Here is a 56,160-nt window from a genome sequence, read left to right on the forward strand (position 1 = left end):
AAGGCGGATGAAACTTTGGTAACCCGATCCTAAAAAACCATTAAACGAGGGTCTTCAGAAAAGCCGTGAGATCGTCGGTCACATAGTCGATATGATCGTCCTCACCGCTCGTCTTCTCCCACCATTCGACCACGGTGCTCTCGAGGTTCTGCGGTACGAGCAGCACGGTCTTCATGCCGAGTGCTTTCGGCACGGTGAGATTGCGGGGCAGGTCCTCGAACATCGCGGCCCGCTTCGTATCCACCCGGTTGAAACTCATGAACTTGTCGTAGGTGCTGCCGGCCGGCTTCGGCACGTAATCGGCGGCGACGATGTCGAAAATATCGTCGAAGTTGTCGAGAATGCCGAGCGCGCCGGCGGTCGCCTGCGCATGCTTGACGCTGCCATTGGTGAAGATGAATTTGCGCCCCGGCAGCGCCTTGATGGCGGCGGCGAGTTCGGGCTGCGGCATTAGCGCCGAGTAATCGATCGCATGCGCCTTTTCCAGGAAATCATTGGGGTCGATGCGATGATGGATCATCAGCCCCTGCAATGTGGTGCCGTGGTCGCGATAATATTGCTTCTGCAGCTTTCGCGCCTCGTCCCGCTCCATCTGCAGGAGCGCCGAAACATAGGCGGTCATGTTCTTGTCGATCTGCGCGAAGAGATCGACGTGATGCGGATAGAGCGTATTGTCGAGATCGAATACCCAGTCACGGATATCCGAGAAATCGGCGGGCGTAGGCAGCGTTTTCGTTTGGGTCATGCCGGCCTTATGACACGCGCTATTGCCTGAGGAAAAGGAAAATATACGGGCTTATATGAGAAACATTGCAGACATTGTCGGCCATTCCAATGCAGGCTATGGTTTTACCGATTGATTTCTGAGGGGTTGCGCTATTTGCCCGAGTGGAGAGGAGCCTGTGCCTCTTCGGTTACGAAGGACACGATGCGCCCGGTGGGGCTTTGAGGAGGGGACAATATGAGTCAGGTAGAAAAGGCAGCGGAATTCGCCCGGCTGCATCGGAAGGGAGATCCGCTGATCCTCTTCAATATCTGGGATGCCGGCTCGGCCAAGGTGGTCAGCGAGGCGGGAGCCAAGGCGCTGGCCACGGGAAGTTGGTCGGTCGCTGCCGCCAATGGCTTCAGCGACGGCGAGGCGATACCGCTGTCGTTGCTGGCGGTCATCACCCGGCTGATTTCCGTCACGAGTCCCCTGCCGGTCTCCGTCGATCTCGAAGGCGGCTATGCCATAGAGCCGGATGCCGTCGCCGCCAATGTCGAAAAGATAATGGATCATGGCGCAGTCGGCATCAATTTCGAGGATCAGGTGGTCGGCGGCCGCGGCGTTCATCCGATAGAAATGCAGACGGCCCGCATCCGCGCTATCAGAGAGATGGCCGATCGGCGGGAAATGCCGCTGTTCATCAACGCCCGCACCGATCTTTTCCTGCAGGAAAGCGACACGGCCCACCATCAAATCCTGCTGGACGAAGCCTACCGGCGCGCCGAAGCTTTTGCGGAGGCCGGCGCCAGCGGCTTTTTCACGCCGGGACTTGTGGACGCGGAGCTGATCGAAGCCGTCTGCGATCGCTCTCCCCTGCCGGTCAACATCATGGTGCGCCCGACAACGCCCGATAACATTGCCATGGGAAGGCTCGGCGTCAGCCGCATCAGCTACGGCCCTGCGCCCTATAGGACGGTGATGGGAATGCTGAAGAGCGAGGCCGAGGCGCTCTATCAGCAGACCTGACTGGACCTGACGCGCTCGACCGATTTCGGTTGAACGCGCGACACCGACAAAGAGAAAACCGCGCCCTTTCCTGACTTGGAGAGGGCGCGTTTTTTCAGGGGACGATCAGCGTACCGGCGCCGTGTTCGGTGAAGATTTCGAGCAGCACGGAGTGGGCGGTCTTGCCGTTGAGAATGACGACTCCCTGGACCCCCGCCTTGATGGCGTCGATGCAGGTCTCGACCTTCGGGATCATGCCGCCGGAAATCGTTCCGTCAGCAATCAGGGCATGGGCCTGGGCGACGGAGAGTTCCTTGATCAACTGTCCCTGCTTGTCGAGCACGCCCGGAACGTCGGTCAGGAAGAGCAGGCGGGTGGCGCTGAGCGCGCCGGCGATCGCACCGGCGAAAGTGTCGGCATTGATGTTATAGGTGGCGCCATCACGGCCAGGGGCGACCGGAGCGATGACCGGGATCATCTCGGACTTGGCAAGCAGGTCGAGCAGCGTGCGATCGACTTCGACCACCTCGCCGACGAAGCCGAGATCGAGCACGCGCTCGATGTTGGAATCCGGGTCCTTGATAGTCTTATGCGCCTTCTCGGCGAAGACCATGTTTCCGTCCTTGCCGCAGAGGCCGATCGCCCATTCGCCGGTCTGGTTGATCAGCGCGACGATTTCCTTGTTGATCGAGCCGGCTAGCACCATTTCGACGATCTCGACGGTCTTGGCGTCAGTCACGCGCAGGCCGCCTTCGAATTTCGATTCGATGCCCATCTTCGTCAGCATGGAGCCGATCTGCGGGCCGCCGCCGTGGACGACGATCGGGTTGACGCCCGACTGTTTCAGAAGTGCGATATCGGCCGCAAAAGCTTTGCCAAGCTCGGCATTGCCCATGGCATGGCCACCGTATTTCACCACGATGGTCTTGTTTTCATAGCGCTGCATGTAGGGCAGGGCTTGTGCCAGCAGGCTGGCTTGGAGTTCGCTTTGGGATTCGGACATGGGGCACCCCGTAGAATTGATCGCGGCCTTTTATCTCAAGTTTTTGACAGAGGGAATAATGATGACAGGATTAGTTTTTCTGGCGTCATATAGCGCGTCCTGTGCGGTCTCATCCTTTGAGTGAGCTCGTTGCCCTTTGAGTGAGCTTGCCGCCGGATAGTTTTCGCTTAAGTTAATCTGGAGAAGCCGCGATCGGGGGATCGGATGGCGAGCGAGGAGATAGAGGCGCTCATCGGCCGGGTCGCGATGCGCGACCAGAAAGCTTTTGCCGTGCTCTACAAAAGGACCAGTCCGAAACTCTATGCCGTCTGCCTGCGTATTCTCGGCAACAGGACGGATGCCGAGGAGATTTTGCAGGAAATCTACGTGAAAATCTGGCAGCGGGCCGAGCGTTTTATGGCTTCGGAAGGGCCGGCGATGCCGTGGCTGACCGCGATTGCGCGCAATCAATCGATCGATGCTGTCCGCGCCCGAAAACCTGTCGCAGATGAAATTGATACGGCCTATGATCTTGCCGATACCGAACCTGGCCCTGAAGAGCAGGCAATGGTGAAGGGAGAGGGAAGGCGGATTGACAGGTGCATGGAAGAGTTGGAAGCTGATCGGGCACGGGCTGTTCGCAGTGCCTATGTGGATGGTCTGAGCTACCAGGAACTCGCCGAGCAATATGCGGTGCCTTTGAATACAATGCGTACCTGGCTGCGCCGAAGCCTGATTAGACTGAGAGAGTGCATGGACAGATGAGTACGCCCGATCAAAGCAAGGGAGGCCGCTCCCGAGATGAAGTCCTGGCCGGAGAATATGTGCTTGGCGTGCTGTCATTGGAGGACCGACAGAAGGTAGAGCGGCGCATGCGCAGCGATCGGCAGTTTGCCGCCATCGTCAGCCGCTGGGAGCAGAATCTTTCGGGATTCAATGACGATTACGATATGGTGGCGCCGGCGGCCTCGGTGTTCCCGAAGATCGAGAGGCGCATTTTCGGAGAAGCCGCTTTCGGCGCTCATCTCTGGAATTCTCTGTTGCTCTGGCGGTCCATCGCTTTCGGTTCATTGTTTATCGCAGCCGGCGTCCTGGTTTTCACCGTCACCAACACCGTCTCGAAACCGGTGCCGGGCAGGCAGCTCACCGCATCCCTTGCCGGACAGAACAGCGTCATCAACTTGCTGGCTGATTATGACATCGCAAGCGGGCGGCTGAAGGTGACGCCGGTCGCTGCCGGCCAACCTCAGGAAAAATCACTGGAACTCTGGCTTATCCGCGGCAGCGAACCGGCCGAGGCGCTCGGCGTCCTGCCGCAGACCGGCGAGGGCGAGATCGTGCTGCCGCAGGAGATCCACGGCAAGCTGACGGAAGGCGCCATCATCGCCGTCAGCGTCGAGCCTTTCGGCGGTTCGCCGACAGGCAAGCCCACGGGCGATGTCATCGCCTCCGGCACGATCCATCTGCCCTGAAGACATCTTTTTCCGAAAAAAGCGTTGCGGCTGAAACTCTTCTTTCGGCGCCTCCGTACCTTGCTCTGACCCCGGCTGATCGGGGCAAGAGAGGAAGAGGACAAGCCATGATCAAGTTCGCAATCCGCATCGCCGCGGTGGCCGTAACGCTTTCGGCCGCGACCGGCCTCGCCCACGCGAAGAACCCGACCGTCGGCGGCGCGCCGATGTTCGCCAGCAAGAATATCATCGAAAATGCCGTCAACTCGAAGGATCACACGACGCTGGTCGCCGCCGTCAAGGCTGCCGGACTTGTCGATACGCTGGAAGGCAAAGGCCCCTTTACGGTCTTCGCGCCCACCAACGAAGCCTTCAAGAAGCTGCCGCCCGGCACGGTCGAGACTTTGCTGAAGCCGGAGAACAAGGCGATGCTGACCAAGATCCTGACCTGCCATGTCGTCGCCGGGGATGATATGGCCGCTGTTATCAAGAAAATGTCGATGGGCAATGGCGGCGAGTACGACCTGAAGACGGTCGGCGGCTGCACGATCAAAGCCACCGAAATGGGCGGCAAACTGACGCTGACAGACGAGGCCGGCGGCACCGCTCACATCACCATTGCCAACGTCAAGCAGTCGAACGGCGTGATCCACGTGGTCGACAAGGTGTTATTGCCGAAAATGTGACGACCATCGGCAGCATGGCCGCCGCCCTTCGAGCGTCGAAGGCGGCGGCTTTTTTTGTCAGACGGCAATGCCGACTGTGAGACCGATTGCCTGGCGCAGCTCCTGCAGCCCCTCGCTCTTTTCCGAGGAGGTGGCGAGGATGCCTGGATAAGCTGCGGGACGCTTGCGGATCTTTTCAGCCGTATCGGCCATCAGCTTCGGCAGGCCCGCCGGCTTGATCTTGTCGGTTTTGGTCAGCACGATCTGATAGGAAACGGCGGCCTTGTCGAGCAGCGCCAGAACCTCTTCGTCGTTTTTCTTGATGCCATGGCGGCTGTCGATCAGCACGTAGACGCGCTTCAGCGTGGCGCGGCCCCGCAGATAATCGAAAACCAGCTTCGTCCAGGCATCTACCTGTTCCTTCGGCGCTTCGGCATAGCCGTAGCCAGGCATATCCACCAAGGCCATCGGCGGCAGGTCGGTGCCTTCGCCGGAAAAGCCGTCGGGGACGAAATAGTTGAGTTCCTGCGTGCGGCCCGGCGTGTTCGAGGTGCGCGCCAAACCTTTATGGCCAACCAGCGCATTGATCAGCGACGACTTGCCGACATTTGAGCGTCCGGCAAAAGCCACTTCCAACGGCCCCTCCGGCGGCAGGAACTTCATCGACGGCACGCCGCGGATGAAGATCCATGGGCGCCCGAAAAGCGGCTTGTCGTCTTTTGTCGTCTGTTCTGCCATGCGCTCGCAGTCTTCCGGTTCGATTGGCTGACTGGCTTCGGGGTTTTGCCCGTGAAAGTCAAGTTTTGATCGCTAAGGCTCGTCGGGCGCTGTCGGACCAGAGCAGTCGTCAGGACGGAATCAGCGATCTTTTTGCAACGTCGATGACGGTTTGGGTCAGCAGCGCAAGCCGCTCTGCGGCGAGACGGCTGATCTGCCAGTAGAGAGTGACACCCAGCGGCGTGTCCGGCACCAGTTCGACCAGCCTACCGGCCTGAACATGGTCTTGAATGAGGTGAACCGGGTTCATACCCCAGCCCATCCCTCGCAGGCTGGCTTCCACGAAACCTTGTGTGGAGGGCAGCCAGTGTGTTGGCACGTTACTGTCAACTCCGCCGAACACGCGTTGGAGCCAGTCGATTTGAAGACGATCCTTCTGATTGAAGATCAATGAAGGTGCTGAGGCTATGGCCTCCGGCGTCACGCCGTTCGGAAAGTACCGCCGAACAAAGTCGGGGCTTGCCGTGGCATGGTAGCGCATAGCGCCCAGGGAATATCGGCGGCATCCGGAAATCGGTTGTTCCATGCTGGTCACGGCAGCAATGACCCTTCCGCGCTGAAGCCACTCGGCCGTGTAATCCTGATCGTCAACCGAGATATTGAGAAGATAGTCGGAGGTTTTGGCGAACTGTGCCGCCGCTTCCAGAAACCAGGTTCCAAGGCTGTCGGCGTTCGTCGCGACCTGAAGCGTGACCCGCTGCTGAGTTTTTCCACGCTCGCTGAGAGAGGGGAGATGTTCGAGCAATTCGCTTTCCAGAATGCCGACGTTTTCCATGTGCCGGCAAAGCCAGTCGCCCTGTTTCGTGGCGATGCAGGGCGTCCCTCTTATGACAAGTGCGGTGCCGACCCGTTCTTCGAGTTGCTTGATCCGCTGAGAAACAGCCGACGGCGTGACGTTCAATACCGCCGCCGCCTTTTCGAAACTGCCGGATTGAACAACAGCGAAGAGAACGCGAAGAGCCGGGTAGTCGATCATGGATAAGCGGAGCTTAATTAATGTTAGGAGGTTTAAGTATCCTAAATTTGCAATCGGGTCTATGGAGCCGAGAACCTTATCAGGGCGGGCAATTTAGGCATGGACTTTTCGACATATTTTACCGGAATGACGATGGGGCTAAGTCTCATTGTCGCCATTGGCGCACAGAACGCGTTCATTCTCCGCCAAGGTCTACGCCACGAGTACGTCTTCGCGGTTTGCCTTGCTTGCGCCCTGTCGGACGCTGTTCTTATCGTAGTCGGGGTCACGAGCCTAAAGCAGGTCATCGCCGTGCTGCCATGGCTGGATCCCGCCATGCGTTACGGCGGGACGGCATTTCTCGTCTGGTATGGGGCGAAAAGCCTGTTATCCGCGATACGATCCACCGGCGCTCTATCGGCGGCGAACAGCAGTTCGGCGAGCTTCCGCAAAACCATGGCCATGTGTCTCGCCCTAACCTGGCTCAATCCTCACGTTTACCTCGACACCGTCGTGCTCCTCGGAACGATCGCGACGCGCTTTCCAGGGCATCAGGCGGAATTTGCCGCAGGGGCGATGACCGGGTCGTTCCTGTTCTTCTTTTCACTGGGATACGGCGCGACCCGACTGAAACCTATCTTTTCACGGCCAGCGTCATGGCGCATTCTTGAGGCCATCATCGCCTGCATCATGTGGCTGATCGCTTTCAAACTTCTCGGCGGAATGTGAATTCGCTGGGGTGTGGGTATGAAGCCTCTACTTTCGCGGTCTGGGAAGGAACTGAATATGACGCTTTTTCACGGCCTTTCGGCTTTTCCGATTACGCCAACCGATGAGCACGGCGTCGTCGATGCCACTGCCTTGACCAGGCTTTTGACACGCATCGCTGCAGGGAAGGCCGATTCGATCGGCCTGCTCGGAAGCACGGGCGGCTACGCGTTTCTTTCTCGTGACCAAAGACGTCGCGCTGTCGATGCGGCGATGTCGGCCGTCGGAGGAAAGATACCGGTCATCGTTGGGGTCGGTGCGCTGCGTACGGATGAGGCGCAAGCTTTGGCACGCGATGCCCTGGAGGCGGGAGCGGATGCGCTTCTCCTTGCACCGGTTTCATACACGCCGCTCACCGATGACGAGGTCTATGAACACTTCGCTGCCGTCGCCGACGCCGGTCAACTTCCCTTATGCATCTACAACAATCCCGGCACCACGAAATTCACGTTCAGCAAGGAACTGATCGCCAGGCTGGCAAAAGTCGCGAACATCCAGGCCGTAAAGATGCCGCTGCCATCCGGCGCAGATTTCCGGTCTGAGCTTGAGAGCCTGAGATCGGAGACGCAGTCGGGCTTCGCGATAGGTTATAGCGGTGACTGGGGCGCTGCCGACGCTCTGCTGGCAGGAGCAGACGCCTGGTACAGCGTCGTTGCCGGGCTTTTGCCCGCCGAAGCGCTCGCTTTGACGAGAGCGGCACAAAGCCGCGATGTCGAGAAGGTGCGAACCATCAACACCGCATTCGAACCGCTTTGGTCACTGTTCAAGGAATTCGGCAGCTTCCGCGTCATGTTCGCAATTGCAGAAACCCTCGATCTCGGCCGCTTCGAGCCACCTCGCCCTGTTCTCGGGCTCCAAGAGCGAGCGCGGCAGCGTGTTAAAGAGGCCTTGAATGCGCTGGGTTCGGTCTCAAGCCTATAGATCTTCAAGAACGACCTACCGGCCTCTTCGATGCCGGACTTTCTTTGACGCACTTACTGCCGGGCAAAGAAAAGCCCCGCCGGAGCGGGGCTTGAAGGGTCATTTCGATGGCGCCGGTTTTCGTTTGAAGAGGCCCTTGAGATTGTCGAAGAGTTCCACCTTCACGCCGTGGCGCTTCATGATGATCGACTGCTGGATGACCGACAGCGTGTTGTTCCACGCCCAGTAGATCACGAGACCGGCCGGGAAGCTGGAGAGCATGAACATGAACACCAGCGGCATCCAGGTGAAGATCATCGCCTGTGTCGGGTCCGGCGGCGTCGGGTTCATGCGCATCTGCAGGAACATGGTCACGCCCATGATCAGCGGCCAGACGCCGAGATGCAGAATGGTCGGCGCGGTAAACGGCAGCAGGCCGAACAGGTTGACGATCGAGGTCGGGTCGGGAGCGGAAAGATCCTGAATCCAGCCGAAGAACGGCGCATGGCGCATCTCGATGGTGATGTAGATCACCTTGTAGAGTGAGAAGAAGATCGGGATCTGCAACAGCACCGGCCAGCAGCCCGCGATCGGGTTGATCTTCTCTTCCTTATAGAGCTGCATCGTCGCCTGCTGCAGGCCCATGCGATCGTCGCCGAACTTGGCCTTCAGCTCTTCCATCTTCGGCTGCATGCGCTTCATGTTCGCCATCGAGGCATATTGCTTGCTGGCGAGCGGGAAGAACAGCGCCTTGACGACGATGGTCGTGCAGAGGATGGCGACGCCGAAATTGCCGAAGAAATGGAAGAAGAAATCCATCAGCTTGAACATCGGCTTGGTGATGAAATAGAACCATCCCCAATCGATCAGGCGGTCGAAACGCGGGATCGAATAGCTCGTCTCGTAGCGGTCGATGACAGGCACTTCCTTGGCACCAGCGAAGACGAGGCTCTTCAGCTCCTGCGACTGGCCGGGCGCGATGGTGACGGCGTCCTGCTTATAGTCGGCCTGATAGCGCGGCTGGCCGTCGGTAAAATGCGAGAAGTGGGCATCGTAGGCGGTCGACTGCGGCGGCACGATCGTTGCGGCCCAGTACTTGTCGGTGATGCCGAGCCAGCCGCCAGTCGCCTTCGCCGGATTGACGGCTTCCTTTTCGGCGGCGGTGTATTTGGTCTCGATCAGGCCGTCGTCGCCGATGACGCCGATGAAGCCTTCATGCAGCACGTAGGCGGTCGGTGTGGTCGGCTTGTTGTAGCGGGTCACGCGGCCATAGCTCGACAGCGACACCGGCGCCTGACCGCTATTGGCGATCTTGTCGGTGATCGTGAACATATAATGTTCGTCGACGGAAATGGTGCGGCTAAAGGTGATGCCCTTGTCGTTGGTATAGGAGAGCGTCACCGGCGTCTTCTCGGTCAGCTTATCGCCGCTCGCAAGGGTCCAGACGGTCGAGGGGCCGGGAACGGCGCCGCTCGCGTCGCTGCCGATATAACCGAGCTCGGTGAAATAGCCATCCTTGGTGTCGGCCGGGCTGAACAGCGTGATGATCGGGCTGCTCTTGTCGACCGTCTCATGATAGGTCTTGAGCTGCAGATCGTCGAGGCGGGCACCTTCCAGATTGATGGAACCGGCAAGCGCGGGCGTGTCGATGGCGACGCGCGAGGACGACGTTTTGGCAACCGATTGAGCGCGGTCAAGGGTCGTCGGTGCCGTCTGGCCGTTCGCCGGCAGGGAACCGTTTACGGCAGTGCCTGCGGCCGGGGTCTGTGTCTGTGTCTGCTTGGTCTGAGCCTGCTGCGTCTGCTGCTGCAGCTTGGCGGCTTGTTCGGCCTGGCGCTGCGCTTCGAGGCGCGGGTTCATGTAGAAAAACTGCCAGCCGAGGACGATCAGCACAGACAGGGCAATTGCTATGAAGTAATTGCGGTTATTTTCCATCATACTTTCCTGGAGCGGTCCGTTTCCGGCCGCCGGTGTTTCGGCCTGGTTTCGACACGGCTGACGAGCTCGCCCGCCAGTTTTTCGAAAGATGCGGTCAGCACATCGCGCCGCGCGACAACCACATAGTCGTGTCCGGGCTGCATTGCAAATCCCGCATGAAGTCGCACGGCTTCTTTCAGCCTGCGCCGCATGCGGTTTCGTTCCACCGCGTTGCCATGTTTTTTGGTGACGGTAAATCCAACGCGGGGTTCGGCGTCGGGGAGCTTGCGGTCCAGCACTTCGATGAGGAAGAGGCTTCCCCGGCGTTTTTCGCCTTCACGAACTGCAAGAAACTGCGGCCGGCTTTTCAGCCGCCCGACAGTCTTTTTTGGTCGTTCATTCGTCAATTCGCCCGCCATCTTTATCGGGCATTCCGGCCCTTAGGCCGAAAGACGCTTGCGACCGCGGTTACGGCGAGCGGAGAGAACCGCGCGGCCGCCCTTGGTAGCCATGCGCGCACGGAAACCGTGACGACGCTTGCGGACAAGCTTGGATGGTTGATAGGTACGCTTCATTTATTTAAACACCGCGGAGTGCGGCCCTTCTTGAGCTTTGCTTTAAAAGCAAGGAGCGTTGTTGATTATGGCGAACGGGCTTGGCCGGCAAATGCAGGCTCCATAGACCGGACGTGCGCGGGCTTATACGGATCAAGGCCTAGGAAGTCAATTATACCGGCGCAGATTCCTGGAATCCGGCTTTTCCTATCAAAAATGCTTCGCGCAACAGCTGTGTCCAGCGATACAACCACATGCAGGTGGTTAACTGCTAAGCTTCCCTTTTTATAATATAAGATGCAGATATTGCCGCGAGTTCGCCAGATGATTGAAAGTGTTTTGGAAATTATATTCGAAATATCCGCAAGATAACTTTAATGATTTTAGTCGATACCTAGCGATATGCCCGGGAAAACCCTGGCTTTTTGGGGGTCTTCCGCTTCTAGGGGGCATATCGTTGAAGATTCGTGGTAAAATCAATCTGCTCGTATCCGTGATGGCCGGTGCTGCCCTTTTGATCGGCGCAACCGCTCTTTACGCGGTCAACCAATATGACCGGCAGCTTCAGGCCTATGAGCTCGCAGCGAACCGTGCCTATATGGGCGAGCGCCTGAACCGCTACGTCACCGCGGTCGTCATGGAATCGCGCGGCATATATGCGTCCGATACCACCAAGGATGCAAAGAACTTCGCCGATGGATTGATGAAGGACCTCGACGAGATCGACAAGGTGCTGGCCGCCTGGTCGCCGTCGGTCCCCGAAGAGCAGAAAGCCGAATTCGCCAAACTGCAGGATCGCGCCCGCGAATTCCGGACATTCCGGACCGAGACCGCTCGGCTTGGTGTGTCCGAAAGTCCGGATGCCGCCAACAAGCAGGGCAACAACGACGCCAACCGTGCCAACCGCAAGGCATTCCAGGCTGAGATCGATGCGGTCGTTCAGACCGATAAAGCGGCACTTGACGACGTCAATGCCGAAGTTACGGAAGTCCGTCAAACAGTCCTTTGGGTCGTGCTCGGCATGATGGTGGCGGGGATCGGCGCCGGTGCCGGCCTCGGCATGTATATCGGCACCGTGCATCTGAGCCGGCCGATCCGCAAGGTGACCGAGACGCTGAAACAAGTGGCCGACGGCAATTTCGACGTCGAGGTTCCCTTCGCCGGTCGCGCCGACGAAATCGGCGAGATGGCTGCCGCCGTCGACATATTCAAGCAGAACGGCAATGCCGTGCGGCGCATGAATGCCGAGGAGACGGCGATGCGCGCCAAGAGCGACGATCTGCAATCCAGCATGTCGCTTGTCGTTTCCGCCGCCGCCGCCGGTGATTTCAGCCGCCGCATCGATAAGGATTATGGCGACGTCAACCTCAATCGCTTTGCCGGCAACATCAATGAACTTCTGACGAGCGTCGACACGGGCATTGGCGAGGTCCGTCGCGTCCTTGCCAGCCTTGCCGAAGGCGATCTGACCCAGACCATGCGCGGCGAATTCCACGGCGCCTTCGCCGAACTGCAGCAGAACGTCAACAGCACCTTTGCGACCCTCAAGAGCACCATGCGCGAAGTGCGCGAGACCACGGGCTCCATCAACACCAATACCAACGAGCTGCGCGCCGCAAGCGACGATCTCTCGAAGCGCACCGAACAGCAGGCCGCTGCCCTGGAAGAGACATCGGCGGCGCTCGACGAGATCACCGCCGTCGTGCAAAGCTCCACCGAGCGGGCGCAGGAAGCGAGCGTCATGGTGACGGAAGCGAAGGAGAACGCCGCTCATTCCGGCAAGGTGGTTCGCAACGCCGTCGATGCCATGGGCCGCATCGAACAGGCATCCGGCGAGATCAGTCAGATCATCGGCGTTATCGACGAGATCGCCTTCCAGACCAATCTGCTGGCATTGAATGCCGGCGTCGAGGCCGCCCGTGCGGGCGAGGCGGGCAAGGGCTTTGCCGTCGTCGCCCAGGAAGTGCGCGAACTGGCGCAGCGCTCCGCCACTGCCGCCAAGGACATCAAGGCGCTGATCAGCAAGTCCGGCGATGAAGTGCAGGTCGGCGTCAAGCTGGTGCAGGCCACCGGCGAGGCGCTGGCGGCGATCGAGGCGCGGGTCTTGAAGATCAACGATCATATCCATTCGATCGCAACGGCCGCCCGTGAACAGTCGACCGGCCTGACCGAAGTCAACAAGGCCGTCAACCAGATGGACGAGGTGACCCAGCGCAACGCCGCCATGGTCGAGGAAACCTCAGCCGCCACGCATCGCCTGTCGGGCGAGGCCGATGGTCTCGTCCGCCTCGTCGCCCGTTTCAAGGTCGACACCGGCGCTGCTTCCGCTCCGGTATCTGCGCGCACCGAAACGCATCGTCCCGTCGCTTCGCCGGCACGCCGCATGATGGGCAAGGTCGCCAGCGCCTTTACGGGCGGCGGCGCGCCGGCGCCGGCAGCGCAGGGCTGGGAAGAATTCTGATCCCGCCTGGGCTCCAAGGGAACGGCGCGCCGACGCGCCTTTCCCGCCTCTGACATGAGCTAACAGCCGCACTGTCACAGAGGCGATTGGAAAAACTGTCACAATCTCCTATTATCTGCTTCGATATGTCGTCATCAGATCGCTTTGAAACAAAGCGGGACAGCCGAAATGGATCGTGAGCAAGACAGGAACGTCGGCGAAGGCGGCAAGGCCGAGGCTCGGAGTCACTCGCGTTTTTACCGCCCCACCGGCATTTTCGGCGGCCTTTCCGGCAAGCTTCTGATGCTCACCGTCGTTTTCATTCTGCTTGCCGAAGTGCTGATCTTCGTTCCCTCCGTCGCCAATATGCGTTTGCGCTGGCTGGAGGATCGGCTGAACACGGCCGCCGCCGCCGCCATCGTCATCGATGGTCTGCAGCCGGTCGAACTGCCCCGTGCGCTTCAGAAGGAAACGCTGATGGCGACGGGCACGCGCGCCATCGTGCTGCGCAAGGATGGAACCTCGCGGCTGTTGGCGACCGCCGAGATGCCGTCTTCCGTCGACGAGCAATATGATTTGAGCGATGTCTCGCTGCCGACTGCGATGCGCGATGCCCTGGACACGCTGCTGTTCGGCGGCAACCGCGTCATCCGTGTCTTCGGCCCGGTCGGCGGCGACGCCAGCACCGGCATCGAAGTGGTGTTGAAGGACACAAGGCTGCGCAGCGCTATGCTTGCCTATTCCGGCAGCGTCCTTTTCGTTTCGATCCTGATTTCGCTGTTCACCGCGACCCTGATCTTCTTCGCCATCAATCGCATGATGATCCGCCCGATCCGTCGGCTGACCGACAGCATGCAGACCTTTTCGCAGGATCCGGAAGACCCTAGCCGCGTGCTGGTGTCGGACGGAGGACGCGACGAACTAGCCGTGGCCGGCCGCCATCTCGCTTCCATGCAGTCGCAATTGCAGAAGACCCTGAAGCAGCAGAAGAACCTCGCCGCTCTCGGTCTTGCCGTGTCGAAGATCAACCACGATATGCGCAACATCCTTTCGGCCGCGCAACTGATGTCCGACCGCCTGGTCGACGTCGACGATCCGATGGTCAAGCGTTTTGCACCGAAGTTGCTGCGCACCATCGACCGCGCCGTCGGCTATACGACCGAGGTGCTGTCTTTCGGCCAGACCTCCGAATCGGCCCCGCGCCGCCGCCGGGTGCATCTTCTCGAACTCATCGACGAAGTCCGCGATATCCTGGCGATCGATCCCGATAGCGGCATCGAATTCGTCGTGCAGATGAGTCCGGATCTGGAAGTCGACGCCGACAGCGAGCAACTGTTCCGAATCATCCACAATCTCTGCCGCAATGCCCACCAGGCCCTGGTCGCCTTCGCCGAGACGGCGCCCGATAGCATCCGCCGCATCACCGTATCGGCGCGTCGCATCGGCAGCGTCGTCAGCATCACGGTCGACGATACCGGCCCCGGCATGCCGCAGAAGGCGCGGGAAAATCTTTTCACCGCCTTTCGCGGCTCCGCCCGCTCCGGCGGCACCGGCTTGGGCCTGGCGATCGCCCGCGAACTGGTGCTTGCCCATGGCGGCACCATCGCGCTGGTGGAAAAACCCGCCGCCGGCACGCAATTCCGCATCGAAATCCCCGACCGTCCGGTCTCGCTCGACGACTACCGCAGCCGCTCCTTCCACGAAAACTGAGTATTTTCAGCCTCTTCATGAGACCGCTTGTGAAAATCGCGATCTTTTTCACAAATCCACTTGCATTCCCCGGAAGGACCCTTTAGAGAACCGCCCACGCCAACGGTTTCTTCCGTTTCGGCCACGCACCCGTAGCTCAGCTGGATAGAGCACCAGACTACGAATCTGGGGGTCAGGAGTTCGAATCTCTTCGGGTGCGCCATTTTTCATAACTCCAAAACAATGATGGTCACAACGAGCCTACCCGGGTTCGCCGAACCAACGCGCGGCAGCCTGAATAGCTTCCTCAAGAATAGGGGTGGTGTCGGCAACCCAAGCGACGAAGCCATCGGGGCGTACCAATACAGCGCTCAAGCCCAGCCGATCCTTGACGTCACTTGCGACATAAGCGATCCGCCCGCTCCAGCGGCGCGCAAGCCCATGAAGCGGTGCGCGAGCGTCAAAGTCTAAAAGTAAGCCCCTTCCGGTCCTGAGAAGATCGCCGATCTTCGTACCGTCGACCAATTCGAAGTCGGGAACGCTGCGGCCCACGAGCGGTTGGCTGTTGCCAAGATCATAGCGGAGGGAAACGCCCCACGCACGTTCGGCGAAATAGGTCGCGCCATCGCGCGTCTCAATCAGATCGCGGAGGATGGCTTCGAGCGCGCGTGAGCTCCGGCTTGGCCGCATAATCGCGACCTGCGCGCGCGACCAGTCGAGTATCTGCGCTCCGACCGGATGCCGCTCACTCGTATAGGTATCTAGCAGATCGACCGGCGCATCACCGCGAAGGGTGGCGGCCAGCTTCCAGCCGAGATTCATTGCATCACCGAGCCCGAGATTGAAGCCCTGGCCGCCCAGCGGGGAGTGTACGTGTGCGGCGTCCCCGGCAAGCAGCACTCGCCCGTTGCGATAAGACACCGCTTGGTACGCGCGATCCGTCCAAGTCGTGGCCAGCCGGAGAGCCGTCAACGCAACGTCTGTGCCAGAGACGCTGCGTAACACTGCTTGTGTATGGTCGAGGGTGATCGGCTGGTTCCGGTGGAACGCGCCGCCGTCGAAGTCGACCATCGCGATCGTCCCAGGCCGCGCATAGGTGTACATGCCCGTCGAGGTGTAGCTGCGGCCCACGCGGAGGATGTCCGGATCGGCCATCTCGACTTCGATCGAATAGCCGGTGAATTCGGGATCAGTGCCGACGAAATCGAAGCCGCCGGCCTTGCGCACTGCACTGCGCCCGCCATCGCAACCAACGAGCCAGCGACAGCGAAAAGCCTCGCCGCCGGCACGGATGGTCACCTCGTCATCCGACTGGTCGAACGTCTCGACGCCGAGGCCGCGCCTGATCTCGGCCCCCGTGGCGGTTGCGCGAGCGCTCAGGACGGCTTCGAGGGTTTCCATGTCGACCGCCATGTTGACACCGGCCGGACTTGGCAGGCGATAGGGCCACTTGGAGCTATCGATTTTGTCGTGGAAGAATTGGATACCGGCGAAATGGCCGGCAGGGTGGCGCGGCTGCTGCAGCCAGTGCGCGGCGGCCACGGTGCTGCCCGAGGCATCGTTTGCACGCTGCGCCGCGACGATGTCGTCCAGCAATCCGCGACGGTAAAGGGCTTCGAGAGTGGGCGCGGAAAGGCCGCGCATTCCGAACGGAAGTTGCTTCAAGGGTGAGCGCGGGTCTTCGGCTTGCTCCAGCACCAGCACCGAGAGATCGGCAAGGCGCAGCTCGCAGGCGAGGAACAGGCCGACAGGACCGGCTCCAGCAATCACAACGTCATAAAGAGCTAAGGGGCGGTTGGGCATGAACGGGCTCCTGTGTCGATGATGTTCGACCGGAGCGTTCCTCAGGTTTGAGAACCACACGGACGAACAGTTGGGCGCTGACGCAGCGCCCGATGTTCGTCGTGGGGGTCTCATGCGCGAGGCCAAAGACCAGAGCTTTCGTTACCAAAAGGACTTGGGCTTACCAAACCAAGTCTGCCTTTTCCGACGTCGGGTAAATAGCGGTGTGGCGATTGATCCGCAAGGGTTCTTCGTTACCGCAGGCAGACGACCGATCACATAAAGCCAGGATTTCGCGGCAGATACTGCGTCCAGTCACCATACTCCGGCGATGCCATCAACAGCATGGGAAAGGTGATTCGGATACCTTGCTTGACCGCAAGTCTCAGGACGCTGTCGCATGTGCCCGGCAGAAACGCCGATACGTTCTCAGCAGAGCGATCTGCCGCCAGTTTCAGCGCAGTCGTAAAGGCATCGTGGAGAAAGTCAGGCCGCGTGACGGCGAGGGGGCCGATGTGCGCACTTGATGCGAGATAGCTGTAGCCGACGCAATCGCTGCCGGCGCAGAGCAGCACTCCCGTTGTCGTCGGGTCATCGAGCAGGTAGCGATGATGCTTCTCGCGCGAGGCGCCTATGGCGCGGGAGTCGATCTCGGCGAGCTTTTTCATGGTTGCGGCGCTGCCGTCGATCGCGATGGCGCGCAGTGGCGGCGCCGGCAGTTCCTGCATCACCCGCTCGCGCGCGGCATTGAAAAGGTAAATCGGCATCTTGGGAAAGAGGCCGTGCCGCATGTACAGGCCCTGCGAGACGCGATTGAAGGTAAAGGTGATAAGTGCCCTGTGAGCTGCCCCCGATTTCCGGGCATGCTCCACGGTTCGTCCCAATAGTTCATTGCCGATGCCTTGGCCCTGCCGGGCGGGATCGACGAACAACTGCGCGAGGAACCAAACATTCCCGCAAACCCAACTCCAGGCAAAGCCAAGAATCTCTCCATCGTCCTCAGCTATCCACAGGCCATCCGGGTCGTCTTTGAGCGAAAATAGCTGAAAGCTGGGAGGGCTTGCCGTCGCCATCGGGCCAAAGCCATGGCGAACGGTAAGATCGTTGATGGCGGAAACCACCAGCGCATCGGTCGCAGCCAAATCGTCTGCCCGAGCAGGTCTGTAAACCACCGACATTGGCTAACTCCGGCAAAGTTTTTCGACACGGCGCGCGAGCCGCAACGCCAATCATCGCAGTTCCCATGATCGCGATCTCGGACGCCGCCGCTTCTTGAGGCACCTCGCAATGCCGCGGGGGGAGCCGAGGTATGGCTCAAGATACAGCTCTCGCGCCCGCTTAACCGCGCGATCGCAAGGCCGGTTACGATGACCCCATTCGCTGCATTTCAAGTGCTTACCGCCGAGTTGGCCGCGGGTCGGCTGGACCTACTTACCCCTTGCCGCCATTTTTCTTGCACTGGCTGCGGAACTTGGAGCGTTCCTTGCCATGAAGCCCCTTCGCATCGGCCTGCGCTGAGCACGCCTTCGAAATGTCCGATTGCATGGGCGCCGCTGCCTTTTGTTTCGCGGTGGTGCTCGGCGTTTTCGTGGTGGTCATCGGCGTGGCTGTGGTTGCCGGTGTGGTGGTTGTCTGACCCATGGCACTCGTGCCGATGAGGGCGACAACCGCCGTAGCTGCGAATACTGCAACAAACCTCATGGTCATTCCTCCGCTGACTGACGTCACACGCTTGGCGCGTGATCAACAACGGAAGGCTGAACCAATATACGGACAAAAGCAATCCGCCGCCTTGGTCCAAGGCTCGCCGGGAAAAGCACTATTTCGTGATGTCGAAGGGGCCGGGCAAACCCGGCCCCTTCGCCTCTATTTCAGAACGAGGCGCAACGGCGCAATCAGCCTTGTGAAGCCTGAGCGCAGCATATCGTGCTTCGTCTTCGGATTTTTGTCGGCGAACAGTCCGATGATCGAGGTCTTCAGTTTGTCGCGCCATGCGGATTTTCCGGGCGTGGTCGGCTTCATGCCGCAGCGCCGCAGCAGATAGTTCATCTGGTAGATGGCGGCCTCTCGGTCGCAATCGCGCACGCAGAAATGAATGCCGAGAGCGATCGAATAGATATCGCCGTTCTTGAACGCATGCGGCGCTTTCGATGGATGGTGCACGCCGGTCCCCTGGTTCAAGGCATAGACCGCCGCCTTGCTTTGTTTTTCGATGGTATATTTCGCGGCGTTGAGATCGCCCGCGTAGTATTTTTCAATTTCGTTGTCGGGCAGAATGGAACGATCGTTCGCGTCCCATATGTTGGCGGTTCGGTTGCCGTGGATCTGGAACAGGAATGTTGCTTCATGATCGATATGATAGGGCGTTACCGCGTCGGGCGAGGCCAGGAATATGTAGGCGTCTTCCCAGGTGACTTCGTCCCGCGAGCAACCGGTATCTGCGAGGATTTCGGTCATGAGCTGATCGAGCAATGCACGATATTCGGGATCGCGCTGAACACTGTAGAGCAGGACCCATGATCCCGATTCCGCCAAATTCGAGATCGCTTCGTTGACGCTCTCCACCTTGTGGTTCAGCGGCACGGCCCAGCCTGCGTCCACCGGTGCGCCGCCCGCCTGCCAGCGCACGCTTCTCGTGCTCGTGTTCGCAAGCAGCGATTTCGCAAGTTCCGCAAGGCGCGGAAGCGTGAACAACCGATGTCCGACCAAGTTGTGGCTGAACTGGAATGACCTTCTATTGAAGTCATTTCTGAAAGCATTCGGTCCCACCGCGATACTTTGCGTATCCAGGGAGGCTGGCTTGGTCGCGGTGGCTGTAAGCATGATCGGAATCCCCCAGTTGATAGAGACGTTGGAAATCTCACGAAACTGTGATTGCCGTTCACATTTTTGTCATCTAATCCAATGGTGGAGGGACATCCTACGATTGGATCAACCTACTCCCAAAAGGGGTGTAGCTATACGCCGACACAATCAATTCGATTTTATCGAATAAAATCAGCCGGATGATCGGGCATGGAAGCGGTTCTGCCGGCGTGGTGGGAGCATCGGGCTGCTCTCTCCCGATGCCGCTGCCATCCGATGCGTGCTGGATCATGCTGATGGAGAGGACAGCTCGGCCCGAGCTTGTCCCGGAGAAGCTTAGGTGCTCGTCTTCTCGGAGGCCGACACATCCGAACTCTCCGCACTCTTGTCGGAAGCGGCCGACGGCCAAGTGATGTAGTAATACTGCGATCCGACCTGGCCGAAATAGGCCTCGTTGCCGGTGACCTTGTCGCTGAAACTGCCGTCGGAATTCTTGACGAAGGTTCCATCGGAACCGCGTTCGAGATGAGCCTTCAGGAAATCGTTCCAATCGCTGGTGGGGATCGTGTCGCCGGTCTTGCTGGTCGTACCCTGTTCGCTGTCGGCATCGGCATCCCATGCCGTGATCGAAACGCCCTTGGTGGGGTCGGAAACCGTCAGCGTACCGTTGTCGAGCGCGTTGAGCATGCCCTGAGCCTGGCCGCCCTTGCCCTCGCTTTTGACCGCGTCCTGCAGGTTCTGTTTCAGGAGATTCATGAACGAGCTGCTGGTCATGTCCGGATCGGATTGCGATGCCGTGGAACTGTCGGTTTGATTTGCCGACAAGCCGTTCAGCATGCTGGTCAGCGATGCCTGCGACTGCGACGGCAGGCTCGAGAGATCACTGCTGCTGCTATCGTCCAATAGGGGATCGCTGCTCGAATCCTGCGAGGCGTCTGGTGTCTGCAGCAACTGCAGGGCCATTTGTGATGAGAGCAATCGGGTCGTGGTCAATGCGGAGACCATAGGTCGTTCCTTCCCAATATGGGGCAGCCATTACGCCGGAGGCCGCCTTTGACGATCGGTCGATGCGCGCCGGTTCGGGCGGCGCATCGCAGATGTCGTCGACTGTAGGAAAATGGACTTACCCGGGGCTTGTGCGATGATCTCAGCGGGGCTGCGCGCCTTCGCCGTGATGCGTCTTCAGCGGCAATTCCGGCAGGAACAGCAGCGCGATCAAGGCCAGCCCCACAATGACGGTTCCGGTGGCGAAGGTCATCGCGATGGCATGGCGGTAAACCGCGATCGCGGCCGCATGAGCTTCCGGCGAAGCGGCGGCGAGTTGCTTCAAGCCGCCTTCGGTCAACGAGGACATGCCGAGCCCGTCGGACGATCCGATCGCCTTTTGCACGCGATAGGCGAGGATCGCACCGGAGCCGGTGACGCCGATCAGGCCGCCGAGCGAACGGAAGAAAGCAAGTGTTGCCGTGCCGACGCCGCGATGCGCCAGCGGCAGGGCATTCTGCACCGCGACCGTCATTGTCGGCATCACCAGCCCGAGCCCCAGGCCGAGCGCGAAGATCGGAGGCTCGATGATGGCGAAGCCCTTGCTAGTCGCAATGGCCCAGGCGAGCGTAGCGAAGGCAGCCGTCGCGAGGCCCAGGCCGCAAAGCTGGGCCGGCTTGTAGCGGCCGGAACGCTGCAACAGCACGCGGCCGTTGAGCATGGAGGAGATGACGAAGCCGATCATCAGCGGTCCCGTCAGGAAGCCGGAATGTGAGGGGGTGACGCCCATCACCATCTGGAAGAATAACGGGAAGAACAGGGTGGCGCCGAGCATGCCCATGAAGGTCAGGGCCAAGACGAGGCAGGCAATGATGAACAGTCGGTTGCTAAAGAGATCAGGCGGCAGCACCGGCTCTGGTTCACGCTTTATATGGAAGACAAAGATAATTCCGAGGACAAGAGCCGCAGCGGACAGACCGAGAATTTGCGGCGAGTCCCAGGCCCATTCGTTGCCGCCAAGCGCAAGCGCCAGCAGGAAACTGGTGGTGCAGGCGGTCAGCAGCACGGCGCCGAGATAGTCGATACGGCGGCTGCGGACCTGATGCCGCCGCTTCAAGGCGCGGCCGATCATGACGAGCGCCACCGCGCCGATCGGCAGGTTGACGTAGAAGATCCAGTGCCAGGAGAGCAGATCGGTGATGACGCCGCCGAGGATTGGGCCGACGACGCTGCAGACGGCAAAGACGGCGGCGATCGAACCTTGATTGCGGCCGCGCCTGGCCGGTGGCACCAGATCGCCGATGATGATTTGCGCGAGCGGCAGCAGTCCGCCGGCACCGATCCCCTGAATGGCGCGGAAGATGATGAGCTGCAGCAGCGTCTGCGCCATGCCGCTCAACACGGAGCCAAGAAGAAAGATGAGGATTGCCGCGTAGATCATCGGCTTGCGGCCGTACTGGTCGCTGAGCTTGCCGTAGAGAGGCATGGTGCTGGTCGAGGCCAGCACATAGGCGCTGACCACCCAGGAGAGATGCGTAACGCCGCCGAGATCGCTGACGATGCGCGGCAGGGCGGTCGCAACGATGCTCTGATCGATGGCGCCGAGGCCGAGCACGATCATCAAGCCAAGAATGACGGCACGGATTTCGCGGCGGTCGGCCGCGTAGCCTTCGCTCGCCGGCTGCGGAGCGGCCTGTTGAACCTGTGGTGTCATTGTCCGATCTCTTCGAGCGGGCCGATGGCGGCGCGGATGGCGGCGCGCGCCTCGGGTGACAATTTGGCGAGTTCGAAGGCGAGCCAATCGGTTCGCCTCCGCTTTATGCCTTGAATCAGAGCCCGTCCCTTGTCGGTGGCGATCAGACCGCTGCGCCGGCGATCTTCCGGGTCGGGAGCGGAGCGGGTGACGAGGCCCTCGCGTTCCATCGCCTTGATGTGTCCTGATATCGTCGGGCCGCGCAGCTTTTCCAGCCGCGCCAGCTCCGCGACGCCAATGCCAGGCTGCCGCAGAATGGCGACGAGAAGAAGCGCCTGCAGCGGCGAGATGCTGGGATCGTCGATTTCACGCCGCAACTGGCGGTAAAGGCGATGCAGGACCGGGCGCAGCGCTTCGGCGAGCGCCATGGCCTCTTCAAGTTCGCGAAGATGTCCGGTTTCACGCATGGCGATCCAGAAAGATAGATAGGCTTCCTATCTATCTATAACTCACACTTGTGACTTGCACAAGCGATCGGGTCCCTCGGAACTTTTTCAACCATTGCGCGTTCCCCAGAGTTCTTGGAACTTAAGAGGAGATTGACCGTGAAGCGATATTTAACGGCGGTGAGCGCCACCGCCCTGAGTGCCCTGCTCGCCGTTTCATCCATCGATCCGGCCGCCGCCGGGCCAATCCAGCCCGTGATGCAGCCGCAGCTCTTGCAGACGACCGGCCAGGCCAACGGCGTGACCGAGGTACAATATCGCTACCGCCATCGTCCACATTACCGCCCGTATTACCGCCACTATCGCCCTGGACCCCGTGCCGGTTACTGGCGCGGTTATCATGGCTATCGCTATGCGCGGCCGGGCTATCGCCGCTACAGCGACGGATGGTGGTATCCTGCGGCTGCCTTCGCGGCCGGTGCGATCATCGGCGGTGCTATTGCGCGGCCCGCCTATGGGAGCGCGCATGTCCGCTGGTGCGCCAACCGCTATCGGTCGTACCGCGTTTCCGACAATACTTATCAGCCCACCAACGGTCCGCGCCGGCAATGCGTCGGACCGTGATTTTGGCGTGCAAAACCTTTCCCCGCATGGGCGGGGAGAGGGCACCCCTCATGCCGTAACAGATACGGGCATTCTCAATCCGGTCAGTTGCTCCGATACCTCCCACAGCCGTCGCCAGATGGCTTTGCTCTCTGCGGATCGTACGATACCGGCGCACACCAGTCCCTTCGCTAATTGAAGTCTTCCGAGCCGTACATGACAACTCCTTCGGCTCGGCACACGTTGTGCAGCCGAATGCGCCAGCACCCGGTGCCACTCAATTGGCTGAATCGTTCACGGAAGTCGCTGTCGCGGTCGACGCGCATTGCTAACGGCGCGACCTGTGAGCTGTGTTGAATGTTGCGCTAAATGCAAAAATACAACAATTCAAAATACATTGCTTGGAAATCGCAATTGCGATTTGCGTGTCGGCAACATTGGCCGCGGCAATTGCCTGCTGCGCCTTCGAATTGCCACGCTGCTCGGCCTTTGATCGCGTAAATATCCAATATGTTTGCTATGGGCGGGATTGCTGGGATGACGACAAAGACGACATGCGCCGAATTCGTGCAGTTCTTCCGCTCCTGGGTGAGCAATCCTATGCGTGTGGCCGCGATTGCGCCGTCCGGCGAGCGATTGGCCCGTCTGATGACGCAGGAGATCGAGGCGCTCGATGGCCCGGTCCTCGAACTTGGCCCCGGCACCGGCGTCTTCACGCGTGCGCTGCTGGCCCGCGGCCTTCCTGAGAGCGACTTGACGTTGATCGAGTTCGGCGAAGAGTTTGCCGCTCGATTGCGCGGGCGCTTTCCTGAGGCGCGCGTGGTGCAAATGGATGCGGCGCAGCTCGCCCAATGCGGCCTGTTTGCCGATGCGCCCTTTAGCGCCGTCGTCAGCGGCTTGCCATTGCTCTCCATGTCTCCCGACAAGATCATCGCAATCGTCGGCGGCGCCTTTGCGACGATGAAGCCTGGCGGCGCGTTCTATCAGTTCACCTACGGTCCGCGCTGCCCCGTGTCGCGGTCGATCCTCGAACGTCTCGGCCTGAAAGCGGTGCGCATCGGCGGCACGGTGCGCAATATTCCGCCGGCGGGCGTCTACCGGATCTCGCGCAGAAAACCGTTGGAGATCTCGATCGATCGCTCCAGATATCATGGCGGCGAAGTGGATGCCGGGTTGGCAGCCTATGCTGCCGAAACGGGTTCGGCCGACATGGGACGGCCGGAAGCGGGTGCATAGTGGGGGTGGTCCATGGCGGATGCGAAAGAAATCGACGGCGGGGTGAGGGAAGGCCGGCGCGAACGCAAACGCCGCCAGACGCGAGAGCGCATCGAGTCGGTGGCACTCTCATTGTTCCTCGAGCGCGGCTTCGACGGCACGACGATCGAGGATATCACCGAGGCCGCCGACGTCGCCAAGCGCAGTTTCTTCGATTATTTTCCGAGTAGGGAAGAGGTGGTCTTCGCCTGGCAGGACAGCTTTTCCGACGAACTCGCCGATGCCATCGCCGCGCGGCCCAAGGATGCGTCCATTGCCGAGGTCATCGAAGGCGCTCTGACGTCCGCACTGCTCGCCGCCTCCTCGGATCCGCAACATCTTGCCTAGCCGTCTTGATCCGCGACATGCCGGCGCTTTGCGCCCGTAACCAGTTGAAATATGCCAAACTCGAAGAGAAGCTGACAGAAGCACTTTACGCCCGCTCCGGCGGCGCTGAAGAGGAGCGGTTTCGCCTGCGCCTGCTGTCGGCGATCGTCGTCAGCACACTGCGCATCGGTGGCGAGCGCTGGAGTGAAGGCCTGCAAGAGGCGTCATTGCAGGATTTCGCCCATCACGTGTTCGAAGAACTCTGGACCGCGCTCACTGAACTCGGAACCCTGTCGCGGCAACGCAATCCCGCTCGCTGATTTCAGGTCAGGGCGCCTGCCGTTTGCGGCAATTCGACCTGCCGCCGATGGCGCAGGAAGTCGATCAAAGCCCGCAGCTTTGCCGGCACGCGGCGGCGGTCGGCATAGTAGAGCGTCAGGCCGGCGAGCGCCGGGCTCCAATCGGACAGGATGCGAACCAGCCGTCCGTCATCGAGAAAGCGGTCGATATAGCCGTTGATCATGTAGGCTATGCCGATGCCGTCGAGAGCTGCCTGCGTCAGTGCCGCCGAATCGTTGACGATCAGCCGGCCGTTGACGGCAAGCTCGATTTTCTCGCCGTTCCTCTCGAATTCCCAACGTTCGACTTGCCCGTTGGAGGAATGGCGAAAGCCGATGCAATTATGGTTGAGCAGATCGTGCGGATGTTTCGGCATGCCGTAGCGTCCGAGATAGCTGGGCGCTGCAATGATATGGGCCGAGATCGCCGGCCCGATCTTCACCGCCACCATGTCGCGCTGCACCAGATCGCCGAAGCGAATGCCGGCGTCGAACCCTTGGCCGACAATATCGACCAGGGAACCCTCGATACGCACCTCCAGCTCGATTTCTGGATAGGCGTCCAGGAAATCGCGTAGGATCGGTTGAAGCGCGATCATATAACCGGCGCGTGCCACGTTGATGCGCAACAATCCTGCCGGCTTGTCGACCGACTCGCCAAGCTCCTGGGCGGCTGCCGTCAGATCGTGGACGGCAGGCACGACGCGTTCGAGATAGCGTAGGCCTGCTTCGGTCAGGCTGACGCTGCGCGTGGTGCGATTGAAGAGCGCGAGCCGCATCCGGCCTTCGAGTTTGCTGATCGACTGGCTGACCGCCGAGGGTGATACGCCGAGCCGCACGGCTGCTGCTGAAAAGCTCTTTTCCTCCGCGACGATGACGAAGGTCACCAATCCGTCCAAAACGTCCTGACGCATAAGCGCTCTCCGAACGATTTTAATTTTGTCCGAGATTAATCAGTTTTCCTAAATAGGTCATCTGCGATTGATGAGAGCATCGAAAATGTCGCTTTGACCTATCTTCTCGTCGTCCAGCAAGGAGACATCGTTACGTCTGCGATAAGGTGGCCTCGAACGCAGCGGCAAACAGCCCGGCGATCCGAAGAAGGCGGCACAAGTTATGCTGCAGCTCATTGTATTGGAAAACCCACCGACCCATCTTCTGTTGGGTCGCGACGCCATCAGTCTCGTTCGCGAAAAACTCGGCCTGCTCAAGGGCGAGTTCGACGCCTGGGAACAGGTCTCGGCTTCCACGGATTTCGAATAACGTCAACCAGACCATAGGGACGAAAACCATGTCAGATCTAAACGCAGCCAAGTCCGGTCAATTCAAGATCGGCGACGAGCTTACCGTCAATCGCCTCGGTTTCGGCGCGATGCGCATTACAGGGTCAGGCATTTGGGGCGAGCCGGCGGATCACGCCGAATCCATCCGCACCCTTAAGCGCCTGCCGGAACTCGGCATCGACTTCATCGACACGGCCGATTCCTATGGTCCCGATGTGTCCGAACGTCTGATCAAGGAGGCGCTGCACCCCTATGGCGACAAACTTGTCGTCGCCACCAAGGGCGGTCTGACCCGAACCGGTCCCGACCAGTGGATTCCTCTGGGCCGTCCGGAATATCTGATCCAGCAGGCACATAAGAGCCTGCGCAATCTCGGTGTCGAACAGATCGATCTCTGGCAGCTTCACCGCATCGATCCCAAGGTGCCGGCCGCCGAACAGTTCGGCGCCGTCAAGTCGCTGCTCGATGCCGGGATCATCCGCCACGCGGGCCTCAGCGAAGTATCGGTTGCCGACATCGAGGCCGCCTCGAAACATTTCAAGGTGGCAACGGTCCAGAACCGCTACAATCTGGTCGACCGCACCAGTGAAGACGTTCTCGATTATTGCGCAAAGCACAATATCGGCTTCATCCCCTGGTTCCCGCTCGCCGCCGGCGACCTGGCGAAGGAGGGCTCGCTGCTCGATACCATTGCCAAGAAGCATGGCGCAGCCCCGAGCCAGATCGCCCTTGCCTGGGTCCTGACGCGCAGCCCCGTAATCCTCCCGATCCCGGGCACCGGCAAGGTGAAGCATCTCGAAGAGAATACCGCGGCGGTAAACATCACGCTGTCCGATGACGAGTTCTCGGCGCTGGACGCCGAAGGCAAGAAGGCGTTTGCCGCTGCTTGATGCCTTCCTTGTATAATAAACGACTGAACGGCGGCCGCTGATGGGCGACCGCCCTTTTGTGATTTGCACGTTCTTCCGATAGCCGCGATACACGCTGTAAGTCGAGCCTGTCGGTTCGCCCGGCGCATGCCGTGAAAGATGGATCACGACGATGTGAATCGCCGCCATTGCATGTCACGGCTTTAAAATAGGCGCCGAAATGCTGCGATTGCGGGTGCTATGCGCTTTTGCAAGGATATGTGAATAAAAGCTTTGCGCCTGCTGCATTGCTGCATTGCGAAAGCCGGTCTGTTAATGCCGCCGCGGCAGTTATATCTACCCCCTCGAAGGCGGCGCACTCCTCCTCCCAGCGCTCCTTCATAGATTGGCAACACTCCTCCTCCTCCCAGTTGCCAATCCGGATCAAGAGCCCGATGCATCCTCCTCCCGCATCGGGCTCTTTTTATTTGTCCTCTTTTCCCAAGCTTTCTGCCGGGCTGATCGTAGCCGTTGCTGCCAACCCACCGTTGCGCCTTTGCCGCGGTCGGATGAATTAGCGCTACATCACGTTGCGAAGACAGCGCGCACCGCTTGCACCGTCCTCTTCCATAGGTATGTTGACGGCGACATTGAAATTGCGACGAAGAGGGCTGGCGCGATGCGGCGCATGGAAGATCTTGGCCGATGGGGGAAGGCCTTCTTCCGGGCTGTCGCCGTCAGCGCGGCGTTGTCGCTGACGGCCTGCGGCGGCCGCCCGATCGGCGTCATGCAGCCGATCGCCGACAATGTTCCCGGCACCTCCAACGTCGATCTGCTCGTCGCCACCACCCGACTGCCGGACAAGGATCCGGCGATCCTGTTTTCTGGAGAGCGCGGCCCCGGTTTGAAGGTGGATGCCGTCAGTGTTTCGATCCCGCCGGAGGCCAATCGCAAGGTCGGCCAGGTGCAGTGGCCGAGCCGGCTGCCCGGCGATCCCTTGAAAAATTTCGTCACCACCTCGGTCAAGCCGCTGATGGGCGCGGCCGACATTCAGGCGTGGTTGCAAACGCATCTGTCGAAGAACAAGCGCGTGCTGATTTTCGTGCATGGCTTCAACAATCGCTATGAGGATTCGGTCTATCGCTTCGCGCAGATCGTCCATGATTCCCATGCCGATGTTACGCCGGTCGTTTTCACCTGGCCGTCGCGGGCCAGCATTTTCGACTATGCCTACGACAAGGAAAGTGCCAATTATTCCCGTGACGCGCTGGAAGAAATGCTGCGTCGCGCCGCCTCCAATCCCTCAGTCGGCGATATCACCGTCATGGCCCATTCAATGGGCACCTGGCTCGCCGTCGAGGCATTGAGGCAGATGGCGATCCGCGACGGTCGCGTCGCGCCGAAGATCAAGAACGTCATTCTTGCTTCTCCCGACCTCGACGTCGATGTCTTCGGCCAGCAATTTGCAGCGCTCGGCAAGGACAAGCCGCATTTCACCCTATTCGTTTCGCGAGACGACCGGGCGCTATCGCTGTCGCGCCGCATCTCCGGCAATATCGACCGCCTTGGCCAGATCGATCCGAGTGCCGAGCCCTATCGCAGCGAGTTGGAAAAGCAGGGCATCACCGTGCTCGATCTTACCAAGCTCAAGACCGGTGACCGGCTGAACCACGGCAAATTCGCCGAGAGCCCGGAAGTGGTCAAGCTGATCGGCGACCGGCTGATCGAGGGACAGACCATCACCGATTCCGATGTCGGCATCGGCGACGCAGTCGGCGCCGTCGCCATCGGCGCAGCGCAGACGGTCGGCAACGCGGCCAGTGTCGCCGTCAGTGCGCCGATCGCCATTTTCGATCCGCGCACTCGCCGGAATTACGGTGAGCAGGTCCGCCGCCTTGGCGCATCCGCCGGCAATACCGTCGGCTCCGTTGGCGACAGCGTCGAGACGACCGGCAGCAACGTTGGCGCGGCGATCAGTCGATAGTTATCATGGCTTCGCCGAGGCGAGAGACTTGCTCGGCATTCGCTCTCCCCAAAAACCTCATAGCCACACCTGGTGATCTGATATATCACATGGTGCATCAAATCGAGCTTGCGCTCTGCGGGTGGACTTCAGGAATGGACGAAAATAAACGGACGGTCATCGTTGTCGGCGCCGGCGTTATCGGCGTTGCGATCGCCTTCGAATTGCAGCGACGCGGACGGCAGGTGATGCTCGTGGACAAAGGCGAGCCGGGCAGGGGCGCCTCCTTCGGCAATATGGCGAGCATCGCGCTCGATTTCGCCGCCAGTTCCGGCCCGTCCACCTGGCGCAAAATTCCCGGTTGGCTGCTGGACCCGGAAGGTCCGGTTTGGCTCAGGCCCTCCTATGCGCCGAAAATGCTGCCATGGTTCCTGCGTTTCGTCGCTGCCGGTCGGCCTTCCCGGCTGAGGGAGATCGAAGATGCCGGCATGAGCCTGTCCCGCCACGCACTCGGCGATTTCAGAACGATGCTCGATGCCATCGGTGCGCCGGATCTGATAACGGAAGAGGGCTGTCTGGCCATCTACGAGACGGAATCGGAGTTTGCCGGCGATCGCGGCCATATCGAGCTGATGCGGCGCTATGGTTTCGAGCACAGGATTCTCTCCGGCGTGGAAATCCGCGATTACGAGCCGACGCTGTCGCCAAAAATTGCCAAAGCGGTATTGCTGCCGGACAACAAGTCGATCCGCGAACCTTATCAGCTCGTGCTCAAGCTGCTGGACGCCGCCAAGGCTCACGGCGCCACCTTCACCTCCGGTGCAGTCCGAACTGTCGAGCGCCAGGCGAATGGCGGCATGGCGGTGCTTCTGGAAGGCGGAAGACGACTGGAGGCCAATGATGTCGTACTCGCCGCCGGCGTCCCGACGCGCGTCATCGCCTCCGCGCTTGGCGAGCCGATCCCGCTCGAAACCGAGCGCGGCTATCACACGCAGATCATGAAGCCCGGCATTGCCATGCGCTATTCGATCATCTGGCCGCATCGAGCCTTCATGGTAACCCCGACAGCCGGAGGCATTCGCGTGGGCGGCAATGTCGAATTGGCCGGCCTTGACGCGGCCCCCGATTTCCGTCGACCGCGCATCCTCGTCCGCCACGCCCAGCGGGCGCTGCCGGGCCTGCAGGTGGAAGACGCCAAGGACTGGATGGGCCATCGCCCGGCGCTGCCCGACACAATCCCGATCATCTCCCCATCCTCGCGCATTTCCGGCGTCTGGTACGCCACCGGCCATGGTCATCTGGGTCTGACCTTTTCGGCGACGACAGCAAGGTTGATGGCCGATATGATGAGCGGCGTCACGCCTGAGGTTGACATGACCCCGTTCCGTATCAATCGCTATTAGGGCATCACCCGCTACGTCTAATCGGAGTTTAGACATGAGATGGAAGCGCACGATCCAGTTGTTGGACGTTCATTGCGAAGGTGAAATCGGAAAGGTCGCGATTGGCGGCGTGCCGAAGATCCCCGGCAATACGATCGCCGAGCAACTGCAATGGTTAAACACCGATCCGAAGGGCGAGGAACTGCGCCGCTTCCTAGTGCTTGAGCCGCGCGGTGCGCCGATCGGTTCCGTCAACCTGCTGCTGCCGGCCAAGCACCCCGATGCCGATGCCGGCTTCATCATCCTGCAGCCGGATCAAGCGCATGCGAGCTCCGGCTCCAATTCCATCTGCGTGACGACGGCGCTGCTCGAGTCCGGCATCGTCGAGATGAAGGAGCCGGAAACGGTGGTGACCCTTGATACCGCCGCCGGCCTGGTGCGGGCGACCGCCACCTGCCGCGACGGCCGTTGCGAAAAGGTGAGGCTCACCATGGTTCCGTCCTTCGTGCATGAGCTGGATGTGCAGATCGATACGCCGCATTGGGGCAGGATCAAGCTCGATCTCTGCTATGGCGGCATCTTCTACGCGCTGGTCGATGTGGGCCAGGTCAATCTGACGATCGAGAAGGCCAACGCCGCATCGCTCGTCCAGGCCGGGATGATCCTGAAGGACCTGATCAACCGCGCGATCCCGGTCGTCCACCCGGAAATTCCGGCGATCTCCGGCGTTGCCTATGTCATGTTCCGGGATATCGATGCCGATGGCGCGGTCCGCACCTGCACGACCATGTGGCCCGGCCGCGCCGACCGTTCGCCCTGCGGCACCGGTAGTTCCGCCAACCTCGCGACGCTGCATGCCCGCGGCAAGGCCAAGGTCGGCGACATCTTCAAATCCCGCTCGATCATCGGCTCGGAATTCGAGGTCGGCCTCCAGGCGGTGACGGAAGTTGCCGGCAAGCCCGCCATCATCCCCACCATCACCGGCCGCGGCTTCACCTTCGGCCTGAGCCAGGTGGCGCTCGATCCCTTTGATCCGATGGTGAATGGTTTCGCCATGACGGATGTCTGGGGGCCATCGGCAGGAGATATTTAAAACCCTCGCGCCAACGGGGAGAGGGCAGCGCGTAGCGCGGGTGAGGGGGCGTTGCCGGGTAACGTTCAAACGGCAACTGCAGGAAAATACTTATGGTGCATTGCCCCTCAACCTGCCCTTCGGGCATCCTTCTCCCCCGCTGGGGGAGAAGGTGAGTTATTTCGGATAGATCACACCCTTGCGCAGAATGATATTTCCATAAAGCCGTGGCTCGCTCGTCTGCACCAGCGCATGCGCCTGCTTTACCCGCTCGTAGAATTCCGCCGGCAGCAGCGGCACGACCTTGATGTCGGGGACATGCCGTGCGCAAACATCGACCATCTCCGCATGCACGGGATCGAGGGCATCGCGGTCCTGTTTGACGGTCGCGCGGAAAATGGCCTGCGGTACGAAATCGTCGATCGGCAATACGCTCAGCACCGCATCGAGAACCCGGACGACGCCGTGGCCATCGAGGCGGATGAGGCGGCGGGCATGTTCGAGACCCGGATAATTGCCGTCGACGAGGGCGATTTCATCGCCGTGTCCCATGGCGCGCAGCGTCGCCAGGAGGTCGGGGCTCAACAGCGGGTCAATGCCCTTCAGCATGGTCTATCTCCTTGAAAAGTATGTTTTGGTCTATGAGGTAGCGCGCGAAGATCGGCAGGCTGGCACCGCCGATGGCACGTGCCTGCGGACCGACCGCGCCTTCGATGATCTCGGGCAGAACGACGCCCTGCAGGTCGAGATCCGAAGCCGCTTTGATGGTGGCGCGCACGACCCGTTCGCGCACCCAGTCTGGAAAGCCGCCATCGATGATGGCGGCACTGAAATCGATGATGGAGGCGGCGGCGACGATCGCCTGCGCCAGCGCCTTGGCCGTATCCTGGATCCAGGTCTCCAACGGCTCGCCGAAATCGATCCAGTTGTCCGCCGAATACCAGAGCGGCCGCGGGTCGAAGCCACGGTCCCTCAGCAGATTTTCGAGCACGAAGATCGAAGCGATGTCGAGCAACTGCCGGGTTTCGCCGTTGCGTCCGCGCACTGGCAGCGGGCCGAGTGCCCCTGCCGTTCCCGTCCGCCCGACAAAGATCGAGGAGTTGAGGACGATGCCGCCCCCGAGGAAGGAGCCGATGAAGAGATAGACGAAATCCGGATAGCGCGGACCGACGCCGAAGACGAGCTCGGCCCCGCAGGCGCTGGTGGCGTCGTTCTGCAGATAGACGAGGTAGGGTACGCGGGCTGCGACCTCCGCCTGCAGGTCGAAACCGCGCCAGGCCTCCATCGCTCCATCGGGTGCACCAACTTCTTCCGCCCAGTTCCAGAGTTCGAAAGGGGCAGCGATGCCAACCCCGGCAAGCCGGCGGCGCTCTTCGCTGCTGAGGCGCGCTTCAAGTTCCCGAATACCGGATGTGACGAAGGACATGATGTCCTGCGGCAGGGGATAGGGATAGATTTGGTGGAGCTGCATCCGTATGTGCCCTACGAAATCCATCAGCACGAGATCGGCGCTTCGCCGGCCGATCTTGACGCCGAAGGAGAGCACCGCATCCGGATTGAGCCGCATCGGAATGGAAGGCTGCCCTACGCGCCCGCGCACGGGCTCGCCGCGCGACAGCAGCCCCTCTTTCTCCAGCGCACGCATGATGACGGAGACCGTCTGCGCCGACAGTCCGCTGCGCCTCGCAATCTCCGCCTTCGACAGGGCGCCGTGACGGCGCACGAGCGACAGCACCAACCGTTCGTTGTGCGCGCGCACGCGCACCTGATTCGCACCCCCGCTGGGATCGAGAATCATGGGTGATGATGGCGTATCTGCCGGGTCTTCCAAGGGAGACATTGGCCTGCTCCTTCCATCATGGCCATGCCGTATTGTTCAGCAACATGCCACATCCGATTAATAATTCAATCCGATTTATTTATTGACAGGAGGAAATCTTTAGGATCAGATATGCGCGTTGGAGGACGTGAGCATGGCCTTGGAGGCGGCCGATCTGGAATAAATCCAAGCAGACATGACACGTCCTAGATCCGGTCTCACTGCGAGCCGAGACCGCCGGAAGGTTCCGGTCTATTCAAATTTTGGGAGGATTGAATGAAGAAATCTGTTGTTTCCGCAGCACTCGCCGCTCTGGCGATCGGTGTCGCCTTTGCCGCCCCGGCCAAGGCTGCCGACGTTTCCGCCTGCCTGATCACCAAAACGGACACGAACCCCTTCTTCGTCAAGATGAAGGAAGGCGCTACCGCCAAGGCCAAGGAACTCGGCGTGACGCTGAAGTCCTATGCCGGCAAGATCGATGGCGATAGCGAAAGCCAGGTCGCTGCCGTCGAGAGCTGCATCGCCGAAGGCGCAAAGGGCATTCTGATCGCCGCTTCCGATACCAAGGGCATCGTTCCGACGATCAAGAAGGCACGTGACGCGGGCCTCCTGGTCATCGCGCTCGACACGCCGCTGGATCCGGCCGATGCCGCAGACGCGACTTTCGCAACCGACAATCTTCTCGCCGGCAAGCTGATTGGCGAGTGGGCCAACAAGACCCTCGGCGAGAAGGCCAAGGATGCCAAGATCGGCTTCCTTGACCTGACGCCGTCGCAGCCGACCGTCGACGTATTGCGCGACCAGGGCTTCATGATCGGCTTCGGCATCGACCCGAAGGACCCGAACAAGATCGGCGACGAGACCGATCCGCGCATCGTCGGTCATGACGTCACCAACGGCAACGAAGAAGGCGGCCGCAAGGCCATGGAAAACCTTCTGCAGAAGGACTCCAGCATCAACGTCATCCACACGATCAACGAGCCGGCCGCTATCGGTGCCTATCAGGCGCTGAAGGCCGTCGGTCTGGAAAAGCAGGTCCTGATCGTCTCGGTTGACGGCGGTTGCCCGGGCGTCAAGTCGGTTAAGGATGGCGTCATCGGCGCGACCTCGCAGCAATATCCGCTGATGATGGCTGCTCTCGGCGTCGAAGCGATCAAGAAGTTCGCCGATACCGGCGAGAAGCCGAAGCCGACCGCAGGCAAGTCCTTCTTCGACACCGGCGTTTCGCTGGTGACGGACAAGCCGGTTACCGGCCTGAAATCCATCGACACCAAGGAAGGCACAGCGAAGTGCTGGGGCTAAGCCCCGTCCTGGGTTTGGCATGATCCAGTCCGAAGACCGTTTCACATCCACTGATGCGGCTCTTCGGTTCGGACTATGCCGTCGCAATACCAACGCCGGCCGGGTTTGAGCCCCGGCCGGTTTCAACCCCGGCGGTTTCCGCGTAGTTCGGCGCGGTTGCGGAGGAAAACAATGACCGGCGCACAGGAATTCGAGCGTGTTCTCGATGGCAGCGACAAGAACGTCGCCTCGTTCGAGCACCAGGATGTCACTCTTCTCAAACGCACACAGCATTTCTTGCATTCGACACCGGCCGCGGTGCCGTTGATCGTTTTGGTGGTGGCAATCATCATCTTCGGCATTGCCATCGGCGGCCGCTTCTTCTCCGCCTACACGCTGACGCTCGTTCTGCAGCAGATCGCCATCGTCGGCATTCTCGGCGCGGCGCAGACATTGGTCATTTTGACCGCCGGCATCGATCTTTCGATCGGCGTGATCATGGTCATTTCCGCTGTCATCATGGGCAATTGCGCCATAACCTACGGCCTGCCGACTCCGATTGCCGTTCTTGCCGGCATGCTTGCGGGCGGCGTCTGCGGATTGCTCAACGGTTTCCTCGTCGCCACCATGAAGCTGCCGCCGTTCATCGTGACGCTCGGCACGTGGAACATCGTCATGGCGACGAATTTCATCTATTCCGCCAACGAGACCATTCGCGACACCGATGTCGACGAACAGGCTCCGCTCCTGCATGTCTTCGCCATCAGCTTCCGGCTTGGCGGCGCAGTGCTGACCCTTGGCGTCATTGCCATGGTGCTGCTGGTCGTCGGCCTTTGGTACGTTCTCAATCACACGGCTTGGGGCCGGCATGTCTACGCTGTCGGCGATGATCCGGAAGCGGCAAAATTGTCGGGTATCCAAACCAAGAAGGTGCTGCTCGCCGTCTACGGTGTTTCGGGCCTGATCGCGGCGTTTGCCGCCTGGGTTTCGATCGGCCGCAACGGTTCGATCTCGCCCTCCTCGGCCGTGACGGATTTCAATCTTCAGGCGATCACCGCGACCGTGATCGGCGGTATCTCGCTCTTCGGCGGCCGCGGTTCGATCCTCGGCACGCTGTTCGGCGCGATGATCGTCGGTGTGGTGTCCATGGGCCTCAACATGCTCGGAGCCGACCCGCAGTGGAAGGTTCTTCTGACAGGCGTGCTGATCATCGGCGCCGTCGCGATCGATCAATGGATCAGAAAGGTGTCGGCATGACCACGACTGGCGAACCTCTTCTCACAGCCCGCGGTCTCGTCAAGCGTTACGGACGCGTGACCGCACTCGACAACGCCGATTTCGACCTCTATCCCGGCGAAATCCTTGCTGTCATCGGCGATAACGGCGCTGGCAAATCCTCGCTCATCAAGGCGATTTCCGGCGCGACCACGCCCGACGAAGGCGAGATCAGGCTGGAGGGGAAACCCGTCCACTTCAGATCGCCGATGGAAGCGCGCGAAGCCGGTATCGAGACGGTCTATCAGAACCTGGCGCTGTCGCCGGCGCTTTCGATCGCCGACAATATGTTCCTCGGTCGCGAAATCCGGAAGCCCGGCATTCTCGGCTCCTTGTTCCGCATGCTGGACCGGCCGGCGATGGAAAAGCGCGCCCGCGACAAGCTCAGCGAACTCGGCCTGATGACGATCCAGAATATCAACCAGGCGGTGGAAACGCTCTCGGGCGGCCAGCGTCAGGGCGTGGCGGTGGCACGCGCCGCCGCCTTCGGTTCCAAGGTCGTCATCATGGACGAGCCGACGGCCGCCCTTGGCGTCAAGGAAAGCCGCAAGGTGCTGGAGCTTATCCTGGACGTCCGCGCCCGCGGCTTGCCGATCGTGTTGATCTCGCACAATATGCCGCATGTCTTCGAGGTGGCGGATCGCATCCATATCCATCGCCTCGGGCGTCGTCTGACCGTGATCAACCCCAAGGATTATTCCATGTCGGATGCAGTTGCCTTCATGACCGGCGCCAAGGCGCCGCCGGCAGAGACTGTCGCCGCATGAGTTCCGTGCTTGAGGGAATCGCCGACGAGATCATCGGGCGCGCCGCTGGCGCAAAACGGTTTCTCGTCGCGATTGCCGGCCCGCCGGGCGCCGGGAAATCGACGCTGGCGGACAATATGGCCAAGGCGCTCATAGCCAAGGGCGAGAGCGCCGAGGTCCTGCCGATGGACGGCTTCCATATGGACAATGCCGTGCTGATCGAAAAGGGTCTGCTGAAGCGCAAGGGCGTTCCCGAAAGTTTCGATGTGCGTGCTTTTCTCGATATCGTCAAGGCGGTGCGCGCAGCCGATCAGGAGGTGCTGGTGCCGGTTTTCGACCGCTCGCGTGAGATCGCCATCGCCTCGGCCCGCATCGTCTCCCCCGATCACCGTTTCATTGTTATCGAAGGCAACTACCTGCTCTTCAATCAGGGCAAGTGGGCGGAACTGGAAGGCATGTTCGACTATTCGATCATGCTGGCGCCGCCGATGGAGGTCCTGGAGCAGCGGCTCTGGGAGCGTTGGCGGGGCTATAAACTCGATGACGAGGCGGCCGGTGCCAAGGTCTACGGCAACGATCTGCCGAACGGCCGGCTGATCCTCGAGAACCGCCGCCCGGCCGATTTCACCATCGATATCGTGCAGGGCTGACCCCACACTGTCATTTACACGCCGCCATCGATTGTTTTGCGGTGGCGTATGGTGCTATTCGAAGCGCGACAACCATTCAGAGGTTCGCGCTCATGCAAAAATTCACCATCCGCCGCCCTGACGATTGGCATCTGCATCTGCGTGACGGCGCCGTGCTGGAAGGCGTGGTCGGCGACACCTCCAGGCATTTCGCCCGCGCCATCATCATGCCGAACCTGGTGCCGCCGGTCGTCACCACGGCGGATGCAGCCGCCTATCGGGAGCGCATCGTGAAGGCATTGCCGGCAGGCGACCGCTTTCAGCCGCTGATGACGCTTTATCTCACGGAGCATACCGATCCCGACGATGTCGAGGAGGGCAAGAAAAGCGGCCTCATCACTGCGGTCAAACTCTACCCCGCCGGCGCGACTACCAATTCCCATGGTGGCGTGCGGAATATGGACAAGGCGATGCCGGTGCTGGAGCGCATGGCCAAGATCGGCCTGCCGCTCTGCGTACATGGCGAGGTGACGTCGCCGGATGTGGATATTTTCGACCGCGAGGCCGTCTTTATCGAAACCGTGCTCGATCCGCTGCGTCAGCGCCTGCCGGAACTGAAAGTCACCATGGAGCATGTGACGACATCTGATGGCATCGATTACATCAAGTCGGCAAAGGCCAATCTCGCCGGCTCGATCACCACCCATCATCTCATCATCAACCGCAACGCCATTCTGGTCGGCGGCATCCGACCGCACTATTACTGCCTGCCGGTCGCCAAGCGCGAAAGCCACCGCCTGGCGCTGCGCGCGGCCGCCACGAGTGGCGACGCCAGGTTCTTCCTCGGCACCGATTCCGCCCCGCATGTCGATCCGCTGAAGGAATGCGCCTGCGGCTGTGCCGGCATCTACACCTCGGTCAACACCATGAGCTGCCTGGCGCATGTTTTCGAACAGGAAGGCGCGCTCGACAAACTCGAGGCTTTCACTTCTTTGAACGGCCCCGCCTGGTATGGGCTGCCGGTGAACGAGGATCGCATCACGCTGATTCGCCGGGCGGAATCGGTGGCCTTTCCCGACAAGATCGAAACGGGAGCAGGCGCCATCACCGTGTTCGATCCGATGTTCCCCTTGCACTGGGATGTTGAGAGCAATCACTGATATTTTTGTTCGGAAACTCTTTTCGTAATACCAAAGGCATATTTCATTGAAATACATGATCTTTATCGGATCCCGTAACCAATTTGATACGCCTTGAAGGATAGCGTTATGCCGATCCCCCACGGTGCGGAATGAAGCCGTCGAAGGAAGAGCATGGAGCTTGACTATAATTCTCTTCTGCTGGCTCTCGGCGTTTCCGCGTCCTGTCTGGCGGTGACCTTGGTTGGAAGCTGGTTTTCCCGCCGGCCGGAGACATTCCTGCTGACCTGTTCTGCTGGGCTTATTCCGATCGTTGCCGGGATTTTCACCTATGGTGCCTATGTCGATAAGCCGCGACTGACGCTCGCCATTCTCACCTTCGTGCTGTTTTTCATCGGCTTCTCGACCATCTGGGCGGCGGGATATCAGTTCCGCACGCGCCGGTTTTCCAAGGCCCGTGCTTTGCTGGGAAGCTTGACCGGCATTGCCGCTTCCGTGCCGGCCATGCTCGCCGGTTACGATGGCCTCGCCTTCATGGGCGACAACATCGTTGTCACGGTGCTCCTCCTGCTGACGGCGCGCGAATATTGGTTGAGCCGTCAGGAGGCGCCGGCGCCGCTCTATGGCATTACCGCGCTTTACACATTGACCGCCATTTCCTTTGCACTGTGTGCCGGGGTCCTGATCTGGGACGGTAAACTCGTGCTTGGCCATGCGCCAGACAATTGGGCCGAAGATGTCAGCCCTGCCATCTGCATTGCCGGCATGACGGGCATCGGCGCCCTGTCGCTGGCCCTGCATCAATGGCGTTTGGCGGCGCATCATCGCCTCCAGGCCATCACCGATCCGTTGACCGGTCTACTCAATCGCCGCGCTCTGTTCGACCGCTATGGTCACCGCCCTTTCGGCCCTTCCATGGCCGTGATCGTCTTCGATATCGATCGATTCAAGTCCGTCAACGACCAGCACGGCCATGCCTCCGGCGACATGGTGCTTAAGCTTTTTGCGGGCGAATTGGCGGTCGGACTGCGGGCCTCGGATACGGTTGCTCGTCTCGGCGGCGAGGAATTCGCGTTGGTCCTCGACAATGCCTTGCCGGGCCGGGCAGAGCAGATCGCCGAGCGGGTGCGCGACGCCTTTGCTGCCCGCGAGATCACCGCGGACGGCAAATCGTTCGCCTGCACGGTCAGCGCCGGTGTCGCGCTCGGCACCGCCGACGGCATCGCTTTCGACAGCGTCCTCAGCACCGCCGACAAGGCGCTTTATGCTGCCAAGCGCAATGGCCGCAACCGCGTCGAGGTTGCGACCTATCTGCACGCCGTCTCGCCCGACATTTCCCGCACGGCGTCCTGCTCGCGCCCCGGATGATCCGTTAAAAGAGAGCCCGGACAAAGGCGCAGGCGGCAAGCAGCGACGCCACCGTGCGCACGTGGTTCCATCTTGTCCAATCGCTGAGATAGGCGCTCCAAAACGGGGCTGCTTCCGCCGCGCGGCCATCGACCTTATCGAGAGCGTCGTTCAAGGGCACATTGAATACCATGGTCGAAAGAAGGCTGGCGACGAGGTAGAGCGCCGCGCCCGTCAGCATCAGCATGCTCGTGCCGCCCCGCCAATAGAGTATTGCCACCACGGCGATGAAAATCGAGAGCGCAGCCGTTAACAGGAACAGTACGATAAAGGGTGAACGCACGATCGTCGTATTGATCGATTGCATGGCCGCAATCCCCTCATCGACGGTAAGACGGGCGAATGCCTGCATGATGAAGGTCGAGAAGGCGAAGTAGACGCCGGCGAGAAGGCCGCTGCCGAGTGCTGCGACAATAAGAGCGATATTCGTGATTGGATAGGTCATGATTGGACACTCCAGATGCCGGTTGTGGCGGTTTGACCTGTCGTCGAGATTTGCATGTCGGACCTGCTCCGATCGAAATGTGATAAATTCTCTCATTTGCGAAATGTGATAAACTCTCTTATATCGTCTGTCAAGAATGACGGACGAGTGGTGGTATAGTGCAGGAGCCGATTGTGAAACGCAGGCGCAGCAAGGAAGAGGCAGGGACGCCCCGCCGAATCCCGAGCCAGCAGCGCGGCCGCGAGCGCGTCGAGCGGATATTGTCGGTTGCGATGGAGCTGATCGAAGAGAACGGCAGCGACGCATTGCGCATGGGCGAGATCGTCGAAAAGGCCGGCGTGTCCTTTGGTTCGCTCTACCAATATTTTCCCGACAAAACTGCGATCATCCGCGTCCTGGCCGAACGCTTCAACGAGCAGGGGCGGCAATGTGTGGAGATCGAGCTGGCTCGCGTGAAAAGTGGGGCTGATCTCCAGGGCGTGCTCGGCAGTATCGTCGATGGTTACTATGCGATGTTTCGTGACGAGCCGGTCATGCGCGATATCTGGCATGCGACACAGGCGGACAAGCTTCTGCAGGAGATCGATGCCGAGGATATGGAATGGCATTCCCAGGCTTTTCTGGCCGTCCTTCATCGCCTCTGGCCCGAGCGCGATTCCGAGGAGCTGGCGCGCATCGCGCGGCTAACCATGCAACTGGTCGCAGCCGCCGTTCGCTATGCGATTTCGATCGAGAAAGAGGAGGGCGATAGGGCGATCGCCTTGTTCAAGGCAATGCTGCCCGCCGATATCGGCGCTGTTTCGGAGAGGCTGTCGACACCGCAACAAATGAAATAGAAGCATTGAAAAACGGGCGATACAAATCCCTGCGTTCGGCTGGAAACCTTGGCCACTTGCTGCTATTGCCGCAGGAATGTCTTGAAGAGCGAAGGAGGCCCGCATGACCACCCAGATGACATTTTCCGATCGCGCCGTCATGGCCGAGTTGGTGGCGAAGATGCTTTGGGAGATCAAGGCGGTGCATTTCAGCGCCGAGAAGCCTTATAAGCTGGCCTCGGGCATGGCGAGCCCGGTCTACATCGATTGCCGCAAGCTGATTTCCTATCCGCGCATCCGTTCGACGGTGATGGATTTCGCCGCCAGCATTGTCATGCGCGACGCCGGTTTCGAGCAGTTCGATTGTGTTGCCGGCGGTGAAACGGCGGGTATTCCCTTCGCCTCCTTCCTCGCCGAGCGCCTCGACCTGCCGATGATCTATGTCCGCAAGCAGCCGAAGGGCCATGGCCGCAATGCGCAGATCGAGGGCCATATGCCTGAGGGTGCCCGTGTCCTGGTCATCGAGGATCTGACGACGGCGGGCGGCAGCATGTTCACCTTCATTGACGCCATCCGCGCCGCCGGCGGCATCGTCGACCACGGTATGGCGCTGTTCTACTACGGCATTTTCCCGGAAGCCGAGGAGCGGTTTGCCAACGCGAAGGTTCGGCTCCACCATATCGCCACCTGGCGTGACGCGCTTGCCGTCGCCAAGGCGCAAAAGCTGTTCGACGACAAAACGCTCGAGGAAGTTGAAGCGTTTCTCAACGCGCCGCTCGCCTGGTCCGGCCGGAATGGCGGCGTATCGGAACTGGCAACAAAGTGACGCTTTGCTTTTGCCGTAAATTTATCTAATCGATTTACGGACTACACTGACAGACGTGCTCTCGAGGAGGCCGGAATGATATTGTGCTGTGGCGAAGCTTTGATCGACATGCTGCCGCGAGATACGACGCTGGGTGAAAAGGCCTTTGCGCCCTATGCCGGCGGCGCGATCTTCAATACCGCGATTGCGCTTGGCCGTCTCGGCGTCCCGACCGGTTTCTTCACCGGCATTGCCGACGATATGATGGGCGATATTCTGCGCGAGACGCTCGCGGCCGCCAAGGTGGATTATAGCTATTGCGCCATCGCTCCGCGTCCGAGCACGATCGCTTTCGTCAAACTCGTCAACGGCCAGGCGACTTATGCCTTTTACGACGAAGGTTCTGCCGGCCGCATGATCACCGAGACCGATCTCCCCACATTGGGAGACGACTGCGAAGCCCTGCATTTCGGTGCCATCAGCCTGATCCCGAACCCCTGTGGTGCGACCTACGAAGCGTTGATGAAGCGCGAACATCAAAGCCGGGTGATCTCGCTCGATCCGAACATCCGCCCCGGCTTCATCAAGGACAAGCCCGCGCATATGGGCCGTATCAGCCGCATGGCCGCCATGTCCGACATCCTCAAGTTCTCCGATGAAGATCTTGAATGGTTCGGCATCGCCGGAAACCATGACGAACTTGCAGCTCACTGGTTGAACCAGGGTGCCAAGCTGGTCGTCGTCACCAAGGGCGCCGAGGGCGCAACGGGTTATACGAAGTCGTTGAAAGTTACGGTCCCGAGCGAACGCGTCACCGTCGTCGATACGGTAGGGGCGGGCGACACCTTCGATGCCGGCATCCTGGCATCGCTGAAGATGAATGGCTTGCTGACCAAGGCGCAAGTTGCCTCTCTGGATGAGAAGGGCCTTCGCGATGCACTGGCTTTGGGCGCCAAGGCCGCGGCCGTTACGGTGTCCCGCGCCGGTGCCAACCCGCCCTGGGCGCATGAGATTGGGCTGTAAGGCCTTTTCGTCTTTCATTCGCTGATGAAGACCCCTCCCCAACCCTCCCCACAAGGGGGAGGGGGTTAACATGTTGCGACCTTTCGGCAGAGAGCATCGCTCCCACGCCTGCTGAAGCTTGGTGCTTCTGCCTCGGAGTATTTGGATCGATCTGCGGAGATGCGGCGTCCAAGCCCCTCCCCCTCGTGGGGAGGGGTTGGGGAGGGGCTTTCTGAAAGCTACTTCGCCCGGCTCGCCAACGCAGCCACCAGGCCCTGCGTCGACGAATCATGGCCGGCAGCGCTTTCCTTGCCTTCGATGACAGGCAGCAGGCCGGTTGCCAGTTCCTTGCCGAGCTCGACGCCCCACTGGTCGAAGGAGTTAATACGGAAGAGCACGCCTTCGACGAAGACGCGGTGTTCATAAAGAGCGATCAGGCGGCCGAGCGCGTAGGGCGTCAGCTTGTCGTAGACGAAGGTGATCGACGGGCGATTGCCGGTGAAGACGCGATGCGGCGCGATGAAATCGGCTTTTTTGTCGTCCATGCCCTTGGCGGTGAGCTGGGCCTTGGCTTCCGCGAAGGTGCGGCCCTTCATCAGAGCTTCCGACTGTGCCACGCAGTTTGCCATCAGCAACTGGTGCTGGTGGCGCAGGTCCGGCTCGAAGCCGTTGGCGGCAATCATGAATTCGGTCGGGATGATGCTCGTGCCCTGGTGGATCAACTGATAGAAGGCATGCTGGCCGTTGGTGCCGGGCTCGCCCCAGACGACGGGGCCGGAATTGCCCTCCACCGGCGTGCCGTCGATGGTGACGCCCTTGCCGTTCGATTCCATGTCGAGCTGCTGCAGATAGGCGGGAAAGCGCGACAGACGCTGGTCATAGGGCAGGATGGCGCGGGTCGTATAACCGAGCACGTTGCGATGGTAGAAGCCGATGAGGCCGAGCAGCATCGGCAGGTTTTCCTTGAACGGCGCCTTGCGGAAATGGTTGTCCATCGCATGCGCACCGTCGAGGAATTTGCCGAAATTCTCCAGACCGACGGCGATCATCAGCGGCAGGCCGATGGCCGACCAGATCGAATAGCGGCCGCCGACCCAATCCCAGAAGCCGAAGACGCGCTCGCTGTCGATGCCGAAGGCGGCGACCTTGTCGAGCGCCGTCGATACGGCGGCGAAGTGATGCTGAACGGCAGCTTCGCCGAGCGCTTTGGCGATGAAGTTGCGCGCCGTCTGGGCGTTGGTCATCGTCTCGATGGTGGTGAAGGTCTTGGACGCGACGATGAACAACGTCGTTTCCGGCGAGACGAGTTTCAGGATGTCGGCGATATGAGCGCCGTCGATGTTGGAGACGAAATGCGAGCGCGGTCCATCATGGAAGGGCGCAAGCGCCAGCGTCGCCATGACCGGACCAAGGTCGGAGCCGCCGATGCCGATATTGATGACGTCGGTGATCGCCTTGCCGGTTGCACCCTTCAGCGTACCCGAGCGGATAGCGTCGGCAAATTTGCCCATTGCCGCCAGCACGCCGTTGACGTCGGGCATCACATCCTTGCCATCGACGAGGACAGGCGTGTTGGAACGATTGCGCAGTGCCGTGTGCAAAACGGCACGATTTTCGGTGAAGTTGATGGCAACGCCCGAGAACATCTCGTCGCGCTTGGCTGCAATTCCGCCTTCGTTGGCGAGCTTTTCGAGAAGCGCGAAGATCTCGTCATTCACCGCAGTCTTGGAATAGTCCATCAGCAGGTCGTCAAGCGAGGTGCTAAAGCGGGAGAAACGTTGGGAGTCGGCTGCAAAGGCCGCGCGGATATCCGTGGCTTTGGTGGCGGCTGCGGTGCTCTTCAGTTGTTCGACGAGGGCGTTCATGGGAGGCTCCTTGCGGTTCGCGCCGCTGGCCGTGTGGCGAGGGCGGGGCAATCTGAGTTAGTCGCGGAAACTATTCGCTTTGTAAGGGGTAAATCAAGTTGACGCACCGGTAAAAGCGAAAAAAGCCGCCCGCGGACAAAGGCGGGCAGCTTTCCGAACGGCAGGGAATAATGGCATTGAACTATGTCAGTTACGCAATTCCTTGCGTAGGATTTTGCCGACATTCGATTTCGGCAGTTCGCCGCGGAATTCGATGAAGCGTGGCCGCTTGTAATTGGTGAGGTTTGCGATGCAATGCGCCTTGACCTCCGCCTCGGTCAGCGTCTGATCCTTCTTGACGATGAAAAGCTTGACCGCTTCGCCCGAATGTTCGTCCGGCACGCCGATTGCCGCCGCTTCGAGAACGCCCGGATGCATGACGGCAACTTCCTCGATCTCGTTTGGATAGACGTTAAAGCCAGAGACCAGGATCATGTCCTTCTTGCGGTCGACGATCTTGGTGTAGCCGCGCTCGTCCATGAAGCCCATGTCACCGCTGCGGAAGAAGCCGTCCGCTGTCATCACGCGTGCGGTTTCGGCCGGTTGTTTCCAATAGCCCGCCATGACCTGCGGGCCGCGGATGCAGATTTCACCGACTTCGCCGAGCGGCAGCGATTTGCCGTTCTCATCGCGAATGTCGAAATCCGTGCCCGTGATCGGCAGGCCGATCGTGCCGGTGAATTCCGGGCTGTCGAAACGGTTGGCGCTTGCGACCGGCGAGGTTTCGGAAAGGCCGTAGCCTTCGGTGATCCAGGCTCCGGTCATCTTCTGCCAGCGCTCGGCGACCGGCCGCTGCACCGCCATGCCGCCGGCGAGCGTCGCGGTGTGGGAGAGATCAAGCTTGGCGAATTCGGGATTGTTCATCAGCGCATTGAACAGCGTGTTCAGGCCGGGGAACATGTCGAACTTATACTTGCTGAGCTCCTTGATGAAGGCCGGTATGTCGCGCGGGTTGGCAATCAGGACGTTATGACCGCCGAGCGACATGCCCATCAGCGAATTCACCGTCAGCGCGAAGATATGATAGAGCGGCAATGCGCAGACGAAGGTTAGCTGCTCGGGGCGCGGCTTGTTGATATAGGCGGATTGCAGCCAGAGCAGCAATTGCTGCTGGTTGGCGAGCAGATTGGAATGGGTGAGGATCGCGCCCTTGGCAATGCCGGTCGTGCCGCCGGTATATTGCAGGAAGGCGATGTCGTTCCCGCCGAGTTGAGATGGCTTCAATGGCAGGCGCGCGCCTTCGGAGATCACGCCCTTGAAGCTGCGATGGCCGGGGATGGACCATGCCGGCACCAGCTTCTTCACCTTGCGGACGATGAAGTTGACGATATGGCCCTTGATGCCAAGCATATCGCCAAGTGCGGTGACCACCACATGGCGCACATCCGTATGCGCCAGCACTTGCTCGACGGTATGCGCGAAGTTTTCCAGAACGAAGATCGCTCTGGCACCGCAATCGCGAAGCTGATGCTCGAGCTCGCGAGGCGTGTAGAGCGGATTGACATTGACGACGACAAGCCCGGCGCGAAGGATGCCGTAAACCGAGATCGGGTTCTGCAGCACGTTCGGCATCATGACGGCGACGCGATCGCCCTTCTGAAGGCCGAGGCTCTGCAGCCAGGCGGCGATCTTACGCGTCTGCCTATCGAGGTCGCGATAGGTGATCGATTTGCCCATGCTGGTGAAGGCGAGCTTGTCGGCATAGCGTGCGCAGCTTTCCTCCAGCAGTTCGACGAGTGATGCGTGCTCCAGCGGCGGCAGTTCGGCCGGTACGATGTCCGGATAGGAAGCAAGCCATATTTTGTTGACCTGCGGTCTATCCGAAGGAGCAGAGACTGAATTCATGCGCACTTCCTCCCTTACGCATCATCATACCTCGCTCTTGGCGAGCCGGGGCTTTGTAGCGTGGCACCGCTTTGCTGAAAAGTCTCCCGCTTTTCACAGCGCTGCCGCCTTTGCCCTCACCTAAAGACGTAGAGCAACAACGAAAGCTATACTAACTTTGACGTAAACGTCAATAATCCCTGGGCGTTAACCAATTTTTAATAACTTTGAAAAAAGCACTGGAACTTTTGCCAAGACGGCGCGTTAATAGCGCCGTGGGCGAGGACCCACCGGAGCATCGTCCTGCCCCCGCCAACGCTTAAGGCGGATCGGACGCTCCAAGAATTTTATGTGAAGCGTATCCAAGAGGAGGTGCGCACATGCATAAAGAGAGTGCCGATACGATGAGCCGCGATCTTTATATCAAGGATATGTCGATGCTGGTTGCCTGCGATCGGGTCGAGGGATCGAAGGTCTTTGGATCCGACGGTAAGCAGATTGGTCATATAGAGCGCCTGATGATGGAAAAAAGCGATGGACGTATTGCTTTCATCATCCTGAGCTTCGGCGGCTTCTTCGGCATCGGTCAGGATCACTACCGGCTGCCGTGGGAAAAGCTGCGTTATGACGCCCGCGTCGATGGTTACCGTATCAATATGACCAAGAACGACGTCGAAAAGGCTTGCCGTTTTGCCAGCAAGGACGACACCCTCGTCCACAAGGACCATGGCCATAAGAGCCATGACTATTTCGGCGTGCCGCCCTACTGGATGTAGGCATGCAGATAGTCAAGCCAGACCGGCCCCGTTTTCACGGGGCCTTGGTTTGCGTAGCTTTTACGCATATCGCCCATTTCTTTGTATTACCTCGATCTTGTAGCCATCGGGATCGGTGACGAAGAAGAACAGCGCGAAAAGTTTTCCATCACGATTGAGTTCAACGATCTTGCCTGGGTTCAGGCCAAGCTTGGTGAAGCGCGCGTGCTCGTCCCGAAGTTCATCCACCGAAACCGCAAGGTGGCCGTAACCTTCCCCGAGCGCATAGGGTTCGATCCGGCCCTGATTGACAGTCAATTCCAATTCGAAACCGGTCTCGGCATTGCGCAGATAAATCAGCGTAAAGGTCGGAAAGACGACGCGATCGACGACTGCGAGCCCGAAAGCTTTCTCGTAGAAATCGACCGAGCGCGCTTCATCGAGGATGCGGATCATCGAATGGATCATTTTAGCCATGGGTAGCATCCCCCTCGTTCAATGCGGCCAAGTTCTTAAAAATGACCTTTGCCGGTGCGAAGCGGCTTTTGGGAAGATCGTGCTCCGAAGCCGCCAGAGCAAATCAATGCGATTGTAAGCCGATTTTGCGAGTGACGGCGGTTTCGATCAGCTCCATGCCGTCATAGATCAGCACCGCCATCAGGCCGACGATCAGGCCGCCCTGCAGGATGAAGGCCGTGTTGTCGTTGATCAGCCCGGCGATGATGACTTCGCCGAGCCCCTTTGCCGCAACCGTCGAGCCAATGGTGGCTGTGCCGATATTGATGACGGTGGCAATCTTCAGCCCTTCAATGATCAACGGCAGCGCGAGCGGTAGCTCCACCCGAAACAGCCGCTGCCAACCGTTCATGCCCATGCCGTCGGCAGCGTCGAGCACGGAAGCGGGCACTTGCTGCAACCCGGCAACCGTGTTTTCGAAGATTGGCAGCAGGGCATAGAGGAAAAGCGCGATCAGCGTCGGCACTGCGCCAAAACCAGTCGTGGAAATGGCGAGCGCCAGCACGGCAACCGGCGGGAACGTCTGCCCGGCATTGGCGATCGCTCGCGACAGCGGCAAGAAATCGGCACCGCTCTTGCGGGTGACGAAGATGCCGCCGAGGACGGCGAGAACGCCGCTGGCGGCGATCGAAACGATGATCAGCTCCATATGGCTGATCGTCAGACTCACAAGGCTGTTCTGCGTATAGATCGGCGATGCCCCGAACTTGGTGAGCGGTGCCAGGATCGGCATCAGCCATTCCGGCCGGAACAGCAGCACCAGGAGCAGCGCCAATGCTAGGAACCGGAAGATATTGGCGGTCAGAAACTTCATGCTTTGCGGCCCAGCTCGATCAAATGCCGCATCGAAATCGAGCCGACAGGCATCTTGCTGTCGTCTTCCACGGCAGCCTCTTCGGCACCCTGCCAGATCATCGCCGCCAAAGCGTCGCGCAGATTGAGCGTCTGCGGCAGGCTGTAACCGAGCCCCGGTCGCGGCGGCTGCATGCTTTCCTTGAGCGGCAGCAGCGACATCAGCTTCAGCGCCCGGTCTGACGTGCCGGTCAATTGCTGCACGAAGGGATCGGCCGGCTCGGTCAGGATCTTCCCCGGTTCCGAACATTGCAGCAGCTTGCCTTCGCTCATGACTGCGATCTGGTCGCCGAGATGAAAGGCTTCGTCCATGTCGTGGGTGACGAGAACGATGGTCGTGCCGAACTGCTTCTGGATCGCCAGAAGATCGTCCTGCGCCTTGCCGCGGATGACCGGATCGAGCGCGCCAAAGGGTTCGTCCATCAGCAGCACTTCCGGTTCGGCTGCGAGCGCGCGGGCGACGCCGACGCGCTGTTGCTGGCCGCCGGAAAGCTGGCTCGGATATTTCGCCGCGAAAGTGCCGGGATCGAGATGGAAGAGATTGAGCAGTTCCTCGACGCGCCGGTCGGTGCGCGCCTTATCCCAGCCGAGTAGTTGCGGCACGGTGGCGATGTTCTGCGCCACCGTGCGATGCGGAAACAGGCCATGGCCCTGGATGGCATAGCCGATGCGGCGGCGAAGCTCGGTCGCCGGCACACTCATGACATCCCGGCCGTCGACCGAAATCTGGCCGAGGGTGATCGGCACCAGTCGGTTGATCATGCGCACCAGCGTCGACTTGCCGGAGCCGGAGGTGCCGACGATGACGGTGATCGTGCCCTTTTCCATGCTCATGCTGACATTGTCGACCACGGTGGCACTGCCGTAGCGCTTGGTCACGCTCTTCAGCTCGATCATGGTGGTCATGCGTGTTGTCCCCGGATGCTGTCGATGACCGCATCGAGGATGACGGCCGATGAGAATGCGAGAAAGACCGTCGGCACGGCGCCGAGCAGCACAAGGTCATTGGCGGTCTGGCCGATGCCTTGGAAGATGAAGAGACCGAAGCCGCCGCCGCCGATCAGCGCAGCGACCGTGACGAGACCGATCGCCTGCACCAGCACGATGCGGATGCCCGTCAGGATAACCGGGAAGGCGAGCGGCAGATCGATGCCGGTCAGGATCTGCAGGCGCGTCAGCCCCATGCCGGCGGCGGCATCGCGCACGGAAGGGTCGACGCCGGTCAACCCGACCACGGTGTTGGCGACGATCGGCAGCAGCGAATAGATCACCAGCGCCACCAGCGCCGGCGCCACACCGATGCCCTTGACGCCGATCGCAGCGGCGAAAGGCACATGGGCGGCGATATAGCCGAGCGGTAGCATCAGGATGCCGAACAGCGCCAGGCTCGGGATCGTCTGCACCAGGCTCAACGCCCGCAGCACGACGGCGCGGATTCGCGGCTGCCAATAGCAGAAGACGCCGAGCGGCAGCGCAAGCACGATGGCGATGGCGACGGAGCCGAGCGACAGGAACACGTGGCCGAGCGCCTCGTTCCAGAACTTGTCGGCATTGTTGGCGTATTCCTTCATGATCGAGAGATTGTCGAGCAGACCGGATCTGAGAATCACGCCAAGGATCGCGGCATAGAGAGCGAGTGCGGTGACACGAAGCCATGGCGTCAGCTGCAGCTTCACAAGCGCATCGGAGATCACCAGCCCGATGACGGCGAGCAGCACCCAGAAAGAGCCGCCCGGCGTAATTCGGGCGACGGTGCTGCCGGCAGGCGTAGCCGCGGTCGAGACGAAGCCGAGTGTGACGATCAGAAGGGCAATGGTAAGCGTGGCGATGCCGAGGCGGACGAGCTGGTTGCGCAGGAAAAGAGCGGCGAGGGCGGTCACGATGAGAAGGACAAGAAGCGCTAAGGCGACGGGCTGGGCGAGGAGCTGCGTCAGCAATTGCGGCTTGCCGGCGGCGATACGGTTTGCCTTGACGATGATGAACGGCATCGACGCCGCTGCCAGGATGCCACCGGCCACAAGCACCACTCCGAGACGGTCCACCCTGCGGACCGCGAGCGCATCTTCCATCAAGCAAGCTCCGCCAGCGAGTGATCCCAAAACCAGAAAGTGGTTCTTAGAGAGGATCATGCTTCATCAAAAATCATGCGGCCCCACTCTATCAAAGCGGAGCCGCGGGCGTGACAGGTAAAGTCTTACTTCAGGAAACCATTTTCCTTGAGGTAGGATTCGGCCACCGACTTCGCCGGCTCGCCGTCAACCTGAATGCGGCCGTTCAGCTTGCGGAGCACGTCGGCGGTGAGGCCCTTGAAGATCGGAGCGAGAATTTCCTCGATCTTCGGATTGGCCTTCAGCACGGCTTCGCGGATGATCGGCGTCGGCGCATAGACCGGCTGCACGCTCTTGTCGTCTTCGAGAACCGTCAGTTCAGCCGCTTCGATGGCACCGTCCGTGCCGTAGACCATGGCGGTGTTGACGCCGTTGGTCTGATCCGCGGCAGCCTTGATCGTCGCTGCCGTGTCGCCGCCGGAGAGCACGACTTCCTGGTCGGGCTTGATTTGGAAGTTGTAGGTCGTCTGGAAGGCCGGCAGAGCCGCCGGCGAGTTGACGAACTCGGAAGAAGCCGCGAGCTTGACCGGGCCGCCGCCGGAAACCCATTTGCCGAAATCGGACATGGTCTTGAGTTTGGCCGGACCGGCGACGTCGTTGCGAACGGCAATCGCCCAGGTGTTGTTGGCGGGCGAGGGCGTCAGCCAAACGATCTTGTTGGCGTCGTAATCGAGCTTCTTGGCCAGATCATAACCCTGCTGAAGGTTCTTCCAGGCCGGATCGTCTGATTTGTTGAAGAAGAAGCCGGCATTGCCGGTATATTCGGCGTAGATGTCGATTTCGCCTGATGTGATCGCCTTGCGCAAAACGGGCGTCGTGCCGAGCGCGATGCGGTCCTGCGCCTTGATGCCGTTGGCATTGAGCGCGGCGAAGATGATGTTGCCGAGCAGCGTGCCTTCGGTATCGATCTTCGATGAAACCACGACGTCGGCCGCGCTTGCGCCACTGGCGACGAAAGCCGCTAGCGCGGCAGCGAGTGCGAACTTCTTGAACATGATCTTTCCCTTCCCGTTGAACCGTTGTCTGACGTATCCGTTCGGTTCAAATCCGGTCCCCGGATACGCCCTATATGATTGCGGGCTGAAGAACCCGCATGCGAAGTCCTGTCTGCGTCTGGGAGATAGCGCTCGCCATCGAAAAATCGATGACACGCCAGTCCGCCACCTGCAGTCGCAGCGCGATTATGACGAGGGCACCCGGCATAAGCGCGAAAATAGTTTTCTTTTTTCAGGGGTAAGTGCGTTTGTTTTTGTTCCCCTTACCCGTTTCGCTGCCGTTCCGATCTCTTGGTGATCACGATCAGTTTGGCGGCCATCGAACGATAGTCTCGGCCGTTTTGGCTTGGGATATCTTTTTTCGAGAACACATCATATCGTGCTCGCATGTTGGTTCGGCTGCATGCGTATGGAGGCATGCGGCAGGCTCGGAAAGGATGGCCGGCTTGTATCTTGGGGCATTGTTCATCGCCGATACGGTGTTCTCGATCGGCTCCGTCAGGGAGACTGCCCGCAGGCTGTCCTTTTCCGCCTCGACCGTGTCGAGCGCGCTTCGAAGGCTGGAGACGGAACTGGCGATGAAGCTCGTCGAGCGAGCATCGGGCGAGCTTGCCACGCTCCTTGCCAGCTCGAAGGTGCAAAGGGGCCTCCAGCCGATCTTGTCCGCCATGCGACAACTATCGGCGCTGACGAAGGAGCCGCCCGCACTGCAAGACTATCCCGAATGGGCGGCCCGCCTGCCGTTGAAGATCGCCACTATCGAACGTTTCCTGGAGGTCGCCGACCAAGGCAGCATTAATCGCGCCGCCCGCCGCCTGCGTCTCGGTCAACCGCAGCTTTCGCTGCAGATCGCCAATCTGGAAGAACTGCTCGGCTGCCGCCTGTTCGAGCGGCAGGCGCAGGGCTCGGTGCTGACCGACGCGGGGCGCAAGGTCTATGCCATCTTCGCCGGTATTGCCGAAGCCTGGGACGAGATGAAGGCAACGGCGGACGAGCGCTTCCAGCGGGCGGCACGTGCCGTACGCATCGGATCGATCATTCCGACGGGATCGGAAAGCTGGGTGGCCCGCTCGCTTGCCAGCCTCGTGGCGCGCTGGAACATCAGCGGCAACCGCAACACGCTGTCCTTGATGCTGATGACCGCCGACGATTTGCGCGAGGCGCTGCGGTCCGGTCGCATCGACGTTGCCATCGTCGACTCTGTCTTCGGCCTCGATGCCTTCGAGCACATGGAACTGGTGGCGACCGACATGGTGGCGATCGCGCCGCCCGGCAGCACGGAACAGACGGTGACGGCGCTGGTCGAAAACCATCCTCTCTGCGTGCCGAGCCCGCGCACCGGCATCGGCAATGCGGCAACGGCCTTCGGCTATGACAGCGGCGACCGCCGCCGGTTTCGCGGTCGCGACATCACTTCGGCCGACTCGCTGCCCGTCATCGTCGACCTTGTCGCCAATCACGGCTATGTTTCGTTTCTCGGCCGGGTCAGCGCCGTGCCGATTGCCGACAAGGTCCGGATCGTCAATCCGGACCAGACTTTGCCGCTCTCCTATCACCTCGCCCACAATGGCCGCCGCGCTTCGGTCGACGCTTGCCGGCTGATCCAGGAGGCGGTGCGGGAGCTGGTGGGCGGAACGGAAGTCGTCCGAGGATGCCCTGCATCTTAGGCGATTTCGGATCGGCGGGGGCGCATCCCGACGTCAATACCGGCTGGTGCTTCAGCGCTGGGGCCATGCGTACGGCAAGAGGCCGTATTTCTCCGCATAACTCATAGCTTTAGCTTCCGGAACATGCATTCCTCTTGAGCGTTTAACTCCACACCCCCGCTTGTGCGGGAATGATGTGATCCGGGCTGGCATAGGTATCGCCGGCCTTACGGATGCGTGTAAGGAGAAGAGAAATGAGGATTATCGCAACGGCGTTAGTAGCGCTGGGTATCCTCGCTTTGCCAGTAACCAATGCTGATGCTCATCGTCGGTACTATCACCATCATCGGCATTACGGTCCCAGTGTCATGATCTCGCCAGGCTTCGGCTTCTACGTCGGCCCAAGCTACGGCTATCATCGCTACTACTATCGCGACCGCTACTGGCGCGGTGGGGATTATTGGGCATACCGCCACGGGTACTATCGCCCTTACTGGCATGACCGCTACTACGATCCCTGGTACTGAGCAGGCAAATAGTTAACCCAGGCAAGCGGATAAGATAAACGGCGCCGAAAGGGCGCCGTGAAAAAATAATTAGTTGGTCGCCGCAGTGAGGGGCTCAGACGGGGTTCAGCACATGCACGGAACGCGCCGCCATTAGGTTTTTCACCTTCTCCCCATAGGCAGCCATATGCGACGAAGCGGCATGTGCCTTGAGCGCCGCCATGCTTTCCCATTTCTCAACGACCACGAATGTATCGGGACCGAACGCCGGATCGGCGCCTTCGACATCGACAACGGCGGTATATTCGATGCAACCATCCTCGGCGTGTACGGCCGGTACATTCGCCTGGAAGGCTTCAAGCACGGCGGCACGCTTGCCGGGCAACGCAGTGAGAATGGCGAGAACGTGGATCATGATGTTTCCTTTGAATGGATAGGATGATGCTGAGGCGAAGTGTCGGATTGCGCACAGTCCGTGGTGACCGCTTTGACAAATATCACAAATAGACGGCGATCGAACGCTTGACTTCACTTTGCTGCGGTCGCAATTCTCTATCTAGGCGAGAACTTTAGAGCGCCGGTCTATTACGGCGTGAATTGTGACGTGAGACTGCGCTTGTAAATCATTTGAGAGGAAAAATGGGGCTTTCCACGCAAGAGCAAATATTGATCGAACAACGCGTCACCAATGAAGCGAAATCGGTTGGCGCAGCCTATTTGCTCTGGTTCTTTCTTGGCACTCTGGGTGCGCACCGGTTTTATCTCGGTAGAACCGGCAGCGGGGTGGCGCAGTTGGTTCTGTTCGTACTCGGCTGGCTTACGACATTTCTCGTCATCGGCTTTGCCCTCCTTGCAGCGCTCGGCATCTGGTGGATCGTCGACGCCTTCCTGATTTCTGCAATGATTGCCGAACAGAAGGAAGACATCCGGCAGCGCCTGACGAATCAGGCGTTATTGATGAATCAGCACGCGGAGCAGGCAAAACGCACCGTGATTTCAGCACATGAGCAGAACGCGTAGTCGCGTCCGAAGCGGCGCCTGCGACTAAAGGCAAAGTAGTGACATGACGGTCGACAAACATTAGTGCTTCCCTATATTCCTGAAAACAGGAGGAAGCCGATGTCAAGCGAATGGCCAATGTTCATATTGCAGTCGATCGTGGTTGTTGGCTTGGTGGGAGCCCTGTTCATCAGGGCATAGCCGCCCCAAACGGTCCACAGCCTAAACTTCTGCCTGCGGTTTCATGACAAGCAGCCCGACCGAACTGGCGGTCGAGCTGCTGTACGATCCGATCAGGGGTCAAATCCAATCAGATCAGAAATCAGTAAGCTGATGATACTATATGTCAACTACCAATTTTGGGCTTTTTCGCTTGGAGAAAAAGCCGTTGGCGCCGAAGCAGGCCAGCGGAGCCTGTGCGCCCAATAGTTAGCACCCCTGCGAACCTCATATGAACAGAGCGCCTAGTCAATCATGCCCACGCCCACGGTAGTTCGTTGGTACGCCAGCCGCTTCATGGCATTGCGCAAGAGTTTCCAGCCATGCCGCCAATCCATCCGGCACTTTGGCATTCCCGGCTTCCATAGCCTCCACCCACGACAGATCGCATTGCAGGGCGCTCGCTAAATTGATCGGCGTCCAACGAATATGCAAAAGGCATTCGGAAAAGCGTTCTGGGGTCATGGATAGTCTCCACGATAGCGTTCACGGGCGGTGCGAAGTCAAGCGACAAAAGCGGCTTAATTTTGAAATCGCAGGCTTAATCGCGTGACTGCGACCATAATCTATAACAACTTCTGCACAGTTTGGTGAAGAGAGTGGTGCCGCTTACGTGACTCGAACACGTGACCCCATCATTACGAATGATGTGCTCTACCGACTGAGCTAAAGCGGCATTCCGGGGGTTCGGTACGGCCCCGCGATTTGCATGGCGCTGATACAGTCAATGCGACGAGATTTCAAGCGCTCAAATTGCGGAATGACAAAAAAGCGAATGGGCTTATGAAAAAGCAGCGCGTCGTCTACTCCTCTCAGAGTGCCAGCCTAGCCCGCGCCTGCCGGTATTGCGCCTCCAGCCGGTCGACAAGCGAGGCCACCGGTTC

The 56,160-nt window shown here is 60.1% G+C and carries 56 protein-coding genes, 2 tRNA genes and 1 pseudogene (1 of these 59 only partly in view); 30 read left to right on the forward strand and 29 right to left on the reverse strand.

Annotated features, from left to right (window positions below; translation table 11 throughout):
• Positions 1-40: 40 nt before the first annotated feature.
• The gene (locus K290_RS0106045; RefSeq protein WP_028751060.1) at positions 41-745 is read right to left on the reverse strand and encodes a pyrimidine 5'-nucleotidase; all 705 of its coding nucleotides are present in this window, start codon (positions 743-745) and stop codon (positions 41-43) included.
• Positions 746-961: 216 nt separating this feature from the next.
• Here K290_RS0106045 and K290_RS0106050 point away from each other — a divergent pair, with 216 nt between their 5' ends.
• A complete protein-coding gene (locus K290_RS0106050) occupies positions 962-1,732 on the forward strand; it encodes an isocitrate lyase/PEP mutase family protein (RefSeq protein ID WP_028751061.1) in 771 nt (256 codons plus the stop codon).
• 94 nt (positions 1,733-1,826) lie between these two features.
• On the opposite strand, the gene argB is transcribed toward K290_RS0106050, so the two are convergent.
• Positions 1,827-2,714 (reverse strand): acetylglutamate kinase, encoded by an 888-nt coding sequence (gene argB, locus K290_RS0106055; RefSeq protein ID WP_028751062.1) that lies wholly within the window; start codon positions 2,712-2,714, stop codon positions 1,827-1,829.
• A 204-nt stretch (positions 2,715-2,918) separates the two neighbouring features.
• Here argB and K290_RS0106060 point away from each other — a divergent pair, with 204 nt between their 5' ends.
• The 3 genes from K290_RS0106060 to K290_RS0106070 all read left to right on the forward strand — a co-directional run bounded on the left by K290_RS0106060 (position 2,919) and on the right by K290_RS0106070 (position 4,830).
• Positions 2,919-3,458, forward strand: coding sequence for a sigma-70 family RNA polymerase sigma factor (locus K290_RS0106060; RefSeq protein ID WP_028751063.1), 540 nt, complete (start codon positions 2,919-2,921; stop codon positions 3,456-3,458).
• Entirely contained in the window at positions 3,455-4,165 is a 711-nt protein-coding gene (locus K290_RS0106065; protein ID WP_028751064.1) for an anti-sigma factor, read from the forward strand. Before K290_RS0106060 ends, K290_RS0106065 begins: the two co-directional genes overlap by 4 nt.
• Before the next feature lie 107 nt (positions 4,166-4,272).
• On the forward strand, positions 4,273-4,830 hold the full coding sequence (locus tag K290_RS0106070) for a fasciclin domain-containing protein (protein ID WP_028751065.1): 558 nt from the start codon (positions 4,273-4,275) through the stop codon (positions 4,828-4,830).
• A gap of 57 nt (positions 4,831-4,887) precedes the next feature.
• Here K290_RS0106070 and yihA read toward each other — a convergent pair whose 3' ends face one another.
• Positions 4,888-5,547, reverse strand: a complete 660-nt coding sequence (yihA, locus tag K290_RS0106075; protein WP_028751066.1) for a ribosome biogenesis GTP-binding protein YihA/YsxC — start codon at positions 5,545-5,547, stop codon at positions 4,888-4,890.
• Between the two features lie 109 nt (positions 5,548-5,656).
• The gene (locus K290_RS0106080; protein ID WP_028751067.1) at positions 5,657-6,562 is read right to left on the reverse strand and encodes a LysR family transcriptional regulator ArgP; all 906 of its coding nucleotides are present in this window, start codon (positions 6,560-6,562) and stop codon (positions 5,657-5,659) included.
• Positions 6,563-6,661: 99 nt separating this feature from the next.
• Between K290_RS0106080 and K290_RS0106085 the strand changes: the two genes are divergently transcribed.
• Both K290_RS0106085 and K290_RS0106090 read left to right on the forward strand, forming a co-directional pair.
• Positions 6,662-7,270 carry a LysE/ArgO family amino acid transporter gene (locus K290_RS0106085; protein ID WP_028751068.1) on the forward strand — a complete coding sequence of 203 codons (609 nt, stop codon included), beginning with the start codon at positions 6,662-6,664 and terminating at the stop codon, positions 7,268-7,270.
• Positions 7,271-7,327: 57 nt separating this feature from the next.
• The gene (locus K290_RS0106090) at positions 7,328-8,230 is read left to right on the forward strand and encodes a dihydrodipicolinate synthase family protein (RefSeq protein ID WP_028751069.1); all 903 of its coding nucleotides are present in this window, start codon (positions 7,328-7,330) and stop codon (positions 8,228-8,230) included.
• 99 nt (positions 8,231-8,329) lie between these two features.
• Here K290_RS0106090 and yidC read toward each other — a convergent pair whose 3' ends face one another.
• Genes yidC through rpmH form a run of 3 tightly spaced genes read right to left on the reverse strand, consistent with a single transcriptional unit; the run spans position 8,330 to position 10,701 of the window.
• Positions 8,330-10,144, reverse strand: a complete 1,815-nt coding sequence (yidC, locus tag K290_RS0106095; protein WP_028751070.1) for a membrane protein insertase YidC — start codon at positions 10,142-10,144, stop codon at positions 8,330-8,332.
• Entirely contained in the window at positions 10,144-10,545 is a 402-nt protein-coding gene (gene rnpA / locus K290_RS0106100) for a ribonuclease P protein component (protein ID WP_028751071.1), read from the reverse strand. Before rnpA ends, yidC begins: the two co-directional genes overlap by 1 nt.
• 21 nt (positions 10,546-10,566) lie before the next feature.
• Positions 10,567-10,701, reverse strand: coding sequence for a 50S ribosomal protein L34 (rpmH, locus tag K290_RS36120; protein WP_041677194.1), 135 nt, complete (start codon positions 10,699-10,701; stop codon positions 10,567-10,569).
• 436 nt (positions 10,702-11,137) lie between these two features.
• Between rpmH and K290_RS0106105 the strand changes: the two genes are divergently transcribed.
• From K290_RS0106105 to K290_RS0106115, 3 genes are all read left to right on the forward strand, one after another.
• Positions 11,138-13,141 (forward strand): HAMP domain-containing methyl-accepting chemotaxis protein, encoded by a 2,004-nt coding sequence (locus K290_RS0106105; RefSeq protein ID WP_065091667.1) that lies wholly within the window; start codon positions 11,138-11,140, stop codon positions 13,139-13,141.
• Between the two features lie 168 nt (positions 13,142-13,309).
• Complete coding sequence (locus K290_RS0106110; RefSeq protein WP_028751073.1) at positions 13,310-14,830, forward strand: sensor histidine kinase; 1,521 nt, start codon at positions 13,310-13,312, stop codon at positions 14,828-14,830.
• 125 nt (positions 14,831-14,955) lie between these two features.
• Positions 14,956-15,032: transfer RNA gene (locus tag K290_RS0106115), tRNA-Arg, on the forward strand.
• A 38-nt stretch (positions 15,033-15,070) separates the two neighbouring features.
• Here the strand turns inward: K290_RS0106115 and K290_RS0106120 are convergent.
• The 7 genes from K290_RS0106120 to K290_RS0106150 all read right to left on the reverse strand — a co-directional run bounded on the left by K290_RS0106120 (position 15,071) and on the right by K290_RS0106150 (position 22,540).
• Complete coding sequence (locus tag K290_RS0106120; RefSeq protein WP_028751074.1) at positions 15,071-16,612, reverse strand: FAD-dependent monooxygenase; 1,542 nt, start codon at positions 16,610-16,612, stop codon at positions 15,071-15,073.
• Between the two features lie 254 nt (positions 16,613-16,866).
• Complete coding sequence (locus tag K290_RS0106125; protein WP_245276485.1) at positions 16,867-17,733, reverse strand: GNAT family N-acetyltransferase; 867 nt, start codon at positions 17,731-17,733, stop codon at positions 16,867-16,869.
• Positions 17,734-18,022: 289 nt separating this feature from the next.
• Entirely contained in the window at positions 18,023-18,292 is a 270-nt protein-coding gene (locus tag K290_RS0106130; protein WP_028751076.1) for a PsiF family protein, read from the reverse strand.
• A gap of 165 nt (positions 18,293-18,457) precedes the next feature.
• Positions 18,458-19,285, reverse strand: a complete 828-nt coding sequence (locus K290_RS0106135) for a hypothetical protein (RefSeq protein WP_154668559.1) — start codon at positions 19,283-19,285, stop codon at positions 18,458-18,460.
• 447 nt (positions 19,286-19,732) lie between these two features.
• Positions 19,733-20,401 (reverse strand): hypothetical protein, encoded by a 669-nt coding sequence (locus K290_RS33845; protein WP_051263946.1) that lies wholly within the window; start codon positions 20,399-20,401, stop codon positions 19,733-19,735.
• 142 nt (positions 20,402-20,543) lie between these two features.
• Complete coding sequence (locus K290_RS0106145; RefSeq protein ID WP_028751078.1) at positions 20,544-22,094, reverse strand: MDR family MFS transporter; 1,551 nt, start codon at positions 22,092-22,094, stop codon at positions 20,544-20,546.
• Positions 22,091-22,540: a MarR family winged helix-turn-helix transcriptional regulator gene (locus tag K290_RS0106150; protein ID WP_028751079.1), complete on the reverse strand. Its 450-nt coding sequence runs from the start codon at positions 22,538-22,540 to the stop codon at positions 22,091-22,093. The genes K290_RS0106145 and K290_RS0106150 overlap by 4 nt, the downstream gene beginning before the upstream one ends.
• 138 nt (positions 22,541-22,678) lie before the next feature.
• Between K290_RS0106150 and K290_RS0106155 the strand changes: the two genes are divergently transcribed.
• From K290_RS0106155 to K290_RS33850, 3 genes and pseudogenes are all read left to right on the forward strand, one after another.
• Positions 22,679-23,143 (forward strand): BA14K family protein, encoded by a 465-nt coding sequence (locus K290_RS0106155; protein WP_051263947.1) that lies wholly within the window; start codon positions 22,679-22,681, stop codon positions 23,141-23,143.
• A 516-nt stretch (positions 23,144-23,659) separates the two neighbouring features.
• Complete coding sequence (locus tag K290_RS0106165; RefSeq protein WP_028751081.1) at positions 23,660-24,358, forward strand: class I SAM-dependent methyltransferase; 699 nt, start codon at positions 23,660-23,662, stop codon at positions 24,356-24,358.
• Positions 24,359-24,370: 12 nt separating this feature from the next.
• Positions 24,371-25,023, forward strand: a pseudogene (locus tag K290_RS33850) (TetR family transcriptional regulator).
• Positions 25,024-25,025: 2 nt separating this feature from the next.
• Here the strand turns inward: K290_RS33850 and K290_RS0106175 are convergent.
• The gene (locus K290_RS0106175) at positions 25,026-25,955 is read right to left on the reverse strand and encodes a LysR family transcriptional regulator (RefSeq protein WP_028751082.1); all 930 of its coding nucleotides are present in this window, start codon (positions 25,953-25,955) and stop codon (positions 25,026-25,028) included.
• Between the two features lie 202 nt (positions 25,956-26,157).
• Here K290_RS0106175 and K290_RS36125 point away from each other — a divergent pair, with 202 nt between their 5' ends.
• The 5 genes from K290_RS36125 to K290_RS0106205 all read left to right on the forward strand — a co-directional run bounded on the left by K290_RS36125 (position 26,158) and on the right by K290_RS0106205 (position 31,610).
• A complete protein-coding gene (locus K290_RS36125; RefSeq protein WP_245276486.1) occupies positions 26,158-26,304 on the forward strand; it encodes a hypothetical protein in 147 nt (48 codons plus the stop codon).
• A 28-nt stretch (positions 26,305-26,332) separates the two neighbouring features.
• Complete coding sequence (locus tag K290_RS0106185) at positions 26,333-27,214, forward strand: aldo/keto reductase (RefSeq protein WP_028751083.1); 882 nt, start codon at positions 26,333-26,335, stop codon at positions 27,212-27,214.
• A gap of 646 nt (positions 27,215-27,860) precedes the next feature.
• Positions 27,861-29,156, forward strand: a complete 1,296-nt coding sequence (locus K290_RS0106195; RefSeq protein WP_028751084.1) for an alpha/beta hydrolase — start codon at positions 27,861-27,863, stop codon at positions 29,154-29,156.
• Between the two features lie 134 nt (positions 29,157-29,290).
• Positions 29,291-30,538 (forward strand): NAD(P)/FAD-dependent oxidoreductase, encoded by a 1,248-nt coding sequence (locus K290_RS0106200; protein WP_028751085.1) that lies wholly within the window; start codon positions 29,291-29,293, stop codon positions 30,536-30,538.
• A gap of 34 nt (positions 30,539-30,572) precedes the next feature.
• Complete coding sequence (locus K290_RS0106205) at positions 30,573-31,610, forward strand: 4-hydroxyproline epimerase (RefSeq protein WP_028751086.1); 1,038 nt, start codon at positions 30,573-30,575, stop codon at positions 31,608-31,610.
• A 156-nt stretch (positions 31,611-31,766) separates the two neighbouring features.
• Here K290_RS0106205 and K290_RS0106210 read toward each other — a convergent pair whose 3' ends face one another.
• Entirely contained in the window at positions 31,767-32,198 is a 432-nt protein-coding gene (locus tag K290_RS0106210; RefSeq protein WP_028751087.1) for an RbsD/FucU family protein, read from the reverse strand.
• Complete coding sequence (locus K290_RS0106215; RefSeq protein WP_028751088.1) at positions 32,182-33,429, reverse strand: ROK family transcriptional regulator; 1,248 nt, start codon at positions 33,427-33,429, stop codon at positions 32,182-32,184. The genes K290_RS0106210 and K290_RS0106215 overlap by 17 nt, the downstream gene beginning before the upstream one ends.
• 255 nt (positions 33,430-33,684) lie before the next feature.
• Between K290_RS0106215 and K290_RS0106220 the strand changes: the two genes are divergently transcribed.
• The 6 genes from K290_RS0106220 (at position 33,685) to K290_RS0106245 (ending at position 39,846) form a co-directional block, all read left to right on the forward strand.
• Positions 33,685-34,710, forward strand: coding sequence for a sugar ABC transporter substrate-binding protein (locus tag K290_RS0106220; protein WP_028751089.1), 1,026 nt, complete (start codon positions 33,685-33,687; stop codon positions 34,708-34,710).
• 171 nt (positions 34,711-34,881) lie between these two features.
• Entirely contained in the window at positions 34,882-35,946 is a 1,065-nt protein-coding gene (locus K290_RS0106225; RefSeq protein ID WP_028751090.1) for an ABC transporter permease, read from the forward strand.
• Positions 35,922-36,731 carry an ATP-binding cassette domain-containing protein gene (locus K290_RS0106230; RefSeq protein WP_172831059.1) on the forward strand — a complete coding sequence of 270 codons (810 nt, stop codon included), beginning with the start codon at positions 35,922-35,924 and terminating at the stop codon, positions 36,729-36,731. Before K290_RS0106225 ends, K290_RS0106230 begins: the two co-directional genes overlap by 25 nt.
• Positions 36,728-37,360, forward strand: coding sequence for a nucleoside triphosphate hydrolase (locus tag K290_RS0106235; protein ID WP_028751092.1), 633 nt, complete (start codon positions 36,728-36,730; stop codon positions 37,358-37,360). The genes K290_RS0106230 and K290_RS0106235 overlap by 4 nt, the downstream gene beginning before the upstream one ends.
• Positions 37,361-37,452: 92 nt before the next feature.
• A complete protein-coding gene (gene pyrC / locus K290_RS0106240; protein ID WP_028751093.1) occupies positions 37,453-38,499 on the forward strand; it encodes a dihydroorotase in 1,047 nt (348 codons plus the stop codon).
• Positions 38,500-38,652: 153 nt separating this feature from the next.
• A complete protein-coding gene (locus K290_RS0106245) occupies positions 38,653-39,846 on the forward strand; it encodes a GGDEF domain-containing protein (RefSeq protein WP_028751094.1) in 1,194 nt (397 codons plus the stop codon).
• 4 nt (positions 39,847-39,850) lie between these two features.
• On the opposite strand, the gene K290_RS0106250 is transcribed toward K290_RS0106245, so the two are convergent.
• Positions 39,851-40,330 carry an anthrone oxygenase family protein gene (locus K290_RS0106250; RefSeq protein WP_028751095.1) on the reverse strand — a complete coding sequence of 160 codons (480 nt, stop codon included), beginning with the start codon at positions 40,328-40,330 and terminating at the stop codon, positions 39,851-39,853.
• A gap of 155 nt (positions 40,331-40,485) precedes the next feature.
• On the opposite strand from K290_RS0106250, the gene K290_RS0106255 reads away from it, so the two are divergent.
• The 3 genes from K290_RS0106255 to K290_RS0106265 all read left to right on the forward strand — a co-directional run bounded on the left by K290_RS0106255 (position 40,486) and on the right by K290_RS0106265 (position 42,973).
• Entirely contained in the window at positions 40,486-41,166 is a 681-nt protein-coding gene (locus K290_RS0106255) for a TetR/AcrR family transcriptional regulator (RefSeq protein WP_028751096.1), read from the forward strand.
• A gap of 103 nt (positions 41,167-41,269) precedes the next feature.
• Positions 41,270-41,971: an orotate phosphoribosyltransferase gene (locus K290_RS0106260; protein WP_028751097.1), complete on the forward strand. Its 702-nt coding sequence runs from the start codon at positions 41,270-41,272 to the stop codon at positions 41,969-41,971.
• Positions 41,972-42,046: 75 nt separating this feature from the next.
• Positions 42,047-42,973, forward strand: coding sequence for a carbohydrate kinase family protein (locus K290_RS0106265; RefSeq protein WP_028751098.1), 927 nt, complete (start codon positions 42,047-42,049; stop codon positions 42,971-42,973).
• A gap of 218 nt (positions 42,974-43,191) precedes the next feature.
• Here K290_RS0106265 and pgi read toward each other — a convergent pair whose 3' ends face one another.
• The gene (gene pgi / locus K290_RS0106270; RefSeq protein ID WP_028751099.1) at positions 43,192-44,817 is read right to left on the reverse strand and encodes a glucose-6-phosphate isomerase; all 1,626 of its coding nucleotides are present in this window, start codon (positions 44,815-44,817) and stop codon (positions 43,192-43,194) included.
• Positions 44,818-45,003: 186 nt separating this feature from the next.
• Positions 45,004-46,701 carry a long-chain fatty acid--CoA ligase gene (locus tag K290_RS0106275; protein ID WP_028751100.1) on the reverse strand — a complete coding sequence of 566 codons (1,698 nt, stop codon included), beginning with the start codon at positions 46,699-46,701 and terminating at the stop codon, positions 45,004-45,006.
• A 359-nt stretch (positions 46,702-47,060) separates the two neighbouring features.
• Between K290_RS0106275 and K290_RS0106280 the strand changes: the two genes are divergently transcribed.
• On the forward strand, positions 47,061-47,456 hold the full coding sequence (locus tag K290_RS0106280; RefSeq protein ID WP_028751101.1) for a PRC-barrel domain-containing protein: 396 nt from the start codon (positions 47,061-47,063) through the stop codon (positions 47,454-47,456).
• Between the two features lie 60 nt (positions 47,457-47,516).
• Here K290_RS0106280 and K290_RS0106285 read toward each other — a convergent pair whose 3' ends face one another.
• The 5 genes from K290_RS0106285 to osmF form a co-directional block, all read right to left on the reverse strand.
• A complete protein-coding gene (locus K290_RS0106285) occupies positions 47,517-47,912 on the reverse strand; it encodes a VOC family protein (RefSeq protein ID WP_028751102.1) in 396 nt (131 codons plus the stop codon).
• A gap of 103 nt (positions 47,913-48,015) precedes the next feature.
• The gene (locus K290_RS0106290; protein ID WP_028751103.1) at positions 48,016-48,765 is read right to left on the reverse strand and encodes an ABC transporter permease; all 750 of its coding nucleotides are present in this window, start codon (positions 48,763-48,765) and stop codon (positions 48,016-48,018) included.
• Complete coding sequence (locus K290_RS0106295) at positions 48,762-49,709, reverse strand: ABC transporter ATP-binding protein (protein ID WP_037135026.1); 948 nt, start codon at positions 49,707-49,709, stop codon at positions 48,762-48,764. The genes K290_RS0106290 and K290_RS0106295 overlap by 4 nt, the downstream gene beginning before the upstream one ends.
• A complete protein-coding gene (locus tag K290_RS0106300; RefSeq protein ID WP_028751105.1) occupies positions 49,706-50,872 on the reverse strand; it encodes an ABC transporter permease in 1,167 nt (388 codons plus the stop codon). The genes K290_RS0106295 and K290_RS0106300 overlap by 4 nt, the downstream gene beginning before the upstream one ends.
• A gap of 125 nt (positions 50,873-50,997) precedes the next feature.
• Positions 50,998-51,906: a glycine betaine ABC transporter substrate-binding protein OsmF gene (gene osmF / locus K290_RS0106305; RefSeq protein WP_028751106.1), complete on the reverse strand. Its 909-nt coding sequence runs from the start codon at positions 51,904-51,906 to the stop codon at positions 50,998-51,000.
• A 446-nt stretch (positions 51,907-52,352) separates the two neighbouring features.
• Here osmF and K290_RS33860 point away from each other — a divergent pair, with 446 nt between their 5' ends.
• Both K290_RS33860 and K290_RS37190 read left to right on the forward strand, forming a co-directional pair.
• A complete protein-coding gene (locus tag K290_RS33860) occupies positions 52,353-53,573 on the forward strand; it encodes a LysR family transcriptional regulator (protein WP_051263952.1) in 1,221 nt (406 codons plus the stop codon).
• A gap of 233 nt (positions 53,574-53,806) precedes the next feature.
• Positions 53,807-54,079: a hypothetical protein gene (locus K290_RS37190; protein WP_154668560.1), complete on the forward strand. Its 273-nt coding sequence runs from the start codon at positions 53,807-53,809 to the stop codon at positions 54,077-54,079.
• A 94-nt stretch (positions 54,080-54,173) separates the two neighbouring features.
• Here K290_RS37190 and K290_RS0106325 read toward each other — a convergent pair whose 3' ends face one another.
• Positions 54,174-54,473, reverse strand: a complete 300-nt coding sequence (locus tag K290_RS0106325; protein ID WP_028751107.1) for a putative quinol monooxygenase — start codon at positions 54,471-54,473, stop codon at positions 54,174-54,176.
• Between the two features lie 224 nt (positions 54,474-54,697).
• Between K290_RS0106325 and K290_RS33865 the strand changes: the two genes are divergently transcribed.
• Positions 54,698-55,078: a TM2 domain-containing protein gene (locus tag K290_RS33865; protein WP_065091664.1), complete on the forward strand. Its 381-nt coding sequence runs from the start codon at positions 54,698-54,700 to the stop codon at positions 55,076-55,078.
• A 447-nt stretch (positions 55,079-55,525) separates the two neighbouring features.
• Here the strand turns inward: K290_RS33865 and K290_RS36130 are convergent, their stop codons facing one another.
• From K290_RS36130 to K290_RS0106345, 3 genes are all read right to left on the reverse strand, one after another.
• Positions 55,526-55,741 (reverse strand): hypothetical protein, encoded by a 216-nt coding sequence (locus tag K290_RS36130; RefSeq protein WP_081670236.1) that lies wholly within the window; start codon positions 55,739-55,741, stop codon positions 55,526-55,528.
• A 135-nt stretch (positions 55,742-55,876) separates the two neighbouring features.
• A tRNA-Thr gene (locus K290_RS0106340) sits at positions 55,877-55,952 on the reverse strand.
• Between the two features lie 136 nt (positions 55,953-56,088).
• Positions 56,089-56,160, reverse strand: the 3' end of a protein-coding gene (locus K290_RS0106345) for an NAD(P)H-dependent flavin oxidoreductase (RefSeq protein ID WP_028751108.1). It continues 888 nt past the right edge of the window; the window shows 72 of its 960 coding nt (coding positions 889-960); the start codon falls outside the window, past its right edge — the gene reads right to left on this strand; it ends in the stop codon at positions 56,089-56,091.

The sequence above is a fragment of the Rhizobium leucaenae USDA 9039 genome, from assembly GCF_000426285.1.
Taxonomy (GTDB): Bacteria; Pseudomonadota; Alphaproteobacteria; order Rhizobiales; family Rhizobiaceae; genus Rhizobium; species Rhizobium leucaenae.

Coding starts and splice junctions, on each gene's coding strand:
- pyrC (WP_028751093.1), top strand. CDS start 37,453: ATGCAAAAATTCACCATCCGCCGCCCTGACGATTGGCATCTGCATCTG.
- K290_RS0106250 (WP_028751095.1), bottom strand. CDS start 40,330: ATGACCTATCCAATCACGAATATCGCTCTTATTGTCGCAGCACTCGGC.
- K290_RS0106195 (WP_028751084.1), top strand. CDS start 27,861: ATGGAAGATCTTGGCCGATGGGGGAAGGCCTTCTTCCGGGCTGTCGCC.
- K290_RS0106165 (WP_028751081.1), top strand. CDS start 23,660: ATGACGACAAAGACGACATGCGCCGAATTCGTGCAGTTCTTCCGCTCC.
- yihA (WP_028751066.1), bottom strand. CDS start 5,547: ATGGCAGAACAGACGACAAAAGACGACAAGCCGCTTTTCGGGCGCCCA.
- rpmH (WP_041677194.1), bottom strand. CDS start 10,701: ATGAAGCGTACCTATCAACCATCCAAGCTTGTCCGCAAGCGTCGTCAC.
- K290_RS0106295 (WP_037135026.1), bottom strand. CDS start 49,709: ATGACCACCATGATCGAGCTGAAGAGCGTGACCAAGCGCTACGGCAGT.
- pgi (WP_028751099.1), bottom strand. CDS start 44,817: ATGAACGCCCTCGTCGAACAACTGAAGAGCACCGCAGCCGCCACCAAA.
- K290_RS0106150 (WP_028751079.1), bottom strand. CDS start 22,540: ATGCGTGAAACCGGACATCTTCGCGAACTTGAAGAGGCCATGGCGCTC.
- K290_RS0106205 (WP_028751086.1), top strand. CDS start 30,573: ATGAGATGGAAGCGCACGATCCAGTTGTTGGACGTTCATTGCGAAGGT.
- K290_RS33865 (WP_065091664.1), top strand. CDS start 54,698: ATGGGGCTTTCCACGCAAGAGCAAATATTGATCGAACAACGCGTCACC.
- osmF (WP_028751106.1), bottom strand. CDS start 51,906: ATGTTCAAGAAGTTCGCACTCGCTGCCGCGCTAGCGGCTTTCGTCGCC.
- yidC (WP_028751070.1), bottom strand. CDS start 10,144: ATGGAAAATAACCGCAATTACTTCATAGCAATTGCCCTGTCTGTGCTG.
- K290_RS0106185 (WP_028751083.1), top strand. CDS start 26,333: ATGTCAGATCTAAACGCAGCCAAGTCCGGTCAATTCAAGATCGGCGAC.
- K290_RS0106230 (WP_172831059.1), top strand. CDS start 35,922: ATGGATCAGAAAGGTGTCGGCATGACCACGACTGGCGAACCTCTTCTC.
- K290_RS0106245 (WP_028751094.1), top strand. CDS start 38,653: ATGGAGCTTGACTATAATTCTCTTCTGCTGGCTCTCGGCGTTTCCGCG.
- K290_RS0106280 (WP_028751101.1), top strand. CDS start 47,061: ATGCATAAAGAGAGTGCCGATACGATGAGCCGCGATCTTTATATCAAG.
- K290_RS0106080 (WP_028751067.1), bottom strand. CDS start 6,562: ATGATCGACTACCCGGCTCTTCGCGTTCTCTTCGCTGTTGTTCAATCC.
- K290_RS0106200 (WP_028751085.1), top strand. CDS start 29,291: ATGGACGAAAATAAACGGACGGTCATCGTTGTCGGCGCCGGCGTTATC.
- K290_RS33845 (WP_051263946.1), bottom strand. CDS start 20,401: ATGGTCTCCGCATTGACCACGACCCGATTGCTCTCATCACAAATGGCC.
- K290_RS0106175 (WP_028751082.1), bottom strand. CDS start 25,955: ATGCGTCAGGACGTTTTGGACGGATTGGTGACCTTCGTCATCGTCGCG.
- K290_RS0106235 (WP_028751092.1), top strand. CDS start 36,728: ATGAGTTCCGTGCTTGAGGGAATCGCCGACGAGATCATCGGGCGCGCC.
- K290_RS0106300 (WP_028751105.1), bottom strand. CDS start 50,872: ATGGAAGATGCGCTCGCGGTCCGCAGGGTGGACCGTCTCGGAGTGGTG.
- K290_RS0106070 (WP_028751065.1), top strand. CDS start 4,273: ATGATCAAGTTCGCAATCCGCATCGCCGCGGTGGCCGTAACGCTTTCG.
- K290_RS36125 (WP_245276486.1), top strand. CDS start 26,158: ATGCTGCAGCTCATTGTATTGGAAAACCCACCGACCCATCTTCTGTTG.
- K290_RS0106060 (WP_028751063.1), top strand. CDS start 2,919: ATGGCGAGCGAGGAGATAGAGGCGCTCATCGGCCGGGTCGCGATGCGC.
- K290_RS0106210 (WP_028751087.1), bottom strand. CDS start 32,198: ATGCTGAAGGGCATTGACCCGCTGTTGAGCCCCGACCTCCTGGCGACG.
- argB (WP_028751062.1), bottom strand. CDS start 2,714: ATGTCCGAATCCCAAAGCGAACTCCAAGCCAGCCTGCTGGCACAAGCC.
- K290_RS0106225 (WP_028751090.1), top strand. CDS start 34,882: ATGACCGGCGCACAGGAATTCGAGCGTGTTCTCGATGGCAGCGACAAG.
- K290_RS0106215 (WP_028751088.1), bottom strand. CDS start 33,429: ATGTCTCCCTTGGAAGACCCGGCAGATACGCCATCATCACCCATGATT.
- K290_RS0106090 (WP_028751069.1), top strand. CDS start 7,328: ATGACGCTTTTTCACGGCCTTTCGGCTTTTCCGATTACGCCAACCGAT.
- K290_RS0106085 (WP_028751068.1), top strand. CDS start 6,662: ATGGACTTTTCGACATATTTTACCGGAATGACGATGGGGCTAAGTCTC.
- K290_RS0106145 (WP_028751078.1), bottom strand. CDS start 22,094: ATGACACCACAGGTTCAACAGGCCGCTCCGCAGCCGGCGAGCGAAGGC.
- rnpA (WP_028751071.1), bottom strand. CDS start 10,545: ATGGCGGGCGAATTGACGAATGAACGACCAAAAAAGACTGTCGGGCGG.
- K290_RS0106065 (WP_028751064.1), top strand. CDS start 3,455: ATGAGTACGCCCGATCAAAGCAAGGGAGGCCGCTCCCGAGATGAAGTC.
- K290_RS0106275 (WP_028751100.1), bottom strand. CDS start 46,701: ATGAATTCAGTCTCTGCTCCTTCGGATAGACCGCAGGTCAACAAAATA.
- K290_RS0106325 (WP_028751107.1), bottom strand. CDS start 54,473: ATGATCCACGTTCTCGCCATTCTCACTGCGTTGCCCGGCAAGCGTGCC.
- K290_RS0106290 (WP_028751103.1), bottom strand. CDS start 48,765: ATGAAGTTTCTGACCGCCAATATCTTCCGGTTCCTAGCATTGGCGCTG.
- K290_RS0106265 (WP_028751098.1), top strand. CDS start 42,047: ATGATATTGTGCTGTGGCGAAGCTTTGATCGACATGCTGCCGCGAGAT.
- K290_RS0106130 (WP_028751076.1), bottom strand. CDS start 18,292: ATGAGGTTTGTTGCAGTATTCGCAGCTACGGCGGTTGTCGCCCTCATC.
- K290_RS0106110 (WP_028751073.1), top strand. CDS start 13,310: ATGGATCGTGAGCAAGACAGGAACGTCGGCGAAGGCGGCAAGGCCGAG.
- K290_RS0106045 (WP_028751060.1), bottom strand. CDS start 745: ATGACCCAAACGAAAACGCTGCCTACGCCCGCCGATTTCTCGGATATC.
- K290_RS0106220 (WP_028751089.1), top strand. CDS start 33,685: ATGAAGAAATCTGTTGTTTCCGCAGCACTCGCCGCTCTGGCGATCGGT.
- K290_RS0106285 (WP_028751102.1), bottom strand. CDS start 47,912: ATGGCTAAAATGATCCATTCGATGATCCGCATCCTCGATGAAGCGCGC.
- K290_RS36130 (WP_081670236.1), bottom strand. CDS start 55,741: ATGACCCCAGAACGCTTTTCCGAATGCCTTTTGCATATTCGTTGGACG.
- K290_RS37190 (WP_154668560.1), top strand. CDS start 53,807: ATGAGGATTATCGCAACGGCGTTAGTAGCGCTGGGTATCCTCGCTTTG.
- K290_RS0106050 (WP_028751061.1), top strand. CDS start 962: ATGAGTCAGGTAGAAAAGGCAGCGGAATTCGCCCGGCTGCATCGGAAG.
- K290_RS0106120 (WP_028751074.1), bottom strand. CDS start 16,612: ATGCCCAACCGCCCCTTAGCTCTTTATGACGTTGTGATTGCTGGAGCC.
- K290_RS0106260 (WP_028751097.1), top strand. CDS start 41,270: ATGACCACCCAGATGACATTTTCCGATCGCGCCGTCATGGCCGAGTTG.